Here is a 45,011-nt window from a genome sequence, read left to right as displayed (position 1 = left end):
TAAATTTTTGTATACAATTATAAAAAATCAATAAAAATATATATTATAAGAATAAAATTTAGCACAATTTTAAACAACTAAATGCTACTAATATAAATAAATTATTGATACTAAAATTATACATTAAACTCTTCTAGAACCTTTATTGCGAATCTTGCATTTGGATACGTAATAGACCCACCACCAATTACACCTATTTTTATTGCTTCTATAATTTCATCATTACTCGCACCAGAATTAATACAACCCTCAATATGATAACAAATACATTCATCACATCTACTTAAAATAGAAATAGCTAATCCCATTAATTCTTTATTTTTTTTGCTTATAGCTCCTTCTGAATAAGCTTTATCATCAAGACTTCCAAATACTCTGAAAAATTCATCTGTATCACTTAATTTTTTATTGTAAAACTTTCTATATTCCTTTATTTCTTTAGTATTCATGTTCTACCTCCTATATTTATAAATAATTTTTTATAATAATAGCACACTATACTTATGCTTTCAACATTAAATGCAAATTTTCAAATTATATTCAATAGATTAATTAATATAAGTTTTTAAAATTTTCAATATACCATATTAATTTCATTAAATAATATTTTTTCAGAGCTAAAACAAACATCTTAGTACATTTTAAATTATATATTTTAGCTCTGAAAAGTATTGCATTCATTTAAATATTATGATGATTATTGATTGTATTAGTTATTTTTCATTGAAACTCTGTATATCAAATAAGAATATATAAATGGTAGTATTACAATTACAAAAATTACAAACATATTATAAAAAGGTATGTTAATAAAAGCATTAATAATTAACAATATCCCACCAATAATCCAAATCCATCCAGCTAAACGATGTGTCTTATTCCAATTGTCTTCATCATTAAGAGTCCATGGTGAAATTATTCCCATAGTATTGACTTTCTTTTTAATCTAATAAAACCTTATCTATTATATGAATTTTCTTCTATTATTTCTATATTTTCTATATTTTTTAACACGCTATAAAACATATTAGTATCATTTTAGTATCATAAATTAATTTTATTTATCATCTTCCCAATTCTTAATCCAATTATCCAAATCTTTTATTTTATCTTCTGATAAATCTTCTTCTTCATGTAATGCTGTTAATAGACTTTTTAAAGAGTTGTTATGTAAAAAGCTAAAAAACTTTTTTGTTTCAAATTTTAAATACTCTTTTTCTTTAATAGCTATCATATAATAAGTACATTTACTTGTTTTTTGTGCATATAAAAAATTTTTTTTAACTAGTTTCGATAAAATTGTTAGTGTTGTATTTTTATTCCAATCATATATTTGTTTCATAGCTTCTACAACTTCTCTAGAAGCTATCTTCTCTTCTTCTAATCCCCAAATAAATTTCATGACTTTCAACTCTGATTCAGGTAATTTACTAATTTTCATAGTCTGCACCCCTTTGCCAATATATATATGTAAATTCTATCTCAATAAAGTTTTACAAACAAGATAATTAAGGTAAATATACCCATCCAATTTTTACCAATATTATTTTTTTGAGTTTAGAATACTTCCTTAATGAGATTGACATTTTATTTATTTCGAGTTATTATGAAGTTAACTTCACATGAAGTCAGCTTCATATAGAAAGAGGGTATGGAATGAAAACAAAAGTGCGAGAATTTCGAACAAATATGGGTCTAACACAGCAACAACTTGCTGATTTAGTCCATGTATCAAACAGAACAATTATTTCTATTGAAAAAGAGCAATATAGTCCTTCTCTTATGCTTGCCTACCGTATAGCACAAGTATTTGATACAACGGTTGAAGAACTATGTTGTTTAAAAGAAAATAAAGAAATGGAGGATAAAAAATATGAAAGTAAAAAATAGACGAGGTTTTATAGTAGGTATTATAGCTTCTATGTTATGTTGTGCTAGTATAGTTATTTACTGCATTTTAAAAGAACAAAGATTCCTAATTTCATCATTCCTTTTAATTACAATAGCAATCTTTAATTTTTACAATGCTTTTTCAAGAAAAGGCATTGTTGAAGAATTGCACGATAATGCAGATGAAAGAGACTTATATTTAACAATGAAAACAAGTCATATATTAGTTAAAATTATGAATTATACATTATGTACCTTTACATTTCTTTTCATCATAGCTTATAGTGCATGGAAAAATCAATCACTTCTAGTTATAGCTATAACACTATGCATCATTGAGATTTTTTTATTTGTTGCATATTTACTTATCAATATATTTTTAGAGAAAAAAGAGTAAATACAAGAGGTGATATAAATGTGTTTTAAGACTTATATACTAAAAAGAGTAATAAATAACAAGCAACTAGAAATAACTCGTAGTTTTGACTTAGATAGTCTCATTTGTACTGCAACAGAAATATTGAAAGATAATAAGATTGATTTGATAATTATTGATGAAAAAAACAATGTTGTTTGGAAAAGTAAAAAGAGCATCCCTTATGACAGAAAATGCTCTCTTTATGGTTAACTTAGTAAAGATGGATTGGATGTTCATCTTTACTTTTTTTATTATATCATATAATTTACTCTATGAAAAAGACCTATTTAAATCGTTTTTAAGATATGTTGAGTAAGGTTCTTGATAGTTTATACTATCTTAATGTATTTCAAAAAATAAGCACTCTCTTTATAAGAGTGCTTTGCTTATCTTAAGTTCTTTCCAACTTCATAAATAAATATAATATTTATATGAACGTTTTAAACCAATAAACAAAGGGTACGTATCAAAATAAAAATTTGATACATACCCTTTTATTAATTTCTTATCTTTTCTAAAATTGATTTAAACACTAGTATCTTTGTGATGTACTTATTAATGTTTTAGATTCATTCCCAGCAGAAACTATTACCATAGCTCTATATATATGATTTTTGGAAACAGAATATGAGTTAGAGCTAGAACAAATCTTCCCTCCTATTTTTTTAGAAGATATTTTTATATCCACCCAATTCTCTGATTTTAATTCTTGCAACTTTATAATAATAGAGGTTTTATTGACATTTGATTTTCCAACTACCGATGCATTTATTTTTACATAACCATCAGAAGCTGAAATCCTACAACTGCAATTTAATATAAAAACTGATATTGGAATTATATTTTTCTGACTTTCTTTAGTGTAGAGAATATCGGATAAATTAAGTTCTTCTGCAAAACTAATTAGATTTAATGGTACTATAATTATCGAAATATATAAAAATATTGAAATTATTTTTTTTATTTTCATTAATTAGCCTCCTTAAACTTTCGTTCATGTATATAGCAAATAAGAATCTACATTTTGGACAAAATTTTATCTAATATTTTCTGCAATTTTAATAAATTCTATTTTATCTTTCTTTGTTATTTTTTTCGTCGCTAGTTCTTTAGATAGTATGTATATGTTATTTTTATCATCCCATAATAATTGTTGTGTATTCCCTTTTTCAACGTATTGAGCATAATGATTATCAAATCGAATATTTTCTGTCTTAGTTCCTTCAGTATTTAATGATACAACATCTCTATTCATTTGCATTGTCTGATAAACTATGTAATTATCTAACTTATCTTTGTATGTTATGACAAGATAATCATCTTCTTTAACTCTCTCGACTTCTTTATATCCAAAAGAAATGTACTCAGGCTCTTTGTAAGAATAAGTTTTCTCTATATTAGGATTAATAAAATTATAATCAGTAAATTCCTTATATATTTTTTTCATCATTCTCATCAGATTTTCTGGGAAAGCTTCTGTATTTACAGTTGTTATAGTAATTAGGCCTGTTAAAACTATTAAAAAGATAATTACCACTTTTTTAAAGTATCTATAACATGTATTTTCAGTCCTTTTTTTATCTTTTTTAATAAGTTTATTCAATTTATTTTCAAACTCAAGTGAAAACACATGGTTAATATCTTCATCACAAGGTAGCTCATTCAATACTTTTTCTTCTATTTCAGGAAGTTTAGAATACAATAGTTCTTCTATGTCCAATTCATTCTTATTCATTTACTGGTACCTCCATTTCATATAACAGTTTTTTTAATTTTTCTAAAGCTCTTTTATTTCTTTTGTATAAATTAGCTTCTGTTATATTCAATATCTTTGAGATTTCTTTATTAGAAAAGCCATGACTATACTTTAATAACATTATTTGTAAATCTATCTGAGGAAGCTTCTTTAAAGCTTCTACTAAATTGATATACTCTCCTAGATTTTCAATTGATAAATCTAAGGTATTGAATTTATAATTTTCATCATTAATATCACTTATTTCTTCTCTTTTTCTTCTATTATAGATATTTATAGAAGTTCTTTTTACTATAATAACAACAAATCCTTTAGTTTTTACACTCTTAACATCATCTATTTTGCTTAAATTATCTATTATTTTTATAAATGAATTATGTACAGCATCTTCAGATAAAGACTCATCTTCCAAAATTTGATTTGCCACATAAAACATCAACTTCTTATACCTAATATAGATTTCTTCAAATTTACTTTTATCCTTTTCTGAATCTATAATAGCCAGATACATTAACATAATTAGCAGCCTCCTGTAAATGATTTTACTTTAATAGAATAATTATACAAGATTTCCAGAGGAATATGTGTATTAAACTTAAATTTAAACTATTATATTATAGAATTATAAGAAAAAAAGAACTAGATTATCTAGTTCTTTTTTTCTTATAATCTTATAGGTATCCATTAGTAAAATATGTTATCAAGGTGGCTATAGCTATTAGCAAAATGATTATTATAACTTTTAACCATCTTTTCTTTATCGTTTTTGCTATAAAAACTACTGAAAAGGCAAGAACTATGTTTGATAACAATATTCCAATATTCATAGATATCAACTCATTTCTGTTTATTTCTATTGGTAAACTACTGATTGACAATAATATTCTTCAATTTCTCCTGCAACTCCTATAGTTACCTTTCTAGTTCTTATTTTATATATCATTCCACCTTTTGGGTCTGATACCATAGCCTGAACTATAGAACCTGCTATAACTCCGATTACAGCTCCTCCAACACCTGTAATTAATGCTGAAAGTATACCAATTGTGCCATTAACTCCAGTTGATTTTATAAGTGAAAGGTCTGATTTTTTTAGATATATATCCCATCCACCTTTTACCTTTACAGCTTTTCTTACACCTTCTTTATATCTTGCATTGCTAAAATATCCAGCATCTTTTAGCATCTGGTCAGTAGCAAATCCATTTGCTTTAAGATATGCAGCCATTTCTCCATCTGTCATAGTATATTCAGTTCCTATTGGCGTGTTGTCTTCTAAATCTTTAGTAGTGAGATATGTATGTTCTTGCTTTACAGGTTCCATCGCATTAGCTATACCAGTTAATGGAGTAATACACATAGTTGTTATCATTGTAATTGCAAGTAGATTATTTATTCTCTTTGAATTCATTAAAAAACACCATCCTTTATTATTCTATTTAACTATATAACAAATGAAACTCCATTTTTTAGACATATATATATAATTTTTTTAAAATTCATTAAAATAATTAGATTCTATTGGCAATGGTAATTATCCTCCTAATATCTAAAAATATCCTTTTATTTTTACTATATGCACATAAACGACACAATTTCTAATTATTATAAATTATATATATTTTTCAGTAGCCCCATGCTCTTTTAAGCTCAAATCTTTTTCTCTTAATCTATTATTCTCAGCTTCTAGAAAAAGAATCTCTTTCTCTAGGTTTTGATTCATAGTTTTTAGTAAAATAAGCTCACTATTTAAGTTTGCATTCCCATTTTTTAATGGAGGAAGCTCATTATTTAAGCTTATGTCCCCATTTTTTGGTGGAAGAAGCTTTTCTTCCTTATCTAAAGAATTTATCCAGGACCTTAATGTAAAAAAACGATTAATCATTTCTGGCATGGAAAACATAATAAAGATGCACGACATTATCAGCAATAACAATAGCCAAAACGATTCACTATATATACTTTTATATTGTATAAAAACATCATAAGAGAATATATATGCAGCTATTAAAAATATTGTTATGCTTTCAAGACTATCTTTAAGCCTGCTAAACGAACCATGTATTAATATTCTGAAATAAGAATATGTACCAGGTTTCATATACTTATAAGGAATTTCATATAAAAGTGCTGAAATTACAAATAAAATAAATGCTATTGCACTAAGCACTGTGAAAAAACGTAATCCAACTGACAAAAATAATGAGATATATCTAAGAATTGTATCGCCCAAAATGACTTTTACCATTGAAAATGTATTACTCCAGAAAAAATTGCAAACTGACAATATAATTAGCATCATATAAAAGAATGATTTTATATATGCAATTTTAAGTTGTAGTTCATGTTCATCTTTATTTAAAAACCATGTATAAAAAGCTACCATATTTTATTGTTTCCTTTCAAATTTTAATTTGTATATTCTCCATACTACACAGATAGTTCGCCCTAAATTAATTATAAGTTCTATAATCTCCAATTTGCAATAAAAAGTAGCTAAAAGCTTCACTAACTTTTATTTTTAATATTATAAACTTTCGTTCCTTTGGGCATGGAAACACAAAGATATGATTTTCTTTACAGATTTAAAAATCTCCTATATGCTGGAATTAGTTAATAAATTTTCAAGAAAATCTATGTATATTCTACATCACCACAGAAAATAATATGATGAATATTTCAATAATAGAGATATAGCATATGCAATTGAAATAAGCGAATTCATTAAATTTGATACAGGCATAAACCCAAAGGAATATAGATAACTTCATAGCTCCACAATCATATAAGTATATAATTGACACTCCACTAGGACTAAAGAAATTTGAGCTTCAAAAATAGCAATATACTAAATGATTCACCATATATATTTGTATAAAAGCAATAAAAGACCACCTAAAAAGGTGGCTTTTTATATTTTAATTTGTTAATTTTTGTAATATTCTATATACTCTTTATACTCATTATTGCTATACTTTAATGTAAGAAGATTAAATATAATATGAATTGGTGATTATTTATGAAAAAGAATCTAAATACTTTCTTATGGTATGTATTAGGTATATTTCTTTCAGGCTTTATACTATCATTACTATTTGATAAATGGCTATACTTAGTTTCTTATATACCTACGCTTTAAAAGGTAGCAACTATATTAAGTTGCTACCTTTTAATCATCAATGCTTAAATTTTGATACTCTAAAATTTTTAATTTGAGACTTGAATAACTGTTCAATCTCATCAACTACATTCTGTATCTTATTTTCATATCTTGAATCATAATATATATTTATCTCACCTATGCTATTTATACTTATAGAATAATCTTTCTTACATTTAGGAAGATAGTTTCCAAATAAAATAACTACTATCCCCAAAATCAATCCTGTATAAAAATTAAACTCCAAACTAATTCCTGTTGAATACAAAACCATCATTATTTGTAAGATGACTGCAAGTATAGCGACTCCCCATTTTGATAAATTTTGCATGACATTTGAAAAATTAGCCTTTTTAGGTTCATTTTCAAGTCTAAACCATGTATACAAATGAACACATAGCATTAGTAATGGTACCCCAAAAGCTGCTATAAATTTTGGAGCATAATTATCTGGATTTCCATAAGTATCAAAATGAATTGCAACTTCATTTGGTAGTATATTGTAAAAATATATTGATACAATAAATGGTATAAAACATATTAATGTAGATAAAATAAATTGTTTATTTATCGCTTTTTTCATTATCTTTTTCTCCCTTCTCCATAAATTGTGAAAACCAAAGCATAACCTCTTCAAAAACCGAAATGTTTATTTCATAGAAAATAAAATTTTTATACTTTGTCTCAAATATGAGTCCTGCCTTTTTTAATTGAGATAGATGATAAGAAATTGTGGCATTTGTCATATTAAATTTTTCACTAATTTCTCCTGCTGACATTTTATTCCCCCTTAACATAAGTAATATTTCTCTTCTTACAGGGTCTGAAAGAGCTTTAAACGTTTCTGGAAAACCCAACACCATCACCTCTCTATTTAGAATTTCATCTAATTAGAATATAGCATAGGTATTATTATATTTCAATATCTATTTAGATTTTTTTCTAAATACTTATTTTAAATTATCAAATAAAGTTTTTATTTTCTTTAAATAAGTTGATTTTACTTACATTTTATTTCTATTCAAATATCTTAACTTCAAAAAATAAAAGAGCCTAGAAGTTAACTCTAGACCCTTATATTTTATATATTTTCTATATTTAAAATATAATGCATACAATTATGCAACATATTCATATTTTGCTTTGTATTCTCTCATTGCATCATTCCAAGCTTCTTGTACTGTTACACCTTTTTTATTGGCGATTTTTTGTGCCAATTCGATTATCTTCATAGCTCTTCTTGATATATTCATAAACAACTCCTCCTACAAATTATTATATATTTCATATAAATAAAATTAAAATTATATTTTTTTAATATATAATCTTTCTATATATAATATTACAATTTATATGTGTATTACATATGAACTATATTAGAAGATAATTAGAACTTTTAAAAGTCATTTGATATATTTTAATATAATAAAATCACAACTACTTATAAAATTTAAAAGTTAATCAATTAAAATAACGTTTGATACACTAATTTTGTGACCATAAACAATGCCATTACTAAAAATATTGGTTTTATCATCTTTGAACCTTTTTTTATAGCAACTTTAGCACCCACATAAGCTCCTATTATCATTACTAATGCAAACACTATAGCAATTTTGTAGTATACTTGACCATTGATTATAAACAATAATAATGATGTTATGTTACTTGTTAAGTTTAATATTTTTGTATTTGCAGAAGCATGTAAAAAATCATATCCATATATTTTTATAAATCCAAAAGTTAAAAAAGTACCTGTACCAGGTCCAAAAAAACCATCATAAAAACCCATTATAAGAGCCATAATCATACCTAATCTTAGATTTTTCTTATTAATACCTTCAAAATTATCTTCTTGACCTAAGTTTTTAGAAATAAAAGTGTAAGTAGCCACTATTAAAATCATTATTACAACTAAAACATTTAATATATCTTCACTTATTGATAGTACACATCTTACACCTAAAATACTACCAATAATAGTAAATGGTACTAATTTCTTTAAAAGTTCATTATTAGTTTTACCAGATTTTGAGTATCTATAAGCACTACTTATACAACCTGCTGATGCAGCAAATTTATTTGTACCAATAGCAAGATGTACTGGCACTCCAATCGCCATAAGAACAGGCATACTTATGAGTCCACCCCCTCCTGCTATAGAGTCTACAAAGGCAGCTAAAAAACCTCCTATGCATAAAAAAATAATTACAAGCATAAAACTCCTCCACATATTCTATCTCAATTTTATTAACAACATATATCTTACTTATGTTGTAATATTATTCTATTTTATTTGTTTATTGTTGTTATTTTTTACAAGTGTTGGTATCTCAATGTTTTATTAAGGTCAGTTTTGTTGTTTATGTTTTATTGTGCTTAATTCAAATTTATTCTATTCTTTATTTTCGGTGGCAAGATGGTGGCAAGTTAGATTTTGTCACCATTTATTTTTAAGAAATATAGTTCATTAATATAAATATAGAAAGGAGGTGAAAAGATAGATAAAACAAACTCGCCAAAGTTAAAACTGCTCTCTATATCTTACCTATTTTAATAAATTTAATTGATAAACTAATTAAGTTATTAAAAGATTTATAGTTTTATAAGCTAGGAAGAATTTAATCTTCTTCCTAGTCATTTCTTCCTAGATATTATAACACATTTTCTATAAAATATAAGTGATAAAGTTTACAAAATCTGTATTGTCATAGTTGCTATAACTATAGTAATAGACATAATACTTTTATTTTTGCATTTTAATACTAGCAATATAATAGGATTAATAATAAGCATTTTATTGTTAATATTTGTTACATTACAATATAAAAAAAGAGGGAAATAGTTTGGAGCAAAAAGAATCTGAAATAGTTTATAGTAAAGGTGGCTCAGGTACTTATTCTGCTAAAATTTCTTTACCTTTAAGCCAACTTGAAAAAATGAGATTTACAAGGGAAAAACGTAAGGCAATAGTTATTTTTGATGAGGAATAATTTTAAAATAAGTAGGTGTAATGTAAGCATCTACTTATTTTTATTATATTTTGTATTTCATATTAATAGATTTTATAAATTTATTGAAAAATATGGATAAAAGTGTTGCATATTACGCCCCGTAATGTTATAATATATTTATAGATAAGGAGGTGACAAAATTAAAAACTAAGAAAGGAGGACAAAGAGAGTGGGGAGATTAGAAAGAAGAAAAAATAAAAAAGAGAACAAATTTAATATACTTAAAAAAGTTCTCTCTTTTATATTATTAATACTAAATATAGCTCTTACAGTTTTAAGACTAATTAAAGAACTATAAGAGTTAAGCCTAGAAGGAAATGCACTTCCTTCTAGGTGGTTTCTTTCTAATATTATAACATACTTTCTAGAATACCATGAATAGAAAATTTTACAAAATATGTATTGCTGTTGTTTTAATAACTATAGTATTTGATGTAATACTCTTAATAAAAAGTTTTGATATCTGGAATATCATTGGCTTATTAATAAGTATCTCACTATTAGTTTTCTTTACAAAAGAATTAAAAAAGGATGGAAATTAAATGGAGCAAAGAGAATTAAATATAAGTTTTCATAAGAGTGGAAATGGATACACTACCACTAGATTATCTTTACCTATCAATTGGGTTAAAGAATTGGGTATATCTCAAGATGAAAGAAAAGTTATAGTTACACTAGAAGATGGTAAAATAACTATTGAAAAAGCTGAGAATGATTAAAAAAAGGAGGTGGTAACTATTTTAGTTGCTACCTCCTAATCAGTTTATTTGTTTATAAAATCTAATGCTTTATAAAGGGTGTCAAATCTATCATTACCCTTTATCATAGTATATTTTTCTGTCGTTATGGAACTTATCTTATTACATGCTCCTCCTCCTACAACATATAGATTCTCGGTTTTGAAGGGTTTATAATCTTTTATATCACAAACTAAGCATTCTTCTTTTTTATATCCCCAACCAATTACAGTCGCAGGTATCTTATCAACTTCGCCATCGTAAACTATTGTATGTTTATACATGATTTTATCCTCATTATTTATATTTTTATTTAATATGCCTTCTGCAATTAATCTCGCTACTGTATTTTTGTATTTAATATAATAATCTGTATCAGCCTTACTATCTACAAAACAAGTTTCAATTAATATTGCTGGTGCTTTTGTGTGACTAAGCCAGTAAAGACCTCTTACATCTGTTTTTGCGCCCCTATTTTTAAATACAGTTGATAATTTTGAATTAACTCTCTCAGCATATGTTTTACCATTATTAGTTTTATATATTGTTTCTATACCCATTGGATTTAAGGTTGCACTATTTGCATTAAAATGAATTTGTACTGCTAAATCTACATCTTGTCTGTTGGCTATTTGACATTGTTCTGCTAAGTAATTATTGGATTTATCTATCTTACCTGTATATACAGTTGCTCCACCCTGTTTTAACCATTTTACTATTAAGTCAGTTAGTATTCTATTTTCTTTTCCTTCATCTATATAACCTACTGCTCCAGTTCCTTTTCCTGTTAGAGTATGCCCTGGTACTATTGCTACTTTCATCATTTATCACCTTCTTTCTGTAGCATTACCTTTATATCTGTTACATCTTCCTTTATTTCCTCCACATCAGTTTTCATTGCTCCCATTTCAACAAGTATATTTTTATTGATTTCCTGTTGTTGTGTAGATAGTTCGATAAAGTTTTCTACTGTCTTTTTATACATGTCTCTATCTTCTTTTTTCTCTTGCATAGTATTTTTGAATAATAAAGCACATAAGATTCCTATTGCTCCTAAACTACTTAATTCTGTTAATAATTTTTCCATGATGACCTCCTACTAAAATTGATATAAAAAAAGAACCTGTGTATTTTAGATAATAGGTTCTTTTGGTACTTCTTCTTTATTTATCATGTTTGTTAATTCTGTATATTCATTCTCTTTAATTCTATTTAATGCATAGAATACATCTAACTTGTTTTGCAATTCTTCTTTAGTTTCATAATTTTTTTGTTCAATCATTCTTTTTAAAATATTATACATATTCTTACCTCCAAATTTTTATAACTTTATAGCATATTATTTGTGTTAAGTTCTAACATAGCTATTCTATAAGCATTATCTATTAAAAAATTGTCTTGCTCTTTTTGATTTTCTTTTAAAATTGTACTTTCATCAAGTGGTTGTTCTGGTTTGACTGGATTGTTTTGTAATTCTAACCATTCATTATAAGACTGTTCACCTGTTTTAATAATTTCTCCTTTGCTTATTAAAGGTGTCCACAATTGTCCACTATCTGTAATAAAAAAATTATCAATTCCTATATTGTCAATTTCTTCTTTTGAGAAATTATGCTCTTTTATTATTTTAAATTTCACTTTATCCATACTTTAAACCTCCAAATTTACAACAACACTAATTAAAATTCCTTTATTCGTAATATCATGACCTGGAGTTAACATTAGTATAGTATTATTTACACAAGCTATCCCTACAGTGTCAACTTGTTCACAAGAAGAATTCATAACTGGACAAGAATAGTTTTGTCTTGATATACCTAAAGGTAATTTAATTATTGCTTCTTCTAAAACAGTAGATGATGTATTTTTTGTCACAATCATGTTTACAAATAAGTACTTTCCTACATTTGTAATAGTAGCTGATTGCCATACTTTATCCCATCCATTTATAAATTTAAAATCAATATTATTTTCAGTTTTAATTATTGATGTAATTTCTTTTAAATTTTCTCTAATAACTTCTATATGACTACCTAAATTTTGTGTACTTTCAAAACTAATATTTGGAGTTATAGCCCCAGCATTACAAATAAATCTAGTTTGATTATCATATTGTTCTAAATTTAATGATGTCAATTCAATTTCTCTTGGTGTTTCTAATTCATAAATTATTTTTAAAGGGCTTTTCTTTAATTTTTCTTTAAAATTAGCAATACTAAAAGGAGATATCAAAGTATCTACTATATCTATTACACCTATTCCATTTTCTGTTGATATAGATAATGCTGATTCAGTTTGAACATTATATATATAGTCCACATAAGATTGCTTGTACAAGTTAGTTACAAACTTAGACATATCTAATCTTAATACAGATATATCTAAATTTAATCTAAACTCATACATTCCATGAACTTCTATCCAATTTTCATTACCATTAAAAACTATTTCTTCACATCTTTGTATTAGTTTATATGAACCATTTTTGTAGACTATTTCATCTCTTATTCCATTTGGTAAGCTTCTTAATGTGTATGGAATTACCTTTTTATCATATTTATTTCCTTTAGTTATAATTGTTTTATTACCATCATCATGCAAATCTTTTATTATAGTAACTTTTAGATATTTTGCATTTTTAGGACTTCTAGTAACATAAAAAATATCTTTATCTCCTATTATTCTTTCATTTAATGGTGTTGGTATAAAACTCTTATTTATATCATACCAACAAATATTTCTACTACAATTATAAAAAGTATACTCTGTATTTGGTTCTATTTCTATATAGTCTAGCGTATATTTATGATTCCTAGCTTCAGAAATAAGTTCCTCTCCATTAAGATATTGTAAAATATAATTATCTTTAAAATCGGAATTCTTATTAAAAATATTAATTCCACTATATTGATAACTTAAAAGTTCTATTTTATCTCTTTGCCCAACACTTAATAGTTCATTAGAGTAATCTATATTAATATCTGTATAATCTCCTTCTAATATGGTAATTTTCAAACTTACTTCATAACCAGATGCAAGTGTATCATTATCTAAAACACTCCTTAAAGCCACATTACAATCACTTAAGTCTGATATTGTTGTGAATGTATATCTGAATTTCCCAATCACTCCTCCTAATATAGCTATATTTGTCAGATTAGGAATAAATACTGAATTTTCTTCTCCTAAACTATGAATATATATTCCACTTGTACTAGGTAAAGTATTTTTATCAACATCAACTATTATTGTATATATAGTATCTGGTTTATATAAAGTATAATTGGTAGTAAAAAAATTAGAATATCTTATATCATTTTCTGTTAGTATGTTTATTTTTCCATCTAAAAAAGTGGCTTTCCATAAAGAAAAATCTGAACTAGTTTTTCCCCATAAATCAATTAGTGTCTTACCTTGTATGTTAAAATTAGTTAAATATCCCTTCTTACTGTTTTCTATAGAACATTCTCCATTATCTGCCACATAAGAAATATTAGGCACTTCTTTTAAATTCTCTATATCTTCAAACCTTTTATTTGTATCAACTGGTAAATTTAATATCTTTTGTCTAGCTTCTTCATTTAACAAATTATATTCTCCTTTCCATTTAATGAAATAAAAAAAAGCCTTAAAGCTCTCTTTTAATCCAATATATAGCTTCCATTAAAAATTATCCTAGTGCTATTTTTATTAACTATTGCTAGTTTTATATATCCTTCTGGTCTTATTTCCAAAGACCCTAAGCTCTCCCCACTATCAAATATTTGTATTGGTGCAATCTTACTTGGTGTAAACTCTTTAGGTAAATAAACAATTATTGTACCTGCTGTAAATAGACCATCTTTAATTACGGAAGAAATTTGAACAACATTACCTATCTTGCTTAATATTAATCCTTGGTGTATATCATACGCTTTTTCCCATCCATTTAGCAACTTATCAGATAAATCTATGGTTTTACTATAAGTATATATGTTTTCTAAAGTATTAATTTTTCTTTTTAAAATTTCTATATTATTACCAAAATTTTGAGTTAAATCAAAACTTACTTTTGGTATTATACTTCCTGTAGATAGCAAAAATTTTGTTTTATCTTCAAATGTTTGCATACTTAAATCCACAAGTTCAATCTCTTGTGGTCTTTCTAATGGATATACAACTGTAATATTATTACTCTCTAACCAAGTTTTAAAGGTTTCCAAACTATTAGCTTTTGTCTTAGATATTCTTATCATTGTTTGATAGTTATTATTTGCACCACTTGCTATACACTCATAATCTGAGTTAGATAATTGAAGAGCTGACACTTCTTTAAATTTATCTGATTTTAAGATACATGTATTCTCATTAGAATTAATTACACCTAAATTTGTTGTGAAAACAATAGTGTTGTCTTTTTCTATACTGGTATGAATCCCCCAAGTTTCCTGTCCATTTAGAATTGTTTCTTCGCATTTTTGTACTAATTTATAGCTATTATTTTTATAAACTATTCTATCCTTAATTTCATCAGATAAATTTCTTAATATATATGGTATTATTTTTATATTGCCTTTTTTATAAATATTCAATGGGAAATAAAACTGGTCTGTTCGTGCATAATACAATCTAAAATGAGTACAATCAGTAGGTGTTTCAAAGTTATTTGAATTTAATATAACTGATTTAAATATGTTATTCTCATTCTTAAATTGAATTTGTTTTCTATTACCACCTAAGAAATAATATTCTACATTTGGATTACACTCAATCCAATTTGTAGTTATACAAGGCATTCCTTGTATAAGCTCTTCCTCTAATGAGTTTCCATTAAAATATCCATCTTGATAAGTTCCATCAAATAGATTTTCTCCTTGATAACTCAGAAGTTTTATATTATCTCTTTGTCCAACACTTTGTAATCCATCAAAATATTTAAAGTATTTTATATCTTCACTTGTATAGTCACCTTCTAATACTAACATTGCCTTTGATATTTTTTGTTTATCTATATCAGTTTCTCCCCAACCATCAGATGTATGACCATAACACATAATTTCTGATACAGTAATATTAGTATCTGGAATAATATATAGTACTTTACTCTTTGGTGGAATTGTTATATCTCCAATATTTCCATAAGTGTATTTTATTTGTTTATCACATAGATTTATAAAGGTATAAGCTTTAGCACTTTCAATATATCTAAATGGATTATTATATCTAACTCCATCTGTGATATAGATATTATTAGGATTAGCTAAATTAACTAGCGTCTTACCTTGTATATTAAAATTAGTTAGATAACCTTTCTTACTATTTTCTATAGTATATTCTCCTATATCTGTACTACATTTTATATTGTCAACTTCCTTGAGATTTTCTATATCATCAATTTTATTTTCTAAGGATTTTAATAAAGCTTCTATCTTTATAGAAGAATAAGTGGTTGTTTCAGTACTTCTATTATCATCAATTGTTGCTGAAACCATATTTATGACTGAGTTTCCATTTACAATTATACATTCAAGTTCATTGTTTGATTCATTAAAAACTTTTAGCCTATTATCATCTAAAATTTGATATGAACAAAATATATTGTTATTGGTAGTCTTATCTATTAAACTTACAAGTACTTTTCTAGTTACAAGATTATGTTCAACTATAGCTGTATATGTACTTTCGTCTAATATCCAATCATTTGTTGATATATCTTTAGATATAGCTACATTAGTGCCACCTTGAATTAATTTATCTAAATCTTCTTTGCTCGCTTTCTTACTAAGTTCTAGGTTAATATTATCCTGTTCATTATTTAGTTTATTAATATTTTTTACTACATCTTCATTTAACAATTAATCACCTTCTTTGCTCTAAATAAACTATTTAAAAACGCATGTAAAGAACATAAATTTCCTATAGTTCCTAGACTACTTGAGTGTGTAACTAATTCTTCCATTTTATTTTCTCCTGTTTTTTATCGTTTTATTTTTATATATTAATTATTTAGCATAAACCATATAGCCCCAAGTACCCGAGTCTCCAGTTTCCGTAAAAGCACATCCTCCTACGCATACATACCTCGCTGATTCTCCTCTTCCTGATGAAATTTGTCCAATTGTTGTTGTTATAGTTCTTACTATGACCTTATTTTGTAAATGAGCTATATTACCAGTTGTTGATGTTCCGTTGCTCCATGAACCTATTAACAAACTCATGTATAGACATTGATCCGGGTCGTTGCTTGTTATCATTGCCCCACTTGCATTTGAGATTCTATTCCCACTGTCTATATATGTAGCTGTTCCTTTCGTAAAATATGTTGAGTTCGTAACAGTAGTTTCAATATTATTGTAATACGCTTGTAAATAAGGAGAAGTCGCTAAGCTTGTTCTAGCATTACTTGATTTTAACATCATATTTAATGCTACTGGTGTTTTTGTTATTATATTCATTGCATTACTATTTTTCATAAAAACATTCATTGCATTGCTGTTATTCATAACTTGACTGATTGCACTAGTACTATTCATAATTATAGTCATAGCATTAGTGGAATTTGCAATACTATTAAAAGCATTTGAATTATTCATGATTGCAATGAACGCCGTGGAATAGCCAATAATTGCATTTATAGCTGTTGCATTCGCTGAGATTTGAGCCATTGCAGTTCCGCTACTAATGCACATATTTAAAGCTGTAGAATTCTTTATCATTCTATTAATAGCATTTAAATTCCCACTGATAGTCTTCATCATGTTAGTATTATTTACTATAACATTTAAAGTTGGTGTACTAGTTAGAATTGCATCTATAAACATTGAAACATTAACAAGTGCATTTGCCATATTCGCATTATCCATTATCAAATCAGCAATATATGCGAAATTAGAATTATTTTCTTTTATGACTTGTATTTTATCATCTATTTTTTTATAATTTTCGCTTATTTCTTTTAAGAATGGGAATACATCTTCTTTATACATATTCGTGTTGCATTGTTCTTTTGATGCATCTACATTTGTTTTAATATTGTTAGTATAATTAAAAACTGTCACTAAAATCCCTTTAGAATTTATAATTTTAGGCATTATTACTCCGCTTACTTCATTGTTAGTTAATATCTTATTTATAGAATTAGAATTAGCTATTAATGTTTTTACAGCTTCAACATCTTTTAATATTTCCATTACTGAGTTTTCGTTCGTGGCAATTTGCGTCATAGCTTCATCGCTGTTAATAATCGCATCCCTAATGACATTATTTTTTAAAATCGCTTTAATAACTATTGGCTCCGCTGTAATTCTTAAAATATATTGACCCAGTAAATCCATTGCGATTGAACTCACCACAACTGCATCCATGCTCGATTTACACATAGTTAAAGCTACTATTGCATTACTATTATTAAGTATTGCATTAGTAGCTTCTGTATTTGCCAATATTTCCTCTATAGTTGTAAGACTTTCTAAATCAGTATTATTTAAATTGAAAGTAGAATTAAACCACATGCCTATGCTTGACTTTTCTTGTTCCCTTGTAACATATCTATCATACCCTGCTTTAAATTTTTCCTCTAATGAATTGTAATATTCTATAGTCATTCCCTTTACTACATTATCAGCATTTCCTAAACTAAATATATCTGTTCTATAAAAAGCATTTAATTGCTCGCCTAATTTAGTGCTTTTATCAAACAGGTTATCTATGTCTGTTTCTGAAAAAGCTGCATATACTACTTCTCTAATTCCTCGATTAGAAAATAGATATAAACTATTTAAATATAACTCTTCCCATATTCTAATATTACCATCATAAAGTACATAACTGTCTAGTTCATTTAGTTTTAAATCATTCAAATAGTTTAAAAAATTCAAAGGTTCGCCTTGTATGTCACTGTTTACCTTATATACCTCTGACCAGCTCATTAAATCACCCCTTCACTTGTAACAGATTCTTGTATCATTCCATTTTCAAAATTAGTTATTGTTGTACTGATTAATATATCATTTATATACTTTTCTTTTGATATAGAACCATTAGCATTAAACTTTGTAATATACTTGATATTATTATCTAATACCTCTGTTATAGAGCCATTCGTATTAAATTTTGTCTCTTTATTTTTAAAAGTATCTAATTCAGAAAGTTTTTCTTTTTCTTCAGTTGTATAATCTTCTGTAGAAAGTCCTTTTCCTTCTACTTTCTCAACATATATATCATGAACATGTTCTAAATTGGCTTTTTTATCTAATCCATCTTTTAATAGTCTTTTTATCTCTATGCTAGAGTAAGTACTTTCAAGAGATTCTATATCATCATTAATAGTGAATTTTATAAGTTCAATAGTTGAACCACCATTAACTACAGTAATTTCAATATCTATAGCAATTTCATTAAATAATACTATATTATTATCATCTATAATTTTATAAGATGTAATCAAACTTTTCTTGTTAAGTTTATCTATAGAAGATACTAGTATTTTTTGAGTAACAAGATTATGCTCCACTGAAAGTTCAAATCCTCCATCAACTTCAATCCATTCAGATGTATCATATGATTTATTAAATGCTACATTTATTCCACCAGCAATAAGCTGCTCTATTTTTAAATCTAGTTTATTAAAATCATAAGTTAATCTCTCTTTTAAAGTATCTTTTATCTGACCATCTGTTGTTTCTTTTGATTGTAATATTTCTCCCGCTGTATCTAAATTTTCTAATTCATTGAACCTTTTTTCAAACTCAGTTATTTTATTGCTAACAGTGGTTGTCATATCTGTTTTAGCAGTATCTACTTCAATTATTTTATTATCAACCTCATCTACTTTATCATCTACTTTTTTCTGCATATTAATTATAGATGTTTGCCTAGTTGATTCATTTAATTCTCTAGTTTCCTCATTACTTTTTCTAAGTTCTTCATTCTCTTCTCTTTTAGTTTCTGAACTTTGTCTTGTTATTTCATTTGCTTTTCTTGTTTCTTCATTAGTTTCCCTTGTTGTTTCACTAACTTTTCTAGATTCTTCATTAGTTTCCCTTGTTGTTTCACTAACTTTTCTAGATTCTTCATTAGTATTTCTAGTTTCTTCACTAGCATTTCTTACTTCTTCACTTGCTTTTCTTGTCTCTTCATTTATATTTCTAGTTTCTTCGCTAGTATTTCTTACTTCTTCACTTACTTTTCTTGTCTCTTCATTGCTTTTTCTTAGTTCTTCATTTTCTTCTCTTATATCTTCATTACTTTTTCTTAGTTCTTCACTTTCTACCCTTTTAGTTTCTGATTCTTGCCTAGCTACTTCACTAGTAACTCTTGTTTCTTCACTAGTGTTTCTTACTTCTTCACTTGCTTTTCTAGTATTTTCATTTGATTCCCTTGTTTCTTCACTAGTTTTTCTTATTCCCTCATTTGATTCTCTAACTGTCTCATTGTTTTCTCTTGTTTCTTCATTTGTATTTCTAGTTTCTTCACTTGACTCTCTGACTATCTCATTGTTTTTTCTTATCTCTTCATTAGCTTCTCTTGTTGTTTCATTTGTCTTTCTAAGTTCCTCATTAGCTTCTCTAGTCGTTTCACTTGTCTTTCTAGTTTCTTCATTAGTTTCCCTAGTAAGCTCTTGCGTTTTTCTTATTTCCTCATTATCACATCTTTCAGCTTCATTACCTTTTCTTTGATTTTCACTTTCAATTCTTATATCCTCATTGCCAACTCTTACATTTTCAGAACTTATTCTAATTTCTTCATTAGATTTTCTTACATTTTCATTTTCTTGTCTTTCTTCTTCATAACTTAATACATTCAATATGTCTTTTATTATATCCCAACTAGGCTCATCCTCTATTGCATTTCTATTTATACTTTTTTCAACTTTTATTATTGTAGAAAATGTAGTAACTACCTTGTCATCTTTATATAAAGTTATCTCAGAAGCAACATCACCTTCCTCTGAAAGCTCTATATGACTTAATTCAGTATAAACAGTTGAACCTTCTATAGTACAATTCTTCTGAGTAACTCTTCCACTTGGTAAACTAAAAAATGCTAATGCTGTATATTCAGTTAAATCAACATCTATAGAATCTTGTACTATCCTCATGTTATAAGATACATTATTATCATTTTGCTTATATCTAGCTATTTGATACATCTTTGTATTGATGTCTACAATATAAATTCTATCTCTCAAGATTTATCACATCCTCTCTATGCATCTATTCCTCCATTAAACTCTTCAACACTTTCTTTTAACCAATTGTAGCAAGCTTGGACTTGATTTACTCCACTTATATCCAGCGTATTTGTATCTAAATATAAAGCAAAATCATCTTCCTTCATCATATAGTTTTTAACAATTATTGGTTGCTTATTATCTAATCTTCTTTGCTCATCTTTATATCCAGCAATAAATACATTACACTTTTTTGCACCATAACTACTATTTATTGTTGTTATCCTCCAATAGTTAGCAGTTTGACCCATTGCATTTGTTATATCCTTAGAAATTGCCATGTTGTTCTTCTCCTCCCATTATTGAAAAATATTCATGTTCTTTATCAATTCTACTTCCCTTTACACTAAAGTCTACTTTCCCAGTATATCCAGATACTTTAAAATATCCATTCTGCTTTTCTACAACTTCAACTTTTCCATTAGAAGGAAATACTGCATATCTTGAAATAGCTTTAGCATAAGTACTGTCTAATTTAACTATAGTTCCTGTTTCTTCTACTTCTACATCAAATAAAATATCTTCTATTAATGTTTGAGGACTGTCAACTGGTGACATACCAAAAATAGTCCCATCAATTTCAATAGAACCTCCTTTTTTAGTCCCATCATCATAAAAAGCGTGTCTTTCTCTTCCATCACAATAAATTGCAGCAGTTCCATCATTCCATGCTACAAAACCAGTCTCTTCACTCTCTGTATACAGTCTTAAAGCTCCAGACATATCAAAAACTGCACTATCCCATCTAATTTCATCTTGATAAAAATAAACTTTTGAACGAGAAAAGTTATTATAAATAGTTGTACTACCTATATAAAAATTTACCGAAGAACCATCTACAGCTACATAATGACTTCTATCATACTGAAATCTAATTGATTTACCTATACCAACCCCATTTAATGCAGTAGCATCTATTGCACATTCAGCTCCATTACCTGAAAAAAGTAATATTCTTGGGTTTGATGAACTAGCACCTATTCTGTCACATAAAATAGTACCTGTATCTATATAATCAGCATTTATATATAATCTACTTCCACTTAAATATATTCCACAATTTCGATTCCCTGTTAATGCATCAAATACTGCTTTTTGGTCACTAGTTAAAACACTTTCATAGTTGTTTTTATCACCTATAGACAATTCATTAGCTCTTATATTAACTTTTCCATTGCTATCCACTTGTAAAGTTATATATCCATCATTATCTCTCACAGTTAAATTTCTACCATTTATAAATTGCCCCTCTAAAGTACCAGTTCTAATGTAACTTGCATTTAAATATAACTCATTCCCAACCATATATAGTCCTTTAGCAAGACCATTATTAGTTAATTTGTTAAATATCTCAAGTTGAGTTATATTATCTATTTCTCCTCCTATAATTGACTCTAGTGACTTCCCTTTTAATGTAAATGTTGTTGCACCTATATGAACATTTCCAAAACTGTCTATATTTAAAGTTGTTTGGCTGTTTCCATCAACCACAACTAAATTTTTAGCTTCAATATACTGCCCTTTTACTTTTCCTACATTTATCTTATCTGCATCTAAATCTCTTATAACTGCATGACCTATAGCTGCTTCTTCAAAATATTCAGCTGCATCACTTAACTTCCTTGTTGTTGCACTAACTTCATTTGAAAATTCATTATAGTTATCATGTGTATTTCCAGCTCTGACTCTGTAATACCAAGTTTGCATAGGTTTAACTTCATGTAGTAATGAACTTGCTTGACCCACATATATCCTATTTGTATATCCTATTGTATCTGGTTCAAATCCTTTTATTTGGGATGCATATACTTCATAGTTATAGTATAGTTTATTGTCAAAAGTCCAATCTAACTGAATCATACTCCATAACCCTAGTGCTGTTACATTTGATGGCTCTGGAAGTGTATCTGGAAAATTATCACTTTCAATTACAATATTATCTACATTATTTTGAACCTTATCTATTTTTTCTTCTAAATCATCTATTCTTTCATCTTTAAAATGATTTACTAAGTCACCAATTTCAACCGAATTATATTTTTTTAATACTGGATTATATTCCGTTTTTACTACCCTTGCAGTAGCATTTATACCTAAGTTATAATCTCTAACTATTATTTCATCATCCATATTAACAGTCTCAAGCATCTTATAACTTTTATAATCTTCTGTAGTTGATAAATCTACAAATTCAACTTTGTAAGTAACTTTAGGTAAATCAACACTATTTTTAACAAAATAATCTTTGCACTTATTCCTTAAGCTTTCTTCATTTTTCACATCATCATCTGTAAAATCAACTGCAACAATTCTTTGAGTTGGATAATTATTTATATATTTGCTTTCTATATATTTTTCTGATAGTGTAATTTTCTTATTTTTACCACTTTTTTTAGTTGCATATGGATATATCTTAGTTATGACTTCCTGTGTATCATAAGTTGCTGTAAGACCTGTTATATTTTTCCTATATGCTAGTAATACATTATTGCTTTCTCCAATATTATTTAATAAACTTATATTAAAATTATCTCTCTTTAATTTAGATTTGTTGTTAAATAACTCTTTAATATCAGATATAGCATTGTGTGGACTTACACATGATATCGAAAAATCTTTATTTCCAGTTATATCTGAATATCCTACAAATCTATTTTCTTCAGTACAGGACCTAAATATTTGATTAAGAACCTCCTCACAAGTAACATTTTTAAGTTCTAAAGTCTCTATAAAATTATTTAACAAGTCATAACTAATATGTTCTGCTTTAACTAATATTTTTCCATCAAGTTCTTTAGAAATATAGTAAATCCTAAATAACTGATTTTTAAGTTTTGGAGAAGCATCAGCCATAAGTATTTTATTATACTCAATTTCATCAAATAAAAAAGAGCCCACATAATATGTAAACTCTAACTCAAACAACCCATTTAATTCTTCTGTAACCTTTGCTTCAACTGCATCTTTTAATATTCCTAATCCATTGTTTTTAAAATTTGTTTCATTTGCTTTATATAACCTAAGCAATCTATAACACCACCCATCTAGGTTCTATCTCTATTTTTTCTACATCTCCAGTGTATGTTATTATATTTTCACCATGTTCAAATGTTGGAAAATCTCCAAACATTCTACTATTCTCATTAACTATATCATTTGTATGAATATCTACCTTATAAGCATTCATAAGTTCACAATCAATATATATATGTCCCTGAACTTCTGTAAGTTCTATTACTTCATTATTTATTTTTAATTCTATATCACCATTTCCAAATACTTTTATAAGAGGATACGAAGCCATTCCAGTATTTATTAACTTAGAATTTGATTCATTTATTGTAATTAAATTACTAATTAGCTGTTTTTTGAGTGGTTTACATTCAAATGTAATCTTAAAATATCCTAAATCCTTTATAACTTCTTCTAAATCAAGTTTATTAATACAAACTGCTTCTCTATAATAGTTTGGGTCACTACTTATAATAAGATTTTTATATGAAAAGTCTGTTTGTAACCACATCTTTATTTCAGATGATAGTATGTTAATATCTTTACCATCCACATCTATATAACATTCTATTTCAAGATTAAAATTGCTATAACAACCTTCATCTAAAATAAGACTGCCATTCCTTCCTGGAATCTCTATTCTTTCAAATCTCCGTTCTGGTGATGCAAGTTCATTAATATCTGTAATTACAATACCAAAATCTCTACTATTTATCTCACCATATTGAAAAGAAACTAGTTCATTTTCACTGACACAGTATTGTAAAGCCAAATTATCACCTCCTATACATAAAAAAAGAGATGATTCAAATTTTTATTTTGACACATCCCCTTTTATAATTATTAATTCAATTCATATATTAATCAAATCTTAAAGTTGCATAGTATAAATTGTGGTCTGTAATTGTTTCTAAGTCTTGTACTGAGTTTTTATCTAAAACTGTCATATACTCTGGTGCTAATATGTTATCTATTTGCTTTGATGTAAATGGGAACACTGGTTTAAATCCCAATTCTAATAAAGGTTTTAAATCATATTCTGAATAAGAGTTAAAATCTCCTGTTATAACTTTGTAGTAGTTTTTATCATTTTTGATTACATTAGCTAACTCTTGTGCATGTTTCCTTACATAAGTATTTCCATTTTGTGAAAAATGCGTGTTATATAATGATACATTTTTATATGATGTATTAAATATTACTTTAACATACCCTCTTGGCTGTTCTCCATTACCTAATGCTGAATATACTCCACCTGTCTTTGTAGATAAACCGAATGTAGATACTACAGCATTACCTTGCCATCCACTTCCCCAAGATAAATCTAGTATTCTTTGTTTTCCTACATGGTCATATACTCCTGCTATTTTGCTTGTACTCTCTGGTAAATTCCAAAATTCACAATATTCTTGTACTCCAATTATCCCTATTCCTTTTTCCATAGCTATATGCATAGCTTTTTGTATTGGTTCTGGGCTTTGCTTAACATATTTATTTATGTTGAATGTACCTATTGTTACTGAACGATTAGCTTCATCTGCTGCGATTTGAGCTTTGAATGCATTTTTTTCTGCTGTAGTAGCCATAACAATACCTCCAAATTGTATAATCATGCATATTATAATACATGAATGTATTTTTTATAAATTAAAGGCCTCATAATTTATATTTCATATAATAAAGACTGTATTTTCATGAAAACTGTAAATTATAAATAATATTTTTTTAATTTACTTAAAGCTTTAACTTTATTGGAATATACAGATTGCCTTGAAAGTTCTAGATTACAAGCTATTTCTGTGTCAGTTAAATTATAAAAATATTTATCTATTATTATTTTTTTTTGAACATCACTCAAACAATTAAGTGATAAATACAACTCTACTTCATTTGTATCTAAACATGAAGTTTTTGATTTTATATTATCGTTATACTTAATTGTTTCAGCATTAAATTTTTTATTTCTATTGTAAAGGGATATAGATTTTCTATTCAAAGATGTAGTTATATAGTTAATAATTGCTCCATCAGATTTATTAAGTAACTTACTTGTATCAATTGATTTAATTAATTCAATTAAATATATAACTAAGTCTGTTTCAGCACATTCATAGTCTAACTTATTTGATATTTTTTTAATTAGAAATTTGAATTTATCTAATAAGTTTAATATTAAGCAGCTATCTCCATCTTGATATTCTGTTATGATATCTATTAATTTTATTTTAACCCTCTCCTATTTTTGAATATAAAAAAGTACTTACTTAAACAGTAAGTACTTCTATTTACTTTGCATATTTTTATCAAGATATGATATAATAAAAGCAAGAAGAACTACAATCTATTGTCAGTAGAGTGGAGTTCATCATAAATGATGTTATTTGAATTTATGGAATTTGATTTTTAAATCAAACTCCCAACCACTCTTAGTGCCAGCTTTGAGTGGTTTTTTACATTTTCTAAATAACTTACTTATCAAGTAAACTATATAGCTAGCTAAAATACTAGCTAGTACACCTTGTAAAAAATTATCCATACATAATCACCTCCCTTCTTAATGTTGGGAGGATAATCCTTTGTTTGTATGAATTCCACTCTTAGATTATAGGTTACATCTTCTTGCTAAAATCATTATACCATAATCTGGATATTGAAAATATATTTGTCACACTAAAACTTTAATTTTCGATTTGTAATAAATGCTATTTCAGAACCTATTTGCTCTACGTCTTGTTTAGTATTATTTATAAACTTTTCTATATGTAAAGTCAACTCAACTCTCTTATCACTACTTTTTTCATTATCAACTTTACTATTATTATTTATATTAACAGTTGCATCCTTCAGTAAATTATTTGAGGCTATCCCTCTTGCCAGAGTATCTGAGTATGCTATACTTTGTAAGTTTTCTATTTCATTTCTAAACCTTGCTGCTTCTTTTCTTCCTCCTGTAGGTATATTTACATCTTTAAATCCTATATTAGAAAGTTGTTTATTTATAGAATTAACTATGTCACTTAAAACTTTACCCAATGCTCCTTGCATAGATTTAATACCATCTATCATGCCCTGCATAGAATCTTTACCAGTTTCCATAAACATAGCTGGTACTACTCCAAATTTATCCTTAAAACTTTCAATTTGTTCCTCTATACTTTTTTGCATTTCTTGACCTAGTTTTCTATATTCTGCATCATAAGTTTTTTTCAATTCTTCAATTTCTTTTTCTATTCTATATTTTTCATCTTCTGTATCTTCTTTGGCTCTTCTTTCAGCTATTTTCTTCTTTTCTTTGTATAATCTTTCGTATTCTTCTAGTTGCTCTTTTGACATCTTGTTGATGGCTTCTATTTCATTATGAGCTTGTGGTCCTTTAGCTAATAGTTCCTCATACAAATCTTTACCTACTTTTGTAGATAAATCTGCCATATCAGTGTCCCATTTTCTAAGTACATCAACTTGCTCTTCTAGGTTTTCCATTAACTCATCATTGTCAATTTCTTCAAATGTTACAGAAGAAAATAAGTCTGTATAATCCATTAAAGATTTTACTCTTGAGTCATATATCTTTTTATATTCTTCATTTAGTTTCTTTTGGTCCTCAATATATTTCTTATCTAAGTTTGCTACTTTTTCAGCATAATCTTCTTTAATATCATTATATTTTTTATTGAAATCTCTTTCAGCTTTTATTTTTTCTTCTCTAAGTTTTTGTAGTTCTTCTTGATGCTTTTCAGTATCTTCTTTTTCTTTTTTATCATACTTTTTATTAATTTTTTCAAGTTTTTCTCTATATTCTTCTTGGTCTTTTACAGATTCCTTATTATACTTATCTTTTATTTTCTTTAAGGCTGCTAACTTTTCTTTTTTATTCTTATATTTCTTTGCTTCTGCTTCCTTTATATCTTCGTTTTCTTTTTCATTTCTTTCTTTTTGTTTCTTCTTGTGTTCTTTATCTAACTCTGCTATTTCTTCAGCTTTTTCTTCTTGTAGTTTTTGAACTTCCTTATTAAACTTCTTAATTTCTTGAGCTTCTTTTATGTTTCCATTACCTATTATTGCTTGGACTGTTCTGAGTGTATTTGTTAATCCTTCTTCTATGTTTGATAATCCATCTAAATATGCTTTTGCTGAATTTTTTCCTGCATTACCAAATTGTGAAACTATTCCTGACGAACTGCCCATGCCTTTCGCCATGGTATTAGAAAGTTTGCTGATAGAATCTAGCATACTTCCTCTACTTGGTGCAAAACCTATGGCTGAGGTTTTCAACATCATTGGTGTTGGCAACATATCTTTTTGAATAAAACCATTACTATTTTGAGGAATCATAGAACCACTCCTAAAGATACTGCTCACCATATTTTTAACTTTACCAACAGCAGAAGAAATTCCACCAATAATACTATCTATAGTTGATTTTGCATCTGAAAATGGCTTAGTCATAAACCCTTTCATTTTATCAAATCCAGTTTTTATAGCTGATTTTATAAGTGTTATTTTATCATCTATTCCAGTTTTTATAGCATCCCAGGCTTTCTTAATAAGGTCTTTTATTGCATCCCAAATAGAAGTTTTTCCTTTAATAACGTCCCAGGCTTTTGATATAACACTACTTATTATGTTAAAAATAGAAGACTTTGATTTAAGCTCATTCCATTTACCAGTTATAAATGAAGTTATAGAACCCCAAATTGATTTTTTTCCACTTATAAAATCCCATGCAGTAGAAATTTTATTAGATATTGTATCGAATATAGGCACTTTGTCTCTCAATTCGTCCCATTTGTCTGATATATAATCTTTTATATTATCCCATATTTCTTCTGCTTTATCTTTAATGAAATTCCAAGATTCTTCAATTGAAGAAGTAATAAATCCCCAAACTGATGAAGTATCTATTCCTAGTTCTTCCATACTTGATAACCATTTGTCCTTTAAATCTTGCCACCATGAGTTGAAGTTATCACCTAAGTTCTGCCATCCAGTTTTCCAATCCTCACATATACTATTCCACCAATCAGATATACCTTGTTTGATATCTTCCCACCATGTAGATGCATCCTCTTTTAATTTTTGCCAACCATTATTACAATCCTCACATATACCATTCCACCAATCTAAAAAACCAGTTTTTATGTTTTCCCACCATGTACTTAAGTTATTAGATATGACTTCCATATCTTTATTCCAATCTTCGACAAATTTAGGTAAAAAAGTAGAAAGTTCCTCAACTAAATCGTTCCACCAAGTTGAAAATTTAGAATCTATATCCTTACACCATTGGTCTAAGTTTTTCTGAGCATTATTAATATCTTCTTTTGTACCTTCTTGAAATAGTTTCCATTTACTTTTGACTGTTCCATCACCATTGTAGGCTTTTATGCCATCTCCAACCATTTTTTCTATTTCAGTTACAGTTTCTTTATGCTGACCTTCTAGTTCTTTTAAAGAATCTTCTCTTTGTTTCTTTGCCACTGCTACAAGTTCATCAGCACCCTTATTTGCTTCTTCTGTACCTGCTTCTCTTGCTATTGCTGCGTAAAATAGCTGTTCTTCATAAGCTTTTTCTATATCTTCCTTTCGAGCTTTATAGTTTTTATTTTCTTCTGCTCTTAGCTCTGCCCCCTGCTTAACTGTCATTTTTTTATCGTTAGCATGAACTCTTTCTTTTATTATAAGTGCATCAGATGCACTTTTGGATAATAGAGTAATAGCTATTTCATTGTTTTCTTGATGTAGTCTTGCAAGTTCTTTACCTTCCGCTTCTGTAGCTTCTCTTCTTTCTTTCCTTGCTTTTTCCCCTATTTCAATTATTCTGTCACAATTTTCTTCATATTGTTTCTTTCGTTCATCTAAAGACTTCAAAACTATTCCAGTTATCTCTATTTCTCTTTTAGCACTAAGCTCGCTTGATTGGTTCCACAATCCATTAAGAGTTTCCTGAGCACTTGATTTGAATTCTTCAAACTTTGGAAGCACTTTATCTTTTAATCCATCTAAACTTTTACTCATATCATCAACCATTTCTTTTGTGACAGTCCCTAGCTGCATTTGCATAGCTGACTTAGTTATTTCCTCACTCATTTCAAGATATGAACCCACTATTTTTTTACTACTTTTATCGACATCTTTTCCGAAATTATCTATTTCTATGGCTGGCTTACTCATTTCTTTTACTAGGTTAGTTCCAATCGCTACTGCTAATGCTCCAAGTGCTAGTGTCAAACCTCCCACAGGTGTAGTCAAAAATGCTATCCCTTTAGCTAGTGTTGCCATACCAGCAGATGTAGGTATTGTTGCACCTCTTACCACAGCTAATGTTCTTGATAGAAATGTAAATGTGCCACCTAATTTTTTGATTGCATCTATTCCTTTTGGTATTGTAATTGCCATAGTTCCTAATATTACAAGAAGCGGACCTATTGCTGCGACTACAGCTCCAATGCTTACAACGATTCTAGCAAAATTAGGATTACTCTTAGCCATTTCGCTAACACTTTTCATAAAAGCAGTTGCCATCTCAGCTACTTTAGCAACCACAGGCATCATAACTTCACCCAAATCAGACATCATATTTTTCGCTGAATTCAATGCATCTTCAAGTTTAGTCTTTGTAGTATTGTCCAGTTGCTCAAACGCTTTATCACAAAGTCCAGTAGAATTTTTCATATCATTAAGCATTTGATTAAATGAATCAGCACTCTTTGTACCTTCAATTATTTCTCCTGTAGTTTCATTAACTGCATCACCTAGTAAAACATTAGCTGCCTTTGCACCTTCTGCCGAGCCAAATAGGTCTGATAGAGATAAGCTATTTTTCTTTGCATAATCATTTAATATTAATAATACATCTGCTGTTGATTTTCCTTCTTTTTGCAAATCAGCAAATCCTTTATCTGTTAATTTTTTAAGTATTTTATCTGCCTTACTCCCACTTTTCCCAAGTTCATTGAACATCGCATTCATGTAAGTTGTTGCTTCTGCGCCAGCAATTCCTTTTGCAGTTAATATAGCATATCCAGCTCCTAGTTGCTCAACTGATACATTCAAACTTTTTGCTGTTGGAATTATTTTACCCATAGAACTTGCTAGCTCATCCACCGTAATTTTGCCTTTATTTTGGGTCTGTATAAGAACATCACTTACATGAGCCATATCCTTTTGGGACATCCCATACGCATTTTGAATAGTTGTCAACACATCTGTAGCTTTTGCTAAATCTGTTAAACCTGCTGTTGCTAGTTTATCTGCTTGTGCTAAGAATTCAGTTACATCTGCTTGCTTTACACTCGCAGATATCGCATTATATGCAGAGTTAGCATATTCATCGTAAGCCATTCCAATTTCATTAGCACCTTCTTTTAATGTGCTTGCATAAGCATCCCATTCACTTTTACCACCTTGAACCTTTTCTGTATTTAGTTGTAATATAGAGTTAACAACTGACATTGCTTGTTCTGTGTTTGTAGCTGCTGTTACTGCTGCTGTTCCCATTGCAACTAGTCCAGTTGTAACTGTAGAAGTTAGTGTTTGCCCAATATCTTTCATTTTAGTTCCAATAGCATCAAATGGCATGCTTCTTAATGAATCACTAAGTCTATTAGCTTCTGCCTCTGCATTATTCATGGCTGTTCTCATATCAGTTAAAGAATCTTCTCCATTTTCGATTTCATTGCCTAACTGAGTTTGAGAATTTTTAAGTCTTTCAATAGCTTCTCTATATCTTTGTGACTGTTCTGAACTTTCTCCATACATACTATTGCAACGTTCTAATTGTTGCTCATATCTTTCTATTTTGTTTCCTATTTCAGTGTACTTTTGCTTCGACTTATCTATTTCACTTGTAAGCTTAGTTATACCCTGAGCATATACATCTATTGTGTTTCTAGCTGTTTTTAGTTCATTCTCAGTCTGTTTTATAGAGTTTTTTAGTGATGAAAATGGTCCACTTGAAGTTGATGCTATTTTATTTAATTCTGATGCTGCTAATGCTGATTGTCTACCTATTTGTGTCAAAGAATTTGCTGTATCAGAAATTTGTTTTCCCATTGCTGTCATAGCACTTCCTGTAGTTCTTGTGTGTGAATTAAATTGACTAAGTTGTTTAGCTGCATCTGCAAGAGCTTTAAAAAACTTCCCTCCATCTAGGTCTAAATAACCAACTGCTGTTCCTAATTCTAAGGACATATTTTTCCCTCCCTTCACTTAATTTTTTGTATAAAAAAAACACTTACTCATGTTAAAGTAAGTGCTTCATTTATACTATTACTTTGGATTACGTAAATTATCATATCTTTCAAGTGCTTCATTTAAAAGGTCCTTACTACTCTTTAAGTCTTCGCTATCACCTAATATCCCTTTGCAATATAAATTCGCTGAGAATGTTACTGTTTTTAATTCCTCAAAAGCCTTTGATTGGATATCAGTCAAATCATGACTTTCTTTATATTTTTGAGTTTCTTTATATAAATCTCCAAAACGCCATTCATATAAATCAGCAGCAGTTTTTAATCCTTTTTCAGGCATTTCACCATTACTTACACTTTTTTCTACATATGCTAATGAATCCCAGCTCTTTTTAAACTCATTCATCTGATAATCTAGAAGTTCATCTGGATTAAATTTATTTAGGTCAACCTTATCTTCTGTTGATACTTCTTCCTCTTCTTCCTTTGGTACTTCTTGACCTACTTCCTCCATTTTAGATGCTGGTGCACTAGTACATCCTGTCACAAACATCATTACAGAAAAACAGGCTATTATGCTCAAAACTAATACTTTTTTTGTTAATTTCATAATATAATCTCCCCTATTAAATTATTTATTCAAATATAATTCTATCTAAAATTAATAATTTAGTCTATTGATTTAGCAGATTTATCCAATTATTTAAAAATATTTTAAACATACTAAAAACACCTATATGTTTAAGTAGGTGTTTTGTGCGCTTATTCAATTTTTAGACCACATAGTTAATATAATACCTGCTAATGCTCCAAGTGCTAAAGTTAAGGCTCCTGCCTTTACATACCACATAGTTAATATAATACTTTTTATTAAAGCTTCTTTTTCTTTGTCTGATAAAGCTTTACATACCACATAGTTAATATAATACTATTCAAGTACTCTGAAAGCTAGTGCTAATGAAATCTTTACATACCACATAGTTAATATAATACCCCAAAATAAATTGAGCATTTTAAATCCTTACACATATAAAACCATATTAAAATTGCAGTGAGTAACCAGTAGTGTTTTTGATATATCACAAAATATGCTTATATCGTAGTAATTTCAATGATTACATCCAATGTATATAAAAAATCAGACACTGCAAAATATCTATATTATCATTATATCATAAATTAACATTAATTTATTCTATCCATCTAGAATATTTTACCTATTATTTTTTTTCTTTTTCTCTAATGCTATTTGGACAAAAGTTTTTCTCTCATTTTTATCTATAGTTTTCTTTTCATCATTTTCAAATTTAAGCTTTTTATCATTTTTTATAGCATCTACTAAAAACATACAAGCTTCATCGAAACAAAAAGAAGTATATTCATCTTTAATTCTTAATATCTCACTAGGCATCTTGTTGTACATTATCACTTGATTTAGAATCCTCAATATCTGTGGACTCTTGATGAAAGTTTTCTAGTGACTTTGTACCTCCTTGAATACGATTAAATAATGTTAATCTTTGTTCAATAGAAAGTTCCAATCCTATTTTTTTAATCTGAGCATATGTAGGGTTAACTAACACTTCTTTAGCAACTATATCCATCATTTCAAACATTTCTTTTGAGAAATTAGACTCATCATTCATCTTCTTTATTACTTTTTCACCTGTACTATCTTTACTTTCCTTCTCTTCAACTAGACTCATTGATGCTGACATTAGGCTGTTTGGTATCTTACCAGCCATTGCAAGAGCCATTAAGTCAGGTTGTTTTACTTCTGCAACTAACATAGTTCCATCTAAAAATCTTCCAACCTCTATTACCTCAGTCAATTTTATTTTCTTTAATTCTTCTAAACTTGTTACTTTAAGTTCATTCATATTTGTGTCCCCTTTCTAAAAAAAGCTCTAGTTAGTTACTAGAGCTTTAATCTATTTATATACTTACACTAACTTCTTCAACTTTATATGTTTCTCCATTTGTTAATCCTATTATCTCTGTTCCTGTTAATGCTGCTTTATCAGACTCAGTCTCTGTTAATGTTCCATCTGCTAAAGTATATTTTATATTACTATTAACTGTAACCTTATATATTTTACCTGCTGTTAATCCTGTTATCTTTTTATCTCCTGCTGTTGCTCCTGATACAGATGCACTATCTAAAAATACTTTTGTAGCTTCATAACCATTAGGCAACTCTTCTACTATTTCAACCTCATAAGGAGATTGCCCTGTATTAGGTCTACTATTTATAACATATTCATTTGAATAATATTCTCCATCTTTAAAGTTAAGTGGAACAGATTTTCCTTTACAATTTGGGAAAGTAGTCTTAGCAAATTGTCCAGTATCTCCTCCTGGTCCAACAACAGAACTATATATTATTGTTTTAAAAGATTTTTTAGAAAAAGTCTTTCCTACTTCAGGAGCTAAGTATCTCTTAAAGCTACCATCTTCCTCTTTTTCTATTGTTCCACCTTGCATTATTTGAAGTATTTCTGGACAAAACACATTGTCTTTTAATGTTAAATCATATCCTAAGCTTGTATCTTCTGCTGCTCTATTTGCTATTATTTTTTTCTTTATTTTTAATGTTAATTCTTCACCTTCAGAAATGATTTCCTCTGTCCCTATCTCATCAGATGTATCAAATGTATATGTAACTGGATTTTGTTCAACTGTTTCAATTTGAACTAATACAACATCTGTAAGTGGGTATTGATTTAATATTTGTACTGCCATATTTATTACCTCCTAATTTGTTTGTTTTCATAATAACTTAATCTTGTAAAATAAGCTTGTTTCTCATCATCTATAAGAATAGGTAAAGCTTCATAAGCTTGTTTTATTCCTACTATTTCATCCATTACATTTTCAATATTTGTCTTGTATTCACTTACTTTAGAATACTGTCCAATTGGATAAAATACATATATCTCAAATAAATCTTTTATTATATTTTTTTCTGTTGTTTGTAGTGAACCTTTTTCAAATATAACTAAAAAAGGCTCTATACATAATCCTTGATGTTGCCCAATTGAATACACATTAAAACCTTTATTTTTTAAATGTTTATATATTTTTTTAAACATGTTTCACCTACTTTAAAATCACATCAAGACCCCTTATAATACTTGGTCCACATTTCTCTATAGTTGGCATTATAATTGGATATGGTCTACTTCCTGGATGATTAACTTTTTTAACAGGATGTGATGCTCCATCCCAAAATAAGTAACTTCCTGGTCTTGCTTGTATAACATGTGGGCCTGTGCCTTTTTCTAAGTATAATCCATAGTCAACTCCATGACTAAGTGCTATCCTTATAGTATCTCCTTGCCATTCCCAACTACCATGTAGCCTGTTTTTAGCCTCATGAGTATGGTCTTTCCATGGTCTATCATTTTTAGCATTACTTTCTAGTAACTGAGATGAAGTATCTGCATAAGCTCCTAGTGCAGCTTTGGTTTTCATTTCTCTACTTACTAAGGCATTAAGTAGTTTGTTAGCATCAAATTTAAATCCATTGCTCATACTATCTCACCTTTCCTAACTTTAAATCAAAATAAATATTCATTCTATTTTGATTTCCAAGGTCCTGTATAACAAACTTATTATTATCCAAATACATAAAATCACCTTGTTTTATTTTTATTGTATCTTCATCATAAACAACCATTAAATATTGCTCTTTATCTTTTATAACAACACCTTTATCCTTTGTTATTTGACTTATGGAGCTACTTCCTTCATGATATAAGCCTATTACATTGCAAATTATATTCTCTTCATCTGAAGGCTCTCCAAACTCATTTACTCCAACTCTTTTTACTATACCTTCTGTTGGCATCTTATTTATAGCCTTAATTATCTTTGGCTTTACTTTCTGAGCTATCATAGACATCTACTTCCATTTGTCTTATATTTTTTTGCTAAATTTAACCAGTATAATTTATTTTCTGGCATGCTTAATCCTCCAGGTAAAGTGATACTATCATTTTCAGCCTTTAATATACATAACTCATACATAGTACTTTTAAAATCTTGATTGTTTTTATTATAGTAATAAGTAATTTCATCATCAGAAAAAAAAGGTGATTGTTCTTCTCTAAGTTCTATTTTTATATTTTTTAAAACTTCTAAATCCATACTATCACCTACTAAATCTACATTTTATAATTTATGCTTAAATTCAACTATTCTTATTTGTTTAGGTTCATAAACTCTTGTCCAGTTTTCACCTTTTGCTAACTCTAATCTTGAAGGTCCTTCTGTTTTAGCTACACTTGCATTAGTAAATTTTATACCTCTTGGATGTAGTATATATGTTTTTCTATTGATTAAATAATCTACTCCAGAACCTTTTTTCTTATCTCTATCTATCTCAGTAGCTACAAATCCTACTGGATTACCATTTCCTAAAGCTATTGCTCCACTTCCAAATAGATAAGAAGTATAAACACCTTCTTTTGTTACAGGACAGCCATCATCAACTATAACTAATTTATCTTGATAAACGTCAAAGTCTGGACCTGCATCTGGTCTAATAGTTTCTATTAAATTTTGCTTTTTAAGTGCTGATTTTGTAGCTGAATGCATTGCTATAGCCTTTAATTGTTCTTGTGCATCACCTAATAACTGTTGTGCATCTATAAAAGCTGCTGGTGACCATTTTGCTGCATTTCCTGTTGCGGCTGATATATCTAATTTATTTGTTGTCATATTTGCAGATAAGAATATACCATTTAAAACTGCTATAAGTTCTTTTTGCATATCTCTAGCCCAGAAGCTTCCAACTAAACTTGCTATTGCTGCCATTGGGTCTTTTCCTGCCATAGCTGCTGATAAATCAGTAGCTGCCCACATTTTCGCTCTTCTTAATACAGCTGCTGCATCTTGACTTGAAGTAATTTTATTTGGTGTTAAATCAGCATCTTCTATTATTTGTTCTGATTCTCCACTTAAATCTTCAAAGAAAGGCATATTTACAACTGGTGCAGCTTGAGAAGCTAAAGCATTCAAACTTGCATCATTTGTAATTATTCCACTTTGATATAGAGCTGATAACTCCATGCTCTTGTTTATTACATATGGGTTAAATAATTCTGGTACTATTACATCACTTAATTTTGTTACTGCCATTTAAATCACTCTCTTTCTTATAAATTTATTCCTGCTTGAGCTGCAAATTCTTTAGCTTTATCAGGGTTTTCTTTTAATAATTTTCCTTGTTCTGTTAAATTGAATGTTTCTTTTATAAAAGGATTATTGACTACATTTGATTTTCTTGGGAAATTACCTGGTGAACCAGTATTACTTGGAGTAGAACTTTCAAACCATTCTTTATATGTTTCTGATATGTTTTTAAATTGTTCATCTAAGCCTATAATTTCTCCAGTATCTTTTACTTCAATCTTATCAATATCAAATTCTTTGCATAAGAGCTTCTTATATTTTTCATTTACTCCAGATAATTTAGAATTTATGGCATAGTCTATAGTCATATTTTTTATTTTGGCTTTACTCGTGCTATCAAGTTCGTTATATTTATTTTCCCATTCTTTCACTTTTGCTTCTATATCTTCACTGTTTTTACTATTTTTCTTCAAATCTGATATAGTATCATTTGCACCTTTTATTTGCTCTTCTAAGGCTATTTTTTGTTCTTTCAACTTATTGTATCTTTCATCTATGTTTTCTTCCTTAGAAGTGTAAATTTTATCTTTTTTCATACCCTCAATTATGTTTTTTATGTCTGTATCTTGGTATCCCAATTTTTTTAATAATTCTTCCATTATTTCCTCCTACACTACGCTTTTATACGAGTTTTGCTTCTCTAGTATAGTTTGCTATTTATTTCTTTTACGCCTAAATATAGCTAAAAAGGCAATAAAAAAACACCTACTAATTTTTAATTTCAGTAAGTGTTTTTAATATATTGCTATATAATCTTCTTCTGGATAAACATTTTCTTCAGCATATTTTAATAATCTATATTTTGTTCTCCCTCTAAAAGTTAAAGACTTCCCATTTTGAGCTTTTCTTTCAAATATAACTTCCTTTGTTTTCTTATTTAATGCTATTATACCAGACTCTTCTTTTATCCCATCATTTACATATTCATATCTAACAAAATTTTCATCATTAAATATTCTAAATAATTCTACCATAATAATCCCCCTTCTATATAATCTTCATTATAATCATAATAAGTACATTTTATATTATAATCATAAACATTTCAACTTATAAGTATTTAATCCTCTATTACACCTATTTTCTTGAGATGCTCCCTAAACTTCTTTTTGTTCTTAATCCTATCTTCTTCTGAGATTTCTTCATGACCTATCACTTCAAATCCAATTGGTGAATATTGTGTTCTCCATAAAAGCATATCATGAGGAGATAATTCTTTATAGGCATCTCCTTTTTCTTCATCAGGTAGCTTTATAAATTCGTCTATTGTTAGCATTTAATTCACTTCCTCTGATAAAATATGAATGTTCCCTTAATTCTTTCAATTTCAATGACTCTAAGCCTTGAGCCTCGTTTATATAATACTTCTTGTTCTTTAGGGTTATATTTACTTACATCTTTTCCTTTTTGTGAATTTAATATATACATCTGTACTTGACCCTCAGAATTATAAGTACTTCCTTTTGTTGTTGAAGTATAGTCATAATTAGTAACTATCTCCCCCAACTTGTACATACTTACGAATCTTTAATTTAAGTAAGTGTCTTTAATCTTCTTTTAATACTCCAATATCTTTTAGATGTTCTCTAAGTATTTTTTTATATTTTTTTCTTTCTTCTTCTGGAATGTCTCTATATCCTATAGTTTCACCCCATGGTACATCTTTCCATCTTGGATGACTAAATGGTTCTGAATACTTATCATCTTCAAATTTATTATCCATTGCGTTCCTCCATTAATATATAATATTTGCCATTCATTTCTTCTAACTCAATTATTTCAAATTTAGAATTTCTTCTATACAAAACTTCTTCTTCTTTTTCATTGTACATACTTATATTTTTACCATTCTTAGAATTGAATATATATATTTCTACTTGACCCTCTGGATTGTAGGTTTTTCCTTTTGTGGTTGAAATAAATTCTGCATATTGTATAGTTTTTCCAATTTCATGCTCAATTAAAAAAGCTTCTAAACTTTCTTTATTATAAAAATATAATGACCTTGTAATATCCCCTTCATAATTTGGCATTTTATCTAAAACTCTATCTAAGTTATTTATAAACCATTCATCTTCTTCTGTCAATTTAATATTTCTTCTTAACTTCTCATTAATTTTATAAGCATCTCCACCCATATATTTATATAAAGCTAACATTTCATCTTCAGTTGGTTCTTTATTCTTATTAACTTTTCCTTCTATTCCTGCAAACTCTAATCCATATTCATCAAACCATTCATCAAGTTTAGAATTTTCTTCTCCATCTATCCAGTTTCTTAACTCTTTACCTATATCCTCCATACTCATTGGAATATCATATTCAAATGTACACTTTCCTAGAGGATGTTCTAATGGTAACTCTTCTGGAATGTATGTTTTTCCATTTCTATCTGCACAAACTTTACACATTCTAGGATGATGTGACGACATCCATTTAATTCCTTTAACAAATGGATTCTTCTTACAGCTTTCTTTAGCTGTCTTTTGATATGCATGAGTTATATATGTGGATGCCAGTCTATAGGCATTAAAATCTATCTTTTTATTATTTTTAGGGTATACCTTTGACCAATCATAATCTTTCTTTACCTTTGGATTAACATACTTTTCTAAATCTTTTGCTATATCATAACTACCTCTTTTTTCTGCTAATCCTCTACTTACAATGTAGTCTAAATCCTTCTTAGTTTTATCTATATTACTCCAAATTCTATCACTTAATTTAATTTTATCTTTGTACATACTACCAGATATAACTTGTCTTAGTACATCTTCATGAACTTTACTAAACATATCAGTGAATTGTGGCTTTAAATTAACTGAATAGTTATCACATATGTTATTGAAAAAGCTTAATTGTTCATCTGTAGTAGTTTTTATTACTTTTGATATTTCACTTTCAATATCTTTTTTTAGCTTCTTTCCTAACCTATCATACTCTTTACTTAAATAAATTATACTTTCTCTTAAATATTGTTCAGTTAATGTGTTAGAGTTAACTTTATTTAATTTTTTTGCATACTCATTAGCTATATCTTTATATAATTGTCTTATCTTCTTAGTAGTTTTATTTGATGATATGTCTCTAGCTCTTTCAGCATTCTTCATAGCCTTATTAAACTTATTTGTCATTAGTCATCAACTACTTCTTTTGGTTCTTTTTCAGCAGTTTCTTCCTCTGATTCTTCTATATCTGTAGCTTCTGATTCTTCTTCCAGATTGAAGCTTTCTTCTAATATTTGTCTTTCTATTGACATTTGTTGTAATTCTTCATCTGCTATATCATCATTAGTATCAGTCCACTTCTTAATGAAAGTTTTCCTAGACATTGCTTGAGCATTTACTTGTTGAATATCAAGTAATTTCTCAGAATCCTCATCCTCTTGTAATGGATACTGATTTTCAACTAGCACTTCATAGGAATCTGCATCTAATTTAGGTATTTGAGCTATGTTATATACTTCTATCATCTCTATCATAGCTCGTATTAACCATTCAAGAGCTGGACCCCATGATTTCATTTTTTCTTCACATCTAGTTATTAGTTGCCAATACAAAGCCTTCATTGATTTGCCTGATGTCATCATACCTTTAAGGTCTTGATTATTTATAAGTGGTATATTCAATACCTCATGCATATCTGACTTAATTCTATTAAGTGAATTTTCTATTCTGTTATCATATCCAAAGTCAGTAGGAATTGTATTAATTTGTGCCTGTTTTTGGTCAGCAGTTTGAGATGTTTCTACATCCCAATAAGCACCTGGCTTTATTTTGAAATGTTTACTTGACTCTTCTTCAACATCAACACCATATATAATACGATTCATTCCTTTTTTAAGAGTATCTATATCCTCAGAAGCAAGCTTATTATAAGCCATCTGATTATCAAATATCTCTTCTATATCACTCTCACCTTTTAAATCACCAAGTAAACCATCATTAAGAATTACATAACAAGGTATTCCACTAAGTTTTAAATCTGTATCACTTACTATTTCTTCTATACATAATCCATAACCATTATAGATACCTTCACTTAATATACATTTTCCATTAACCATTTCATATTTTTGTTTCCAAATTCTCTGTTTATCTTTTTCCACTTCTTGATTTGTTTGATGGAAAAATACGATTTTCTTAAGTTCATCAAATTGGTTATCAAAAGGCTCATATATAAACTCTAAACTGGGTACAAACATTATCTTTAAACTCTTGCTTTCTTTATCTGCATGTAGTTTTATAGCTATTCTTTTACCAATAAAACAATCTCTAGCTGCCTTAATTAATTTATCTGAAAATAAATTTCTCTTTAGAATTTTGTTAATACATTTGTTTATTTCTTCTGCTTTTTCTTTATCTAAGTCATTTTCTGGGCTAATTGTAAATATTGGTGTCTTTCCAAATAAAAACCTTGCTTCTTCTTTAATTAGCTTCTTAATGTAATTTGTTCTTTTTCTTGTTTGCTTATAATCTTGTTCCTCTTCTATCCAATGTTGTCCTGTACCTTCATACTTATCATACAGCCTTATAATTTCACCCATTTCTCGTATTACTTCTTGACCATATAAGCCTGTAAGTTCCATCTGAATTATATCTATCAAATCTAACATGTTACACCCCCTATCTACTGTTATATTGTCTTTCTCTTCCATGTGTTTTCATATCTAACTCTAGTGCATATCTTGTTGCATCAATTGAATGATTGTCTTTATCTTCTAATTTAGCTCTTACATTTCCATCTTTATCTGTTTGATAATCTATATTTTCAAATTCTCTAGCCACATTTGGAGTTCTGTTTGGGTCTATTACTATTGCTTGCAAATCATCTAACCAATTCTCTCCAAATTCGATTGAACCAGGTCCTTTTTTAGCTTTTAATGCTCTTATTCCATACTCTCTAAGTTCTGCAATACTTCTTGGTTCTGCACTATCACAAACAACATTAAAATCGTCATACCCTTTTGATTTAATCTTAGAAGCTAATTCTCTTATAGACATTTTCACTCCAAATATTTCATCTATAAAATATATAATTCTTTTCTTTTTATCATAATGAAGCCTTACAAATGCCATAGGGTCTGTTGCATATCCAAAGTCATTACCTTGCCTTATGTTATCAAAGTGAAGTATTTCTTCATTTGTTATTGTTTTAAACTCTAAATTAGAAAAAGGGACTACTCCAGAACCAATAGGCTCTCCTAAGTACTCCCATCTATATTTAAACTCATTTCTTATTTTAATTTCATTAGCTTCTTCAATAAAAGCTTTTGATATATGAGGATTATCTAAATAAATACTATGATGAACATACGTATTTTTAGGTAATGTATGTGTTTCAAATTTCTTATTAACCCATGATTGCTTTCTTTTTGGAGGATTGTATGATAAAAATATTTTATAATTCAATTTATCTGGTAATTCTCCACGTAACACTGAATTAATTACCATAGATAGCTCATCTTCTGTTTTTATTTCTGCTACCTCTTCAAACCATGCAAAAGCAATTGGATATTTAGCTGACTTTATAGATTTTATCTTTTGTGGGTCATCAAGACCTCTAAATATAAATTTATTTCCTCTTGGAATAAAAATAATTTCCATTGGAGATTTTTTAAACTGAAATAAATGTGTTAAACCAAATATCTCTATAGTTTCTTTTAATTGCTCATAAACACTATCCATGATTGTATTACCAACCTTTCTAAAGCAAACAGTATTTACAGGATATTTAACCATAGCTAAAGTTAGCCAAAAGGCTATATGAGTTGACTTTGCTGAAGCTCTTCCACCTTTTAATACATGATATAAATATTTATTGCTATTACTTACTTTCCAAAATTCATAGAAATTTTTATTTATTATTTCAGATAATTTTTTATTCATCTTCTACATTACCTATATCATCAATTATGGTTACTCCAACATTTCCATCTAGGTCAACTTTTTCAGTCCATAAAGCATATCTTTTCCCTAATAATTCAGCTGCTTTATTTCTGTCTTTTATACTTACATCTTTTTTTATTATTTCAGGACCATTTTCAGATACTACTATGACTTCTTCTTTCTCTTGATTTCTTAATATTTTTGTTAAGTACTCCATAACTTCTTTGGCATCTGCAATTCTCCTTGATTCAAAACTTTTCAGCCTTTCATCAATATAGTTTTTAACCTCATCATTACTCAACAGTCTACTTCCACTGCTTTCTGAGGTTCTCTGATTACTGTTTTTATATGCTTTTTTATATGCTTCTGTAGCATTACCAGTTTCAATATAATAGTCACAAAACCTTTTTTGTTTTTCAGTCAAATTTGCCATACCACCACCTCTTTATTTGCTTTATAAATAAAAAAATAAGACTTTAAAATTAATCTAAAGTCTTATTTTTAGGGGATACATATTATATTTAAGGGAGCAAGTTTTAGGAATCGAACCTAAGATTACACACCAGTACTTGCAAATTGAGCGAGGTTACCAAGCCTCACCCTTTTAGACATTTGAATTAAATTCGGATTTAATCCAACATATCTACATATAGTGTATTAATAAGTTTGAACATAGTAAGAATTGAACTTACAGCATCCTCATGCCCTGCCTAGTCTGTTCATATAAGCTAGGTGAATCCCTTTAACCTAGCCCACATATATATTTAGTTTTGAGAGAGAAATATTCATTTCCACAATACTATTATCTCATATTTTAAATTGTAAAATCGGCAGAAAAACGGCAATAAAAAGACCTAGAATTTAATCTAGGTCTTTCTTTTTAATCCTAATTTCATTATTTTCAAAATAAACTTCAACTTCTCTTTCCTCTTGTGTTATATTCATTTCTTTAATCCATGTGGCTGGTAAACTTATTTTAGGGCTTAGTGAACCAGAGCCACTTTTTGATAAAAGTACTTTCAATATTCTTTTCTCCATTTCTTTCTCTCCCTCTAGGAAAATAAATATTTTATAGCAAATATTAATAATGCTATTGCACCAATTAATTTAACTATGCCAAAACTTAATTTCCCTAATTCTGTAATTAATTCCTTATATTTTCCCATTGTATTTTGAGTGGTCATGTATTATTATTTAATTAGAAGGGAAGGTGCTGACTTCCCTTCTAAAGTCTTATAGGCTATCTAATACCATTTTTATAACGGCTATTAGTGTACCTATTTCAAGAACAAGTTCGGTAAGGGCTTTGATAACTTTGCCGAACTCTTTTATTTTTTTGACCACTTCTTTCACCTCCTTTCTATATTTATAGTATATCATGTCGTACCGATATAATCAATATATTTTTCCTTTTTTTAGTAAAAAAAATAGACAGTTGTTAACTGCCTATAAATCTAACATTTTAAATAATGGTTCTTGCTCTATTAGTGCTTTTTTACCAAATAAAGCTATTGATATTGAACTAATAGCTTGATTAGCTC

55 protein-coding genes are annotated in these 45,011 nt (G+C 28.0%); 7 read left to right on the top strand and 48 right to left on the bottom strand.

Annotated elements, in window-relative coordinates; genetic code table 11:
* Positions 1 to 116: 116 nt before the first annotated feature.
* From Q3287_RS16665 to Q3287_RS16655, 3 genes are all read right to left on the bottom strand, one after another.
* Positions 117 to 449 (bottom strand): carboxymuconolactone decarboxylase family protein, encoded by a 333-nt coding sequence (locus Q3287_RS16665; protein WP_407964461.1) that lies wholly within the window; start codon positions 447 to 449, stop codon positions 117 to 119.
* Between the two features lie 260 nt (positions 450 to 709).
* Positions 710 to 925: an SdpI family protein gene (locus Q3287_RS16660; RefSeq protein WP_407964460.1), complete on the bottom strand. Its 216-nt coding sequence runs from the start codon at positions 923 to 925 to the stop codon at positions 710 to 712.
* Between the two features lie 132 nt (positions 926 to 1,057).
* On the bottom strand, positions 1,058 to 1,441 hold the full coding sequence (locus tag Q3287_RS16655) for a BlaI/MecI/CopY family transcriptional regulator (RefSeq protein ID WP_407964459.1): 384 nt from the start codon (positions 1,439 to 1,441) through the stop codon (positions 1,058 to 1,060).
* 215 nt (positions 1,442 to 1,656) lie between these two features.
* Here Q3287_RS16655 and Q3287_RS16650 point away from each other — a divergent pair, with 215 nt between their 5' ends.
* Genes Q3287_RS16650 through Q3287_RS16640 form a run of 3 tightly spaced genes read left to right on the top strand, consistent with a single transcriptional unit; the run spans position 1,657 to position 2,518 of the window.
* Entirely contained in the window at positions 1,657 to 1,890 is a 234-nt protein-coding gene (locus Q3287_RS16650; protein ID WP_407964458.1) for a helix-turn-helix transcriptional regulator, read from the top strand.
* A complete protein-coding gene (locus Q3287_RS16645) occupies positions 1,874 to 2,287 on the top strand; it encodes a hypothetical protein (protein ID WP_022619796.1) in 414 nt (137 codons plus the stop codon). Before Q3287_RS16650 ends, Q3287_RS16645 begins: the two co-directional genes overlap by 17 nt.
* An 18-nt stretch (positions 2,288 to 2,305) precedes the next feature.
* Positions 2,306 to 2,518 (top strand): hypothetical protein, encoded by a 213-nt coding sequence (locus tag Q3287_RS16640; protein WP_407964457.1) that lies wholly within the window; start codon positions 2,306 to 2,308, stop codon positions 2,516 to 2,518.
* Positions 2,519 to 2,840: 322 nt separating this feature from the next.
* Here the strand turns inward: Q3287_RS16640 and Q3287_RS16635 are convergent, their stop codons facing one another.
* From Q3287_RS16635 to Q3287_RS16595, 9 genes are all read right to left on the bottom strand, one after another.
* Complete coding sequence (locus Q3287_RS16635) at positions 2,841 to 3,278, bottom strand: hypothetical protein (protein ID WP_407964456.1); 438 nt, start codon at positions 3,276 to 3,278, stop codon at positions 2,841 to 2,843.
* A 66-nt stretch (positions 3,279 to 3,344) separates the two neighbouring features.
* Complete coding sequence (locus tag Q3287_RS16630) at positions 3,345 to 4,043, bottom strand: DUF4367 domain-containing protein (RefSeq protein WP_407964455.1); 699 nt, start codon at positions 4,041 to 4,043, stop codon at positions 3,345 to 3,347.
* A complete protein-coding gene (locus tag Q3287_RS16625; protein WP_407964454.1) occupies positions 4,036 to 4,581 on the bottom strand; it encodes an RNA polymerase sigma factor in 546 nt (181 codons plus the stop codon). The genes Q3287_RS16630 and Q3287_RS16625 overlap by 8 nt, the downstream gene beginning before the upstream one ends.
* 336 nt (positions 4,582 to 4,917) lie before the next feature.
* Positions 4,918 to 5,475: a hypothetical protein gene (locus tag Q3287_RS16620; protein ID WP_407964453.1), complete on the bottom strand. Its 558-nt coding sequence runs from the start codon at positions 5,473 to 5,475 to the stop codon at positions 4,918 to 4,920.
* 201 nt (positions 5,476 to 5,676) lie between these two features.
* Positions 5,677 to 6,450 (bottom strand): hypothetical protein, encoded by a 774-nt coding sequence (locus Q3287_RS16615; protein ID WP_196337445.1) that lies wholly within the window; start codon positions 6,448 to 6,450, stop codon positions 5,677 to 5,679.
* Positions 6,451 to 7,240: 790 nt separating this feature from the next.
* On the bottom strand, positions 7,241 to 7,807 hold the full coding sequence (locus Q3287_RS16610) for a DUF1648 domain-containing protein (RefSeq protein ID WP_407964452.1): 567 nt from the start codon (positions 7,805 to 7,807) through the stop codon (positions 7,241 to 7,243).
* The gene (locus tag Q3287_RS16605; protein WP_021384784.1) at positions 7,788 to 8,081 is read right to left on the bottom strand and encodes an autorepressor SdpR family transcription factor; all 294 of its coding nucleotides are present in this window, start codon (positions 8,079 to 8,081) and stop codon (positions 7,788 to 7,790) included. The genes Q3287_RS16610 and Q3287_RS16605 overlap by 20 nt, the downstream gene beginning before the upstream one ends.
* 261 nt (positions 8,082 to 8,342) lie before the next feature.
* Positions 8,343 to 8,477, bottom strand: coding sequence for a hypothetical protein (locus Q3287_RS16600; RefSeq protein ID WP_284181950.1), 135 nt, complete (start codon positions 8,475 to 8,477; stop codon positions 8,343 to 8,345).
* Between the two features lie 212 nt (positions 8,478 to 8,689).
* Complete coding sequence (locus Q3287_RS16595) at positions 8,690 to 9,442, bottom strand: sulfite exporter TauE/SafE family protein (RefSeq protein ID WP_407964451.1); 753 nt, start codon at positions 9,440 to 9,442, stop codon at positions 8,690 to 8,692.
* Between the two features lie 628 nt (positions 9,443 to 10,070).
* Here Q3287_RS16595 and Q3287_RS16590 point away from each other — a divergent pair.
* The 4 genes from Q3287_RS16590 (at position 10,071) to Q3287_RS16575 (ending at position 10,957) form a co-directional block, all read left to right on the top strand.
* A complete protein-coding gene (locus Q3287_RS16590; protein WP_243193344.1) occupies positions 10,071 to 10,217 on the top strand; it encodes a hypothetical protein in 147 nt (48 codons plus the stop codon).
* Between the two features lie 190 nt (positions 10,218 to 10,407).
* Positions 10,408 to 10,536, top strand: coding sequence for a hypothetical protein (locus Q3287_RS16585; protein WP_255615882.1), 129 nt, complete (start codon positions 10,408 to 10,410; stop codon positions 10,534 to 10,536).
* A 76-nt stretch (positions 10,537 to 10,612) separates the two neighbouring features.
* Positions 10,613 to 10,780 (top strand): hypothetical protein, encoded by a 168-nt coding sequence (locus tag Q3287_RS16580; protein ID WP_227845232.1) that lies wholly within the window; start codon positions 10,613 to 10,615, stop codon positions 10,778 to 10,780.
* The gene (locus Q3287_RS16575; protein ID WP_054276791.1) at positions 10,781 to 10,957 is read left to right on the top strand and encodes an AbrB/MazE/SpoVT family DNA-binding domain-containing protein; all 177 of its coding nucleotides are present in this window, start codon (positions 10,781 to 10,783) and stop codon (positions 10,955 to 10,957) included.
* Positions 10,958 to 11,001: 44 nt separating this feature from the next.
* Here Q3287_RS16575 and Q3287_RS16570 read toward each other — a convergent pair whose 3' ends face one another.
* The 36 genes from Q3287_RS16570 to Q3287_RS16395 form a co-directional block, all read right to left on the bottom strand.
* Positions 11,002 to 11,796 (bottom strand): N-acetylmuramoyl-L-alanine amidase, encoded by a 795-nt coding sequence (locus Q3287_RS16570; RefSeq protein ID WP_407964462.1) that lies wholly within the window; start codon positions 11,794 to 11,796, stop codon positions 11,002 to 11,004.
* Complete coding sequence (locus tag Q3287_RS16565) at positions 11,796 to 12,062, bottom strand: hypothetical protein (protein WP_021426475.1); 267 nt, start codon at positions 12,060 to 12,062, stop codon at positions 11,796 to 11,798. The genes Q3287_RS16570 and Q3287_RS16565 overlap by 1 nt, the downstream gene beginning before the upstream one ends.
* 45 nt (positions 12,063 to 12,107) lie before the next feature.
* A complete protein-coding gene (locus Q3287_RS16560; protein WP_227434936.1) occupies positions 12,108 to 12,278 on the bottom strand; it encodes a hypothetical protein in 171 nt (56 codons plus the stop codon).
* 26 nt (positions 12,279 to 12,304) lie between these two features.
* Positions 12,305 to 12,622 (bottom strand): hypothetical protein, encoded by a 318-nt coding sequence (locus tag Q3287_RS16555; protein WP_407964450.1) that lies wholly within the window; start codon positions 12,620 to 12,622, stop codon positions 12,305 to 12,307.
* Positions 12,623 to 12,625: 3 nt separating this feature from the next.
* Positions 12,626 to 14,563 (bottom strand): hypothetical protein, encoded by a 1,938-nt coding sequence (locus tag Q3287_RS16550; RefSeq protein ID WP_407964449.1) that lies wholly within the window; start codon positions 14,561 to 14,563, stop codon positions 12,626 to 12,628.
* A gap of 53 nt (positions 14,564 to 14,616) precedes the next feature.
* A complete protein-coding gene (locus tag Q3287_RS16545) occupies positions 14,617 to 16,809 on the bottom strand; it encodes a hypothetical protein (RefSeq protein ID WP_407964448.1) in 2,193 nt (730 codons plus the stop codon).
* Between the two features lie 147 nt (positions 16,810 to 16,956).
* The gene (locus Q3287_RS16540) at positions 16,957 to 18,882 is read right to left on the bottom strand and encodes a phage tail protein (RefSeq protein ID WP_407964447.1); all 1,926 of its coding nucleotides are present in this window, start codon (positions 18,880 to 18,882) and stop codon (positions 16,957 to 16,959) included.
* On the bottom strand, positions 18,882 to 21,143 hold the full coding sequence (locus tag Q3287_RS16535; RefSeq protein ID WP_407964446.1) for a hypothetical protein: 2,262 nt from the start codon (positions 21,141 to 21,143) through the stop codon (positions 18,882 to 18,884). The genes Q3287_RS16540 and Q3287_RS16535 overlap by 1 nt, the downstream gene beginning before the upstream one ends.
* Positions 21,144 to 21,160: 17 nt before the next feature.
* Positions 21,161 to 21,466 (bottom strand): hypothetical protein, encoded by a 306-nt coding sequence (locus Q3287_RS16530; RefSeq protein WP_021426484.1) that lies wholly within the window; start codon positions 21,464 to 21,466, stop codon positions 21,161 to 21,163.
* On the bottom strand, positions 21,453 to 24,212 hold the full coding sequence (locus Q3287_RS16525; RefSeq protein WP_407964445.1) for a phage tail spike protein: 2,760 nt from the start codon (positions 24,210 to 24,212) through the stop codon (positions 21,453 to 21,455). Before Q3287_RS16525 ends, Q3287_RS16530 begins: the two co-directional genes overlap by 14 nt.
* A gap of 1 nt (position 24,213) precedes the next feature.
* Complete coding sequence (locus tag Q3287_RS16520; protein WP_407964444.1) at positions 24,214 to 24,969, bottom strand: distal tail protein Dit; 756 nt, start codon at positions 24,967 to 24,969, stop codon at positions 24,214 to 24,216.
* An 88-nt stretch (positions 24,970 to 25,057) separates the two neighbouring features.
* Positions 25,058 to 25,783: an endonuclease/exonuclease/phosphatase family protein gene (locus Q3287_RS16515; RefSeq protein WP_407815220.1), complete on the bottom strand. Its 726-nt coding sequence runs from the start codon at positions 25,781 to 25,783 to the stop codon at positions 25,058 to 25,060.
* 122 nt (positions 25,784 to 25,905) lie between these two features.
* Positions 25,906 to 26,193: a sigma factor-like helix-turn-helix DNA-binding protein gene (locus Q3287_RS16510; RefSeq protein WP_407815221.1), complete on the bottom strand. Its 288-nt coding sequence runs from the start codon at positions 26,191 to 26,193 to the stop codon at positions 25,906 to 25,908.
* A gap of 381 nt (positions 26,194 to 26,574) precedes the next feature.
* Positions 26,575 to 26,733, bottom strand: a complete 159-nt coding sequence (locus Q3287_RS16505) for a type I toxin-antitoxin system toxin (RefSeq protein ID WP_054276803.1) — start codon at positions 26,731 to 26,733, stop codon at positions 26,575 to 26,577.
* Between the two features lie 134 nt (positions 26,734 to 26,867).
* Positions 26,868 to 32,387: a phage tail tape measure protein gene (locus Q3287_RS16500; protein WP_407964443.1), complete on the bottom strand. Its 5,520-nt coding sequence runs from the start codon at positions 32,385 to 32,387 to the stop codon at positions 26,868 to 26,870.
* Between the two features lie 78 nt (positions 32,388 to 32,465).
* Complete coding sequence (locus tag Q3287_RS16495; protein WP_407813578.1) at positions 32,466 to 32,996, bottom strand: hypothetical protein; 531 nt, start codon at positions 32,994 to 32,996, stop codon at positions 32,466 to 32,468.
* 156 nt (positions 32,997 to 33,152) lie between these two features.
* Entirely contained in the window at positions 33,153 to 33,299 is a 147-nt protein-coding gene (locus Q3287_RS16490; RefSeq protein ID WP_407964442.1) for a hypothetical protein, read from the bottom strand.
* A gap of 300 nt (positions 33,300 to 33,599) precedes the next feature.
* A complete protein-coding gene (locus Q3287_RS16485; protein WP_407964441.1) occupies positions 33,600 to 33,809 on the bottom strand; it encodes a hypothetical protein in 210 nt (69 codons plus the stop codon).
* On the bottom strand, positions 33,790 to 34,266 hold the full coding sequence (locus Q3287_RS16480; RefSeq protein WP_407964440.1) for a hypothetical protein: 477 nt from the start codon (positions 34,264 to 34,266) through the stop codon (positions 33,790 to 33,792). The genes Q3287_RS16485 and Q3287_RS16480 overlap by 20 nt, the downstream gene beginning before the upstream one ends.
* A 55-nt stretch (positions 34,267 to 34,321) precedes the next feature.
* Positions 34,322 to 35,128, bottom strand: a complete 807-nt coding sequence (locus tag Q3287_RS16475) for a hypothetical protein (RefSeq protein WP_095903877.1) — start codon at positions 35,126 to 35,128, stop codon at positions 34,322 to 34,324.
* Positions 35,129 to 35,133: 5 nt separating this feature from the next.
* Positions 35,134 to 35,478, bottom strand: coding sequence for a hypothetical protein (locus Q3287_RS16470; protein WP_021408083.1), 345 nt, complete (start codon positions 35,476 to 35,478; stop codon positions 35,134 to 35,136).
* Positions 35,479 to 35,485: 7 nt separating this feature from the next.
* The gene (locus Q3287_RS16465; RefSeq protein WP_407964439.1) at positions 35,486 to 35,920 is read right to left on the bottom strand and encodes a hypothetical protein; all 435 of its coding nucleotides are present in this window, start codon (positions 35,918 to 35,920) and stop codon (positions 35,486 to 35,488) included.
* 1 nt (position 35,921) lies between these two features.
* Complete coding sequence (locus Q3287_RS16460; RefSeq protein ID WP_021426495.1) at positions 35,922 to 36,284, bottom strand: hypothetical protein; 363 nt, start codon at positions 36,282 to 36,284, stop codon at positions 35,922 to 35,924.
* Complete coding sequence (locus tag Q3287_RS16455) at positions 36,281 to 36,535, bottom strand: hypothetical protein (protein ID WP_021408084.1); 255 nt, start codon at positions 36,533 to 36,535, stop codon at positions 36,281 to 36,283. Before Q3287_RS16455 ends, Q3287_RS16460 begins: the two co-directional genes overlap by 4 nt.
* Before the next feature lie 24 nt (positions 36,536 to 36,559).
* Complete coding sequence (locus tag Q3287_RS16450; protein WP_407964438.1) at positions 36,560 to 37,528, bottom strand: major capsid protein; 969 nt, start codon at positions 37,526 to 37,528, stop codon at positions 36,560 to 36,562.
* A gap of 17 nt (positions 37,529 to 37,545) precedes the next feature.
* On the bottom strand, positions 37,546 to 38,181 hold the full coding sequence (locus tag Q3287_RS16445; protein WP_054276809.1) for a phage scaffolding protein: 636 nt from the start codon (positions 38,179 to 38,181) through the stop codon (positions 37,546 to 37,548).
* Between the two features lie 135 nt (positions 38,182 to 38,316).
* Entirely contained in the window at positions 38,317 to 38,556 is a 240-nt protein-coding gene (locus Q3287_RS16440; RefSeq protein ID WP_022617027.1) for a hypothetical protein, read from the bottom strand.
* 86 nt (positions 38,557 to 38,642) lie between these two features.
* Complete coding sequence (locus Q3287_RS16435; RefSeq protein ID WP_407964437.1) at positions 38,643 to 38,858, bottom strand: hypothetical protein; 216 nt, start codon at positions 38,856 to 38,858, stop codon at positions 38,643 to 38,645.
* A 5-nt stretch (positions 38,859 to 38,863) separates the two neighbouring features.
* Positions 38,864 to 39,097: a hypothetical protein gene (locus Q3287_RS16430; RefSeq protein ID WP_407964436.1), complete on the bottom strand. Its 234-nt coding sequence runs from the start codon at positions 39,095 to 39,097 to the stop codon at positions 38,864 to 38,866.
* A gap of 31 nt (positions 39,098 to 39,128) precedes the next feature.
* Entirely contained in the window at positions 39,129 to 39,305 is a 177-nt protein-coding gene (locus Q3287_RS16425) for a hypothetical protein (protein ID WP_021365393.1), read from the bottom strand.
* Positions 39,298 to 40,716, bottom strand: a complete 1,419-nt coding sequence (locus Q3287_RS16420; RefSeq protein WP_407964435.1) for an ADP-ribosyltransferase — start codon at positions 40,714 to 40,716, stop codon at positions 39,298 to 39,300. The genes Q3287_RS16425 and Q3287_RS16420 overlap by 8 nt, the downstream gene beginning before the upstream one ends.
* Positions 40,716 to 42,197: a phage portal protein gene (locus tag Q3287_RS16415; RefSeq protein WP_243193360.1), complete on the bottom strand. Its 1,482-nt coding sequence runs from the start codon at positions 42,195 to 42,197 to the stop codon at positions 40,716 to 40,718. Before Q3287_RS16415 ends, Q3287_RS16420 begins: the two co-directional genes overlap by 1 nt.
* Positions 42,198 to 42,207: 10 nt before the next feature.
* Positions 42,208 to 43,470 (bottom strand): PBSX family phage terminase large subunit, encoded by a 1,263-nt coding sequence (locus Q3287_RS16410; protein ID WP_194687215.1) that lies wholly within the window; start codon positions 43,468 to 43,470, stop codon positions 42,208 to 42,210.
* The gene (locus Q3287_RS16405) at positions 43,463 to 43,903 is read right to left on the bottom strand and encodes a terminase small subunit (RefSeq protein WP_054276814.1); all 441 of its coding nucleotides are present in this window, start codon (positions 43,901 to 43,903) and stop codon (positions 43,463 to 43,465) included. Before Q3287_RS16405 ends, Q3287_RS16410 begins: the two co-directional genes overlap by 8 nt.
* Before the next feature lie 428 nt (positions 43,904 to 44,331).
* Positions 44,332 to 44,508, bottom strand: coding sequence for a hypothetical protein (locus Q3287_RS16400; protein ID WP_021365388.1), 177 nt, complete (start codon positions 44,506 to 44,508; stop codon positions 44,332 to 44,334).
* A gap of 14 nt (positions 44,509 to 44,522) precedes the next feature.
* A complete protein-coding gene (locus Q3287_RS16395; RefSeq protein WP_022618741.1) occupies positions 44,523 to 44,654 on the bottom strand; it encodes a hypothetical protein in 132 nt (43 codons plus the stop codon).
* Positions 44,655 to 45,011 lie beyond the last annotated feature (357 nt).

The organism is Clostridioides sp. GD02404 (genome assembly GCF_045898275.1).
Taxonomy (GTDB): domain Bacteria; phylum Bacillota; class Clostridia; order Peptostreptococcales; family Peptostreptococcaceae; genus Clostridioides; species Clostridioides difficile_A.
Note: the sequence above shows the minus strand (reverse complement) of the source record. Positions and strands in the feature narration are given on the sequence as shown.

Coding starts and splice junctions, on each gene's coding strand:
- Q3287_RS16430 (WP_407964436.1), bottom strand. CDS start 39,097: ATGTACAAGTTGGGGGAGATAGTTACTAATTATGACTATACTTCAACA.
- Q3287_RS16615 (WP_196337445.1), bottom strand. CDS start 6,450: ATGGTAGCTTTTTATACATGGTTTTTAAATAAAGATGAACATGAACTA.
- Q3287_RS16445 (WP_054276809.1), bottom strand. CDS start 38,181: ATGGAAGAATTATTAAAAAAATTGGGATACCAAGATACAGACATAAAA.
- Q3287_RS16625 (WP_407964454.1), bottom strand. CDS start 4,581: ATGTTAATGTATCTGGCTATTATAGATTCAGAAAAGGATAAAAGTAAA.
- Q3287_RS16655 (WP_407964459.1), bottom strand. CDS start 1,441: ATGAAAATTAGTAAATTACCTGAATCAGAGTTGAAAGTCATGAAATTT.
- Q3287_RS16500 (WP_407964443.1), bottom strand. CDS start 32,387: ATGTCCTTAGAATTAGGAACAGCAGTTGGTTATTTAGACCTAGATGGA.
- Q3287_RS16425 (WP_021365393.1), bottom strand. CDS start 39,305: ATGGATAATAAATTTGAAGATGATAAGTATTCAGAACCATTTAGTCAT.
- Q3287_RS16660 (WP_407964460.1), bottom strand. CDS start 925: ATGGGAATAATTTCACCATGGACTCTTAATGATGAAGACAATTGGAAT.
- Q3287_RS16435 (WP_407964437.1), bottom strand. CDS start 38,858: ATGCTAACAATAGACGAATTTATAAAGCTACCTGATGAAGAAAAAGGA.
- Q3287_RS16505 (WP_054276803.1), bottom strand. CDS start 26,733: ATGGATAATTTTTTACAAGGTGTACTAGCTAGTATTTTAGCTAGCTAT.
- Q3287_RS16485 (WP_407964441.1), bottom strand. CDS start 33,809: ATGTACAACAAGATGCCTAGTGAGATATTAAGAATTAAAGATGAATAT.
- Q3287_RS16530 (WP_021426484.1), bottom strand. CDS start 21,466: ATGGCAATTTCTAAGGATATAACAAATGCAATGGGTCAAACTGCTAAC.
- Q3287_RS16455 (WP_021408084.1), bottom strand. CDS start 36,535: ATGGATTTAGAAGTTTTAAAAAATATAAAAATAGAACTTAGAGAAGAA.
- Q3287_RS16575 (WP_054276791.1), top strand. CDS start 10,781: ATGGAGCAAAGAGAATTAAATATAAGTTTTCATAAGAGTGGAAATGGA.
- Q3287_RS16650 (WP_407964458.1), top strand. CDS start 1,657: ATGAAAACAAAAGTGCGAGAATTTCGAACAAATATGGGTCTAACACAG.
- Q3287_RS16580 (WP_227845232.1), top strand. CDS start 10,613: ATGAATAGAAAATTTTACAAAATATGTATTGCTGTTGTTTTAATAACT.
- Q3287_RS16475 (WP_095903877.1), bottom strand. CDS start 35,128: ATGGCAGTACAAATATTAAATCAATACCCACTTACAGATGTTGTATTA.
- Q3287_RS16460 (WP_021426495.1), bottom strand. CDS start 36,284: ATGATAGCTCAGAAAGTAAAGCCAAAGATAATTAAGGCTATAAATAAG.
- Q3287_RS16565 (WP_021426475.1), bottom strand. CDS start 12,062: ATGGAAAAATTATTAACAGAATTAAGTAGTTTAGGAGCAATAGGAATC.
- Q3287_RS16400 (WP_021365388.1), bottom strand. CDS start 44,508: ATGGAGAAAAGAATATTGAAAGTACTTTTATCAAAAAGTGGCTCTGGT.
- Q3287_RS16415 (WP_243193360.1), bottom strand. CDS start 42,197: ATGTTAGATTTGATAGATATAATTCAGATGGAACTTACAGGCTTATAT.
- Q3287_RS16630 (WP_407964455.1), bottom strand. CDS start 4,043: ATGAATAAGAATGAATTGGACATAGAAGAACTATTGTATTCTAAACTT.
- Q3287_RS16450 (WP_407964438.1), bottom strand. CDS start 37,528: ATGGCAGTAACAAAATTAAGTGATGTAATAGTACCAGAATTATTTAAC.
- Q3287_RS16555 (WP_407964450.1), bottom strand. CDS start 12,622: ATGGATAAAGTGAAATTTAAAATAATAAAAGAGCATAATTTCTCAAAA.
- Q3287_RS16560 (WP_227434936.1), bottom strand. CDS start 12,278: ATGTATAATATTTTAAAAAGAATGATTGAACAAAAAAATTATGAAACT.
- Q3287_RS16405 (WP_054276814.1), bottom strand. CDS start 43,903: ATGGCAAATTTGACTGAAAAACAAAAAAGGTTTTGTGACTATTATATT.
- Q3287_RS16470 (WP_021408083.1), bottom strand. CDS start 35,478: ATGTTTAAAAAAATATATAAACATTTAAAAAATAAAGGTTTTAATGTG.
- Q3287_RS16665 (WP_407964461.1), bottom strand. CDS start 449: ATGAATACTAAAGAAATAAAGGAATATAGAAAGTTTTACAATAAAAAA.
- Q3287_RS16645 (WP_022619796.1), top strand. CDS start 1,874: ATGAAAGTAAAAAATAGACGAGGTTTTATAGTAGGTATTATAGCTTCT.
- Q3287_RS16495 (WP_407813578.1), bottom strand. CDS start 32,996: ATGAAATTAACAAAAAAAGTATTAGTTTTGAGCATAATAGCCTGTTTT.
- Q3287_RS16440 (WP_022617027.1), bottom strand. CDS start 38,556: ATGGTAGAATTATTTAGAATATTTAATGATGAAAATTTTGTTAGATAT.
- Q3287_RS16540 (WP_407964447.1), bottom strand. CDS start 18,882: ATGAGCTGGTCAGAGGTATATAAGGTAAACAGTGACATACAAGGCGAA.
- Q3287_RS16515 (WP_407815220.1), bottom strand. CDS start 25,783: ATGGCTACTACAGCAGAAAAAAATGCATTCAAAGCTCAAATCGCAGCA.
- Q3287_RS16635 (WP_407964456.1), bottom strand. CDS start 3,278: ATGAAAATAAAAAAAATAATTTCAATATTTTTATATATTTCGATAATT.
- Q3287_RS16480 (WP_407964440.1), bottom strand. CDS start 34,266: ATGAATGAACTTAAAGTAACAAGTTTAGAAGAATTAAAGAAAATAAAA.
- Q3287_RS16620 (WP_407964453.1), bottom strand. CDS start 5,475: ATGAATTCAAAGAGAATAAATAATCTACTTGCAATTACAATGATAACA.
- Q3287_RS16595 (WP_407964451.1), bottom strand. CDS start 9,442: ATGCTTGTAATTATTTTTTTATGCATAGGAGGTTTTTTAGCTGCCTTT.
- Q3287_RS16465 (WP_407964439.1), bottom strand. CDS start 35,920: ATGAGCAATGGATTTAAATTTGATGCTAACAAACTACTTAATGCCTTA.
- Q3287_RS16600 (WP_284181950.1), bottom strand. CDS start 8,477: ATGAATATATCAAGAAGAGCTATGAAGATAATCGAATTGGCACAAAAA.
- Q3287_RS16570 (WP_407964462.1), bottom strand. CDS start 11,796: ATGAAAGTAGCAATAGTACCAGGGCATACTCTAACAGGAAAAGGAACT.
- Q3287_RS16410 (WP_194687215.1), bottom strand. CDS start 43,470: ATGAATAAAAAATTATCTGAAATAATAAATAAAAATTTCTATGAATTT.
- Q3287_RS16395 (WP_022618741.1), bottom strand. CDS start 44,654: ATGACCACTCAAAATACAATGGGAAAATATAAGGAATTAATTACAGAA.
- Q3287_RS16640 (WP_407964457.1), top strand. CDS start 2,306: ATGTGTTTTAAGACTTATATACTAAAAAGAGTAATAAATAACAAGCAA.
- Q3287_RS16420 (WP_407964435.1), bottom strand. CDS start 40,716: ATGACAAATAAGTTTAATAAGGCTATGAAGAATGCTGAAAGAGCTAGA.
- Q3287_RS16610 (WP_407964452.1), bottom strand. CDS start 7,807: ATGAAAAAAGCGATAAATAAACAATTTATTTTATCTACATTAATATGT.